General features: G+C 71.5%; 53 protein-coding genes and 2 riboswitches (1 of these 55 cut by a window edge). Of the genes, 35 read left to right on the top strand and 18 right to left on the bottom strand.

The genetic code is table 11. The annotated features are described in order from the left end of the window. On the top strand, positions 1 to 962 hold the 3' portion of the coding sequence (locus tag JK364_RS43195) for a carbohydrate kinase family protein (RefSeq protein ID WP_201856923.1). It extends 13 nt beyond the left edge of the window; the window shows 962 of its 975 coding nt (coding positions 14–975); the start codon falls outside the window, past its left edge; its stop codon occupies positions 960 to 962. Between the two features lie 236 nt (positions 963 to 1198). Here the strand turns inward: JK364_RS43195 and JK364_RS43190 are convergent, their stop codons facing one another. After that, positions 1199 to 2608 (bottom strand): cysteine desulfurase/sulfurtransferase TusA family protein, encoded by a 1410-nt coding sequence (locus tag JK364_RS43190; protein ID WP_201856922.1) that lies wholly within the window; start codon positions 2606 to 2608, stop codon positions 1199 to 1201. A 590-nt stretch (positions 2609 to 3198) separates the two neighbouring features. On the opposite strand from JK364_RS43190, the gene ctaC reads away from it, so the two are divergent. From ctaC to JK364_RS43170, 4 genes are all read left to right on the top strand, one after another. Beyond that, positions 3199 to 4161, top strand: a complete 963-nt coding sequence (gene ctaC, locus JK364_RS43185) for an aa3-type cytochrome oxidase subunit II (protein WP_046087305.1) — start codon at positions 3199 to 3201, stop codon at positions 4159 to 4161. Then, a complete protein-coding gene (gene ctaD, locus JK364_RS43180) occupies positions 4158 to 5897 on the top strand; it encodes an aa3-type cytochrome oxidase subunit I (RefSeq protein WP_201856921.1) in 1740 nt (579 codons plus the stop codon). The genes ctaC and ctaD overlap by 4 nt, the downstream gene beginning before the upstream one ends. Further along, the gene (locus JK364_RS43175) at positions 5894 to 6292 is read left to right on the top strand and encodes a cytochrome c oxidase subunit 4 (RefSeq protein WP_201856920.1); all 399 of its coding nucleotides are present in this window, start codon (positions 5894 to 5896) and stop codon (positions 6290 to 6292) included. The genes ctaD and JK364_RS43175 overlap by 4 nt, the downstream gene beginning before the upstream one ends. 156 nt (positions 6293 to 6448) lie before the next feature. Further along, entirely contained in the window at positions 6449 to 7696 is a 1248-nt protein-coding gene (locus JK364_RS43170) for a L,D-transpeptidase (RefSeq protein WP_201856919.1), read from the top strand. A gap of 22 nt (positions 7697 to 7718) precedes the next feature. Here the strand turns inward: JK364_RS43170 and JK364_RS43165 are convergent, their stop codons facing one another. Beyond that, positions 7719 to 8120: a hypothetical protein gene (locus tag JK364_RS43165; protein ID WP_201856973.1), complete on the bottom strand. Its 402-nt coding sequence runs from the start codon at positions 8118 to 8120 to the stop codon at positions 7719 to 7721. A 211-nt stretch (positions 8121 to 8331) separates the two neighbouring features. Here JK364_RS43165 and ctaE point away from each other — a divergent pair, with 211 nt between their 5' ends. From ctaE to JK364_RS43135, 6 genes are all read left to right on the top strand, one after another. Beyond that, entirely contained in the window at positions 8332 to 8952 is a 621-nt protein-coding gene (gene ctaE, locus JK364_RS43160; RefSeq protein ID WP_201856918.1) for an aa3-type cytochrome oxidase subunit III, read from the top strand. A gap of 69 nt (positions 8953 to 9021) precedes the next feature. After that, complete coding sequence (gene qcrC / locus JK364_RS43155) at positions 9022 to 9831, top strand: cytochrome bc1 complex diheme cytochrome c subunit (protein WP_201856917.1); 810 nt, start codon at positions 9022 to 9024, stop codon at positions 9829 to 9831. Then, a complete protein-coding gene (qcrA, locus tag JK364_RS43150; RefSeq protein WP_201856916.1) occupies positions 9828 to 10883 on the top strand; it encodes a cytochrome bc1 complex Rieske iron-sulfur subunit in 1056 nt (351 codons plus the stop codon). The genes qcrC and qcrA overlap by 4 nt, the downstream gene beginning before the upstream one ends. After that, entirely contained in the window at positions 10880 to 12517 is a 1638-nt protein-coding gene (qcrB, locus tag JK364_RS43145; RefSeq protein WP_201856915.1) for a cytochrome bc1 complex cytochrome b subunit, read from the top strand. Before qcrA ends, qcrB begins: the two co-directional genes overlap by 4 nt. A gap of 177 nt (positions 12518 to 12694) precedes the next feature. Then, a complete protein-coding gene (gene trpD / locus JK364_RS43140) occupies positions 12695 to 13768 on the top strand; it encodes an anthranilate phosphoribosyltransferase (protein ID WP_201856914.1) in 1074 nt (357 codons plus the stop codon). Between the two features lie 134 nt (positions 13769 to 13902). Next, a riboswitch (SAM riboswitch) is annotated at positions 13903 to 14021 on the top strand. A gap of 202 nt (positions 14022 to 14223) precedes the next feature. Then, positions 14224 to 15618, top strand: coding sequence for an aminotransferase class V-fold PLP-dependent enzyme (locus JK364_RS43135; protein WP_201856913.1), 1395 nt, complete (start codon positions 14224 to 14226; stop codon positions 15616 to 15618). A 464-nt stretch (positions 15619 to 16082) separates the two neighbouring features. Here the strand turns inward: JK364_RS43135 and JK364_RS43130 are convergent, their stop codons facing one another. Further along, positions 16083 to 16364: an Lrp/AsnC family transcriptional regulator gene (locus tag JK364_RS43130; protein WP_201856912.1), complete on the bottom strand. Its 282-nt coding sequence runs from the start codon at positions 16362 to 16364 to the stop codon at positions 16083 to 16085. Next, positions 16361 to 17095, bottom strand: coding sequence for a rhomboid family intramembrane serine protease (locus JK364_RS43125; protein ID WP_201856911.1), 735 nt, complete (start codon positions 17093 to 17095; stop codon positions 16361 to 16363). Before JK364_RS43125 ends, JK364_RS43130 begins: the two co-directional genes overlap by 4 nt. Positions 17096 to 17249: 154 nt before the next feature. Between JK364_RS43125 and JK364_RS43120 the strand changes: the two genes are divergently transcribed. The 6 genes from JK364_RS43120 to JK364_RS43095 all read left to right on the top strand — a co-directional run bounded on the left by JK364_RS43120 (position 17250) and on the right by JK364_RS43095 (position 24217). Next, complete coding sequence (locus tag JK364_RS43120) at positions 17250 to 17495, top strand: hypothetical protein (RefSeq protein WP_201856910.1); 246 nt, start codon at positions 17250 to 17252, stop codon at positions 17493 to 17495. A gap of 17 nt (positions 17496 to 17512) precedes the next feature. After that, positions 17513 to 18874: an NYN domain-containing protein gene (locus JK364_RS43115; protein WP_201856909.1), complete on the top strand. Its 1362-nt coding sequence runs from the start codon at positions 17513 to 17515 to the stop codon at positions 18872 to 18874. 373 nt (positions 18875 to 19247) lie between these two features. Further along, positions 19248 to 20273: a C40 family peptidase gene (locus JK364_RS43110; RefSeq protein ID WP_201856908.1), complete on the top strand. Its 1026-nt coding sequence runs from the start codon at positions 19248 to 19250 to the stop codon at positions 20271 to 20273. A 237-nt stretch (positions 20274 to 20510) separates the two neighbouring features. Continuing rightward, positions 20511 to 21656, top strand: a complete 1146-nt coding sequence (locus tag JK364_RS43105) for a C40 family peptidase (protein WP_201856907.1) — start codon at positions 20511 to 20513, stop codon at positions 21654 to 21656. A 100-nt stretch (positions 21657 to 21756) separates the two neighbouring features. Next, a complete protein-coding gene (locus JK364_RS43100; RefSeq protein ID WP_201856972.1) occupies positions 21757 to 22962 on the top strand; it encodes a hypothetical protein in 1206 nt (401 codons plus the stop codon). 112 nt (positions 22963 to 23074) lie between these two features. Next, positions 23075 to 24217 (top strand): glycosyltransferase family 4 protein, encoded by a 1143-nt coding sequence (locus JK364_RS43095; protein WP_201856906.1) that lies wholly within the window; start codon positions 23075 to 23077, stop codon positions 24215 to 24217. Between the two features lie 262 nt (positions 24218 to 24479). Here JK364_RS43095 and JK364_RS43090 read toward each other — a convergent pair whose 3' ends face one another. Further along, positions 24480 to 26276: an AMP-dependent synthetase/ligase gene (locus JK364_RS43090; RefSeq protein ID WP_201856905.1), complete on the bottom strand. Its 1797-nt coding sequence runs from the start codon at positions 26274 to 26276 to the stop codon at positions 24480 to 24482. Positions 26277 to 26528: 252 nt separating this feature from the next. Between JK364_RS43090 and JK364_RS43085 the strand changes: the two genes are divergently transcribed. From JK364_RS43085 to JK364_RS43060, 6 genes are all read left to right on the top strand, one after another. Next, entirely contained in the window at positions 26529 to 27290 is a 762-nt protein-coding gene (locus JK364_RS43085) for a metallophosphoesterase family protein (protein WP_201856904.1), read from the top strand. A 66-nt stretch (positions 27291 to 27356) separates the two neighbouring features. Beyond that, entirely contained in the window at positions 27357 to 27797 is a 441-nt protein-coding gene (locus tag JK364_RS43080) for an SRPBCC family protein (protein WP_201856903.1), read from the top strand. A 129-nt stretch (positions 27798 to 27926) separates the two neighbouring features. Next, complete coding sequence (locus JK364_RS43075; RefSeq protein WP_201856902.1) at positions 27927 to 29270, top strand: ArsA family ATPase; 1344 nt, start codon at positions 27927 to 27929, stop codon at positions 29268 to 29270. A gap of 121 nt (positions 29271 to 29391) precedes the next feature. Further along, a complete protein-coding gene (locus tag JK364_RS43070; protein ID WP_201856901.1) occupies positions 29392 to 29859 on the top strand; it encodes a DUF5304 family protein in 468 nt (155 codons plus the stop codon). Between the two features lie 57 nt (positions 29860 to 29916). Beyond that, positions 29917 to 30858, top strand: coding sequence for an ROK family glucokinase (locus JK364_RS43065; protein ID WP_201856900.1), 942 nt, complete (start codon positions 29917 to 29919; stop codon positions 30856 to 30858). Positions 30859 to 30874: 16 nt separating this feature from the next. Next, a complete protein-coding gene (locus JK364_RS43060) occupies positions 30875 to 31729 on the top strand; it encodes an endonuclease/exonuclease/phosphatase family protein (RefSeq protein ID WP_201856899.1) in 855 nt (284 codons plus the stop codon). A gap of 72 nt (positions 31730 to 31801) precedes the next feature. On the opposite strand, the gene JK364_RS43055 is transcribed toward JK364_RS43060, so the two are convergent. Beyond that, positions 31802 to 32428, bottom strand: coding sequence for a hypothetical protein (locus JK364_RS43055; protein ID WP_201856898.1), 627 nt, complete (start codon positions 32426 to 32428; stop codon positions 31802 to 31804). Further along, the gene (locus JK364_RS43050) at positions 32421 to 33239 is read right to left on the bottom strand and encodes an alpha/beta hydrolase (RefSeq protein WP_201856897.1); all 819 of its coding nucleotides are present in this window, start codon (positions 33237 to 33239) and stop codon (positions 32421 to 32423) included. Before JK364_RS43050 ends, JK364_RS43055 begins: the two co-directional genes overlap by 8 nt. Positions 33240 to 33364: 125 nt before the next feature. Between JK364_RS43050 and JK364_RS43045 the strand changes: the two genes are divergently transcribed. From JK364_RS43045 to JK364_RS43030, 4 genes are all read left to right on the top strand, one after another. Next, entirely contained in the window at positions 33365 to 34105 is a 741-nt protein-coding gene (locus JK364_RS43045; RefSeq protein ID WP_201856971.1) for a lysophospholipid acyltransferase family protein, read from the top strand. 91 nt (positions 34106 to 34196) lie between these two features. Further along, entirely contained in the window at positions 34197 to 35456 is a 1260-nt protein-coding gene (gene macS, locus JK364_RS43040; RefSeq protein ID WP_201856896.1) for a MacS family sensor histidine kinase, read from the top strand. Further along, positions 35453 to 36133 (top strand): response regulator, encoded by a 681-nt coding sequence (locus tag JK364_RS43035; RefSeq protein WP_201856895.1) that lies wholly within the window; start codon positions 35453 to 35455, stop codon positions 36131 to 36133. Before macS ends, JK364_RS43035 begins: the two co-directional genes overlap by 4 nt. 180 nt (positions 36134 to 36313) lie before the next feature. Next, the gene (locus JK364_RS43030) at positions 36314 to 37342 is read left to right on the top strand and encodes a 6-phosphofructokinase (RefSeq protein WP_201856894.1); all 1029 of its coding nucleotides are present in this window, start codon (positions 36314 to 36316) and stop codon (positions 37340 to 37342) included. A gap of 83 nt (positions 37343 to 37425) precedes the next feature. On the opposite strand, the gene JK364_RS43025 is transcribed toward JK364_RS43030, so the two are convergent. The 3 genes from JK364_RS43025 to JK364_RS43015 all read right to left on the bottom strand — a co-directional run bounded on the left by JK364_RS43025 (position 37426) and on the right by JK364_RS43015 (position 40185). Beyond that, entirely contained in the window at positions 37426 to 39414 is a 1989-nt protein-coding gene (locus tag JK364_RS43025; RefSeq protein WP_201856893.1) for an anthranilate synthase family protein, read from the bottom strand. A 93-nt stretch (positions 39415 to 39507) separates the two neighbouring features. Further along, the gene (locus JK364_RS58215; RefSeq protein ID WP_107119202.1) at positions 39508 to 39564 is read right to left on the bottom strand and encodes a trp operon leader peptide; all 57 of its coding nucleotides are present in this window, start codon (positions 39562 to 39564) and stop codon (positions 39508 to 39510) included. A 33-nt stretch (positions 39565 to 39597) separates the two neighbouring features. After that, the gene (locus JK364_RS43015; protein WP_201856892.1) at positions 39598 to 40185 is read right to left on the bottom strand and encodes a Uma2 family endonuclease; all 588 of its coding nucleotides are present in this window, start codon (positions 40183 to 40185) and stop codon (positions 39598 to 39600) included. Between the two features lie 168 nt (positions 40186 to 40353). Between JK364_RS43015 and JK364_RS43010 the strand changes: the two genes are divergently transcribed. Then, positions 40354 to 41703, top strand: a complete 1350-nt coding sequence (locus JK364_RS43010; protein ID WP_201856891.1) for a class II 3-deoxy-7-phosphoheptulonate synthase — start codon at positions 40354 to 40356, stop codon at positions 41701 to 41703. A gap of 177 nt (positions 41704 to 41880) precedes the next feature. Beyond that, positions 41881 to 42144 (top strand): (2Fe-2S)-binding protein, encoded by a 264-nt coding sequence (locus JK364_RS43005; RefSeq protein ID WP_201856890.1) that lies wholly within the window; start codon positions 41881 to 41883, stop codon positions 42142 to 42144. Between the two features lie 59 nt (positions 42145 to 42203). Here JK364_RS43005 and bfr read toward each other — a convergent pair whose 3' ends face one another. Next, the gene (gene bfr / locus JK364_RS43000) at positions 42204 to 42719 is read right to left on the bottom strand and encodes a bacterioferritin (RefSeq protein ID WP_138911075.1); all 516 of its coding nucleotides are present in this window, start codon (positions 42717 to 42719) and stop codon (positions 42204 to 42206) included. 158 nt (positions 42720 to 42877) lie between these two features. Between bfr and JK364_RS42995 the strand changes: the two genes are divergently transcribed. Beyond that, complete coding sequence (locus tag JK364_RS42995) at positions 42878 to 43501, top strand: sulfite oxidase-like oxidoreductase (RefSeq protein ID WP_201856889.1); 624 nt, start codon at positions 42878 to 42880, stop codon at positions 43499 to 43501. A 45-nt stretch (positions 43502 to 43546) separates the two neighbouring features. Here the strand turns inward: JK364_RS42995 and JK364_RS42990 are convergent, their stop codons facing one another. From JK364_RS42990 to thiO, 7 genes are all read right to left on the bottom strand, one after another. Continuing rightward, entirely contained in the window at positions 43547 to 44080 is a 534-nt protein-coding gene (locus JK364_RS42990; protein ID WP_201856888.1) for a DUF4396 domain-containing protein, read from the bottom strand. A 72-nt stretch (positions 44081 to 44152) separates the two neighbouring features. Continuing rightward, positions 44153 to 45022, bottom strand: coding sequence for a deoxyribonuclease IV (locus JK364_RS42985; RefSeq protein ID WP_201856887.1), 870 nt, complete (start codon positions 45020 to 45022; stop codon positions 44153 to 44155). A 309-nt stretch (positions 45023 to 45331) separates the two neighbouring features. Continuing rightward, a complete protein-coding gene (gene pknB, locus JK364_RS42980) occupies positions 45332 to 47281 on the bottom strand; it encodes a Stk1 family PASTA domain-containing Ser/Thr kinase (protein WP_201856886.1) in 1950 nt (649 codons plus the stop codon). A gap of 87 nt (positions 47282 to 47368) precedes the next feature. Further along, entirely contained in the window at positions 47369 to 47827 is a 459-nt protein-coding gene (locus JK364_RS57255; RefSeq protein ID WP_201856885.1) for an SRPBCC domain-containing protein, read from the bottom strand. An 820-nt stretch (positions 47828 to 48647) separates the two neighbouring features. Then, positions 48648 to 49538, bottom strand: coding sequence for a thiazole synthase (locus JK364_RS42970; protein WP_269146379.1), 891 nt, complete (start codon positions 49536 to 49538; stop codon positions 48648 to 48650). A gap of 8 nt (positions 49539 to 49546) precedes the next feature. Further along, positions 49547 to 49747 (bottom strand): sulfur carrier protein ThiS, encoded by a 201-nt coding sequence (gene thiS / locus JK364_RS42965; protein ID WP_020872049.1) that lies wholly within the window; start codon positions 49745 to 49747, stop codon positions 49547 to 49549. Next, positions 49744 to 50919, bottom strand: a complete 1176-nt coding sequence (gene thiO / locus JK364_RS42960; protein WP_201856969.1) for a glycine oxidase ThiO — start codon at positions 50917 to 50919, stop codon at positions 49744 to 49746. Before thiO ends, thiS begins: the two co-directional genes overlap by 4 nt. A gap of 75 nt (positions 50920 to 50994) precedes the next feature. Further along, a riboswitch (TPP riboswitch) is annotated at positions 50995 to 51108 on the bottom strand. A gap of 319 nt (positions 51109 to 51427) precedes the next feature. Here thiO and JK364_RS42955 point away from each other — a divergent pair. The 5 genes from JK364_RS42955 (at position 51428) to JK364_RS42935 (ending at position 56300) form a co-directional block, all read left to right on the top strand. Continuing rightward, complete coding sequence (locus JK364_RS42955) at positions 51428 to 52681, top strand: NAD(P)/FAD-dependent oxidoreductase (RefSeq protein WP_201856884.1); 1254 nt, start codon at positions 51428 to 51430, stop codon at positions 52679 to 52681. A 113-nt stretch (positions 52682 to 52794) separates the two neighbouring features. Continuing rightward, positions 52795 to 53160, top strand: coding sequence for an Rv2175c family DNA-binding protein (locus tag JK364_RS42950; protein WP_201856883.1), 366 nt, complete (start codon positions 52795 to 52797; stop codon positions 53158 to 53160). 202 nt (positions 53161 to 53362) lie between these two features. Then, positions 53363 to 54031: a thiamine phosphate synthase gene (thiE, locus tag JK364_RS42945; RefSeq protein WP_201856882.1), complete on the top strand. Its 669-nt coding sequence runs from the start codon at positions 53363 to 53365 to the stop codon at positions 54029 to 54031. Between the two features lie 297 nt (positions 54032 to 54328). Next, positions 54329 to 55246: a methylenetetrahydrofolate reductase [NAD(P)H] gene (metF, locus tag JK364_RS42940; RefSeq protein WP_201856881.1), complete on the top strand. Its 918-nt coding sequence runs from the start codon at positions 54329 to 54331 to the stop codon at positions 55244 to 55246. A gap of 40 nt (positions 55247 to 55286) precedes the next feature. Then, positions 55287 to 56300, top strand: coding sequence for a hypothetical protein (locus JK364_RS42935; protein ID WP_201856880.1), 1014 nt, complete (start codon positions 55287 to 55289; stop codon positions 56298 to 56300). Positions 56301 to 56401 lie beyond the last annotated feature (101 nt).

Here is a 56401-nt window from a genome sequence, read left to right as displayed (position 1 = left end):
TAACCGGCTCCATCGCCACCGACCATCTGATGTCTTTCCCCGGCCGTTTCGCCGATCAGCTGGTCGCCGATCAGCTGCATACGGTCTCCCTCTCCTTCCTGGTCGACACCCTCGACGTCCGCCGCGGCGGAGTCGGTCCCAACATCTGTTTCGGCATGGGCGTGCTGGGTCTGCGCCCGATCCTGGTCGGCGCGGCCGGCGAGGACTTCGCCGATTACCGGGCCTGGCTGGACCGGCACGGTGTGGACACCGCGTCCGTCCATATCTCCGAGGTCCAGCACACCGCGCGCTTCGTGTGCACCACCGACGCCGACCACAACCAGATCGCGTCCTTCTACACCGGTGCCATGAGCGAGGCCCGCCAGATCGAGCTCCAGCCGGTCGCGGAGCGCGTCGGCGGCCTTGACCTGGTGCTGATCAGCGCGGACGACCCGGAGGCCATGGTCCGCCACACCGAGGAGTGCCGCTCGCGCGGCATCGCCTTCGCCGCCGACCCCTCCCAGCAGCTCGCCCGCATGGAGGGGGAGGACATCCGGATGCTGATCGGCGGCGCGGAGTACCTCTTCACCAATGAGTACGAGGCCGCGCTGATCGAGACCAAGACCGGCTGGACCGCGGACCAGATCCTCGCCAAGGTCGGCACCCGCGTCACCACGCTCGGCGCCCAGGGCGTGCGGATCGACCGCGAGGGCGAGGAGCCCGTGGTCGTCGGCTGCCCGGAGGAGGAGCAGAAGGCCGACCCGACCGGCGTCGGCGACGCCTTCCGCGCGGGCTTCCTCTCCGGTCTGTCCTGGAACCTCTCGCTGGAGCGGGCCGCCCAGGTGGGCTGCATGCTGGCGACGCTGGTCATCGAGACGGTCGGCACGCAGGAGTACGAGCTGCGCCGCGGCCACTTCATGGAGCGCCTGGCCAAGGCGTACGGCCATGACGCGGCGGGCGAGATCGCGGCCCACCTCCCCTGAACCCGCGGGGCGCCCAGGGGGCCGATGGCCCCCTGGGCCCCACCGGCCTCCCGGCGGAGCGGTTGCGCCCCGAAGGGGCGCGGGGAACTGCGCGACCGGCCACGGCGGCGCCGCAGACGATCGACGGCAGGTCAGGGCACGTCCAGTGGAGCTATGCGGCTCCGCCGCGTGGGCGCGACCAGCCACGATGGCGCCGCAGACGATCGACGGCAGGTCAGGGCCCTTCCAGCGGAGCGCTAGGCGCGGCGGCGCACTCGGTACGCCACGCCCCGCTCGGCCGGGCGCTCACCCTCGTACGTCTGGCCGCGCATCTCGCACCAGGCCGGAATGTCCAGCCGGGCCGCCTCGTCGTCGGACAGGACCGTCACCACCCCGCCCACCGGCACCTCGCCGATCACCTTGGCCAGCTCGATCACCGGGATCGGGCACCGCTTGCCCAGTGAGTCGACCACCAGCTCATCAGGTTCGGGCTCGGGCTCGGGGGCCGGGTCGGCGGCCTCGGCCGGTTTCGGTGCGCCCAGGCGCTCCCGTACGCCCGCCACCACCCCCGGCAGCGCCTCCAGGAACCGGTCCACGTCCGCCTCGGCCGTACCGCGCGGAAGCGAGACCCGCACATTGCCCTCGGACAGCACTCCCATGGCCCGCAGCACATGGCTCGGGGTCAGCGTGGAGGAGGTGCAGGAGGAGCCGGACGAGACCGAGAACTCCGCGCGGTCCAGCTCATGGAGGAGCGCCTCTCCGTCGACATAGAGACAGGAGAAGGTCACCAGATGCGGCAGCCGCCGCTCCGGATCGCCGACCACCTCGACATCCGGCACCAGCTCCGGCACCCGCGCCCGGATCCGCTCCACCAGCCCCCGCAGCCGCTCCGCCTCGGCGGCGGCCTCCGCCCGGACGGCCCGCAGCGAGGCGGCCGCGGCGACGATGGCGGGGAGGTTCTCGAACCCGGGGGAGCGGCCCGACTCCCGCTCGTCGGCGGGCTGAACCGTACGGAAGCGCACCCCCTTGCGCACCGCGAGCAGCCCCACCCCCGCAGGACCGCCCCATTTATGGGCACTTGCGGTCAGAAGCGACCAATTGCCCTCCACGGGGCCCCAGCCGAGCGACTGCGCCGCGTCCACCAGCAGCGGTACGTCCGCCGCCGCGCACTCCTCGGCGGCCTCGGCCACCGGCTGCAGGGTGCCGACCTCATGGTTGGCGGACTGCAGACAGGCCAGCGCCACCCCGCCCGGGGCGTCCCGCAGGGCCGCCGCGTACGCACCCGGCGCGACCCGTCCCGTACGGTCCACCGGGACCTCGGTGACCGTGCCGCCGTCCGCCTCGTGCGCGGCCGCCGCGTGCAGTACCGAGGAGTGCTCCACGGCGGAGACGATCAGATGGCGACCGGCGCGCCGCCGTCCCGCGAGCGCCCCCGCGATGCCGTCGTGCACCGCGCGGGTCCCCGAAGGAGTGAAGACGAGCTCGTCCGGGCGGCACTCCACGGCCTCGGCGGCGGCCTCCCGCGCGGCGTCCAGCAGTAGCCGGGCCCGCCGCCCCTCCCGGTAGAGACGTGAGGGGTCGGCCCACCCCTCGTCGAGCGCGGCGAGGAGCGCCTGCCGGGCGACGGGGTGCAGAGGAGCGGACGAGGCCGCGTCGAAGTAGGGCACGTAAGGAACGCTAAGCGTTCCGCTGGGAGTGGCGCGAGGTGCGGTTGTTCATCCGCGGCCGCGTCGTGGCTGGTCGCCCACGCGGCGGAGCCGCACATCGACACAGCCGCGGCGGAGCCGCACATCGACACAGCCCCGCGCCCCTTCGGGGCGCAACCGAACCGCGCCCTCAGCGAGGCTGCTCAGTCGCCGCGACCGGTGAACGGACGGGCACGGCCCCGCCTAGGATCGCACCGGGACCGGAGCCGGGTGCGGGCCGCCCCCGGAACCGGTTCGCACCGGCACCGGAACCAGGTTCACACCGGCACCGGAACCAGGTTCGCACCTGCCCGGAACCGGGCCCCGACCGGGGTCGGAACCCGGGCCGGAACCCGGGCCGCGCCCGGCCGGAAAAGGCCGCCGGAGCCCGGGATTCCACCCCTTCGTGGAGCGCCCCGGCGCGTTGGGCACCCTCCCCGCGCGACCCCAAATGGCGTCCAGTAGGGTTTGGTCCGCATAAACATCCAAACCCCTGCCCGCACCGGGCCGGCGACCGACCAGACAGACGGCCGCGGCTGACCGCGCGGGCGAGACTCTCGGGAAGGCGCTACGTGAGTCCCAACGGCTCCGACCGCTCGTCGCGGCGCCCGGTGCGGCGGAAGCTGCTGCAGGCGCTGGCCGCGGGCTTGGTCCTGGCGACCGCCACCGGTTGCACATCCAAGGACTTCCCCCGCCTCGGAATGCCTACCCCCGTCACGGAGGAGGCGCCGCGGATCCTCTCCCTGTGGCAGGGCTCGTGGGCGGCGGCGCTCGCCACGGGCGTCCTGGTCTGGGGCCTGATCATCTGGGCGGTCATCTTCCACCGTCGCAGCAGGACCAAGATCGAGGTTCCCGCGCAGACCCGGTACAACATGCCGATCGAGGCGCTGTACACCGTGGTCCCGATCATCATCGTCTCGGTGTTGTTCTACTTCACCGCACGCGATGAGAACGCGCTCCTCAAGACCTCCAAGAAGCCCGACCACGTAGTCAACGTGGTGGGCTATCAGTGGAGTTGGGGCTTCAACTACATGGAGAACGTGGACGGGTCCACCGCCACGCCCAAGCAGGAAGCCAAGGAGATCTCCGCGATCCCCCAGCGCATGCTGAACGCGGTCCCCAAGGGCGCCGAGGGCGTCTACGAGGCGGGCACCCCCGGTGAGCGGAACCCGCAGACCGGCAACCCGGGTCCGACCCTGTGGCTGCCGAAGGGCGAGTCGGTCCAGTTCATCCTGACGTCCCGCGATGTCATCCACTCGTTCTGGGTGGTCCCCTTCCTGATGAAGATGGACGTCATCCCGGGGCACACCAACCGCTTCGAGGTCACTCCGAACCGCGAGGGCACCTTCAAGGGCAAGTGCGCCGAGCTGTGCGGCGTCGACCACTCCCGGATGCTCTTCAACGTCAAGGTGGTGTCGCCGGAGCGTTACCAGCAGCACCTCAAGGAGCTGGCGAAGAAGGGCCAGACCGGCTACATCCCGGCGGGCATTGAGCAGACGGACGCCGCCAAGAACGCGGAGACCAGGACATCGTGAGCATCCTCAACGAACCCCAGGGTGCCGGCACCACCGCCTCGCAGGAGCGGGAAGCGCCGGTACGTCGGAAGCAGCCGGGCAATGTCGTCGTCAAGTGGCTGACCACCACGGACCACAAGACGATCGGCACGCTCTACCTCGTCACGTCGTTCGCGTTCTTCTGCATCGGCGGCCTGATGGCGCTCTTCATGCGCGCCGAGCTGGCCCGTCCGGGTACGCAGATCATGTCGAACGAGCAGTTCAACCAGGCGTTCACCATGCATGGCACGATCATGCTGCTGATGTTCGCCACCCCGCTGTTCGCGGGCTTCACGAACTGGATCATGCCGCTGCAGATCGGTGCGCCCGATGTGGCGTTCCCGCGGCTGAACATGTTCGCGTACTGGCTGTACCTCTTCGGTTCGCTGATCGCGGTGGGCGGGTTCCTGACCCCGCAGGGCGCGGCCGACTTCGGCTGGTTCGCCTACTCCCCGCTGTCGGACGCGGTCCGTTCGCCGGGTATCGGCGCGGACATGTGGATCATGGGTCTGGCCCTCTCCGGCTTCGGCACGATCCTCGGTGCGGTCAACTTCATCACCACGATCATCTGCATGCGCGCTCCCGGCATGACCATGTTCCGCATGCCGATCTTCACCTGGAACGTGCTGCTGACCGCGGTGCTGGTCCTGCTCGCCTTCCCGGTGCTGGCCGCCGCGCTGTTCGCCCTGGAGGCGGACCGAAAATTCGGGGCGCATGTCTTCGACGCGGCCAATGGCGGAGCGTTGCTCTGGCAACACCTCTTCTGGTTCTTCGGCCATCCAGAGGTGTACATCATCGCGCTGCCGTTCTTCGGCATCATTTCCGAGGTCATTCCGGTCTTCTCCCGGAAGCCGATGTTCGGTTACATCTCCCTGATCGCCGCGACCATTTCGATCGCCGGTCTCTCGGTGACGGTGTGGGCCCACCACATGTATGTCACCGGCGGAGTGCTACTGCCGTTCTTCTCGTTCATGACGTTCCTCATCGCGGTCCCGACCGGTATCAAGTTCTTCAACTGGATCGGCACGATGTGGAAGGGGTCGCTGAGCTTCGAGACCCCGATGCTATGGGCGGTCGGCTTCCTGATCACCTTCACCTTCGGTGGTCTGACCGGTGTGATCCTGGCGTCGCCGCCGATGGACTTCCACGTCTCCGACTCGTACTTCGTGGTGGCCCACTTCCACTACGTGGTCTTCGGCACCGTGGTCTTCGCGATGTTCGCCGGATTCCACTTCTGGTGGCCGAAGATGACCGGCAAGATGCTGGACGAACGGCTCGGCAAGATCACCTTCTGGACGCTGTTCGTGGGCTTCCACGGCACGTTCCTGGTGCAGCACTGGCTGGGCGCCGAGGGCATGCCCCGCCGGTACGCCGACTACCTGGCGGCCGACGGCATCACCACGCTGAACACCATCTCGACCATCAGTTCCTTCCTGCTGGGCCTGTCGATCCTGCCGTTCCTCTACAACGTCTGGAAGACCGCCAAGTACGGCAAGAAGGTCGAGGTCGACGACCCCTGGGGCTACGGCCGTTCGCTGGAGTGGGCGACCTCCTGCCCGCCCCCGCGGCACAACTTCCTCACCCTGCCGCGGATCCGTTCCGAATCCCCGGCGTTCGACCTGCACCACCCGGAGATCGCGGCGCTCGACCAGCTCGAGAACCACGGTGCGCCTGACGATGACAAGGCCCTCGCGGGTGGTAAGGAGGCCGGCAAGTGAAGGTCCAAGGCCGGATGTTCATCTGGCTGGCCGTCTTCATCCTCGTCATGGCGATCGTCTATGGCGTGTGGTCGAAGGAGCCGGCCGGCACCACGGCGCTCTTCCTGGCCTTCGGGCTGAGCATCATGATCGGCTACTACCTGGCCTTCACGGCTCGCCGGGTGGATGTCGGTGCGCAGGACAACAAGGACGCGGATGTCGCGGACGACGCCGGCGAGCTGGGATTCTTCTCCCCGCACAGCTGGCAGCCGCTCTCCCTCGGCGTCGGCGGTGCCATGGCGTTCCTGGGCGTGATCTTCGGCTGGTGGCTGCTCTTCTTCTCGGCCCCGATCATCATGATCGGCCTCTTCGGCTGGGTCTTCGAGTACTACCGCGGCGAGAACGCCAACCAGTAGCCCTGACCGGCTGATACGAGCGGGGTCCGGACACCTCCCCAGGTGTCCGGACCCCGCTCGTACGTCGTGGGCCCGCACGGCCCCGCCGGGGCCGCCGGTTCACTCCGGTGCCGCACTCCGCGCGCCGTTCCCGGACACCCTTCTTACGTTGGCTCCATGAGCCACACACCTCGATCACTCAGAAGCCGGGCGGTGCTGACCTGCGCCCTGCTGGTGGCGCCGCTGATAGCGGGTCTGAGCGGATGCGGGGGATCCCCCGACCCCCTGTCCGCCAAGCCGTACGACGCCGCCGATCAGATCTCGTTCAGCGGTGACGGCGACGGCCGCAAGGCCAATCCGGACAAGCCGCTCGAAGTGACGGCCAAGGACGACGACAGCCGGATCACGGATGTCACGGCCACCGACGCCGCGGGCCGCTACGTACGGGGTGAGCTGACCGACGACGGCAGGCACTGGCGCAGCACCGTGCCGCTGGCCGCGGGCGCCCACTACACGCTGAAGGTGTCCACAGAGGACGGAGGCGGCGCTCCGGGCCGCCGTACCGTCGACTTCACCACCAGCTCCGCCCACCGGCTGCTGAAGGTCACCTTCGGCCCCAAGGCGGGGGAGTACGGGGTGGGGCAGCCCATCACGGCCAAGCTGAGCCGGCCCGTCAAGGACCCCTCGGCCCGCGCCGTGATCGAGCGCGCCCTGAAGGTGGACGCACGGCCCGCGGTGGAGGGCGTCTGGCACTGGGTGAACAGCCGGAACCTGCACTACCGCCCGCAGGAGTACTGGCCCGCCCACGCCACCATCACGGTCCACTCCAACCTCAAGGGCATCCGGATCGGCGGTGGGCTCTACGGCGGCGAGGCCAAGTCGCTGCGGCTGACCACCGGCGACCGCCTCGAGGCCCTCACCGACTCCGGCACCCACCAGATGACGGTGAAGCGCAACGGGGTGCCGATCCGGACCATTCCGATCACCACCGGTATGCCCGGATTCGACACCCGGAACGGCATCAAGGTCATCCTGGCCAAGGAATCCGCCGTACGGATGACGGGCGCCAGCATCGGCCTCGGCGCGGGCTCCTACGACCTGATGGTCTACTGGGCCGCCCGGGTCACCAAGAGCGGTGAATACGTCCATGCCGCGCCCTGGTCCACCGGTTCGCAGGGCTATGCCAACGTCAGCCACGGCTGCACGGGCATGAGCACGGCGAACGCCCAGTGGTTCTTCAACACCGTGCGCCTGGGCGACATCGTCCAGGTGATGCACAGCAACGGAGACGACATGGCGACATTCGACAACGGCTACGGCGACTGGAACATGGCCTGGGCGGACTGGCGCAAGGGCAGCGCCGTCGCCTCCGGTCAGTCCGACGCCACCCCCGCCGACTCCGCCCGGCTCCGGCCCCAGGTCTGAGCGGACGGTGCGGACGGTGCGGTCAGGCGCCCACGGAGAGCCGCTTGCGGAGCAGCCCGGCCAGCGCGTCCGCCAGGGCCACCGGGTCCACCGGATGCGTGACCGCGGCCTCCGCACGGCTCCAGGTGGCCAGCCAGGCGTCCTGCGGGCGGCCGATGAGCAGCAGCACCGGCGGGCACTGGAAGATCTCGTCCTTGATCTGCCGGCAGACGCCCATCCCGCCCGCGGGCGCCGACTCGCCGTCCAGCACACAGGCGTCGATGCCGCCCTCCTCCAGTGCCGAGAGAACGGCCGGGAGGGTGGCGCACTCCAGGAACTCCACCGGGGGTACATCGGCGGCGGGCCGGCGCCCGGCCGCCAGGCGCACCTGCTCGCGGGTGCTCACGTCATCGCTGTAGACCAGCACCGTCGCGGTGGGCCGCATCATGTCCTCCGGGCGAAGTAAGTGATCTGCCGGGCTCCTGAGGCGGATGCTACTCCCGTACAGCCGTCCGGAGGAGGGGGCGTACGGATCTCTCCCTCCTTCGAGGGACTGTCCGGAACAGCCCCGACGAGCAGGGTCGATGTCCATGACGCGGCCCTTGACACTCCGAACGGGACCCCCGGGAGTGAGCGCTGGATAAGCGACCGACATAATGTCGGTCGTGGCGACAGCAACGACAGTAGAAACCGGGCACGCGCACCCGTCGGTCAACCGGCCGAACCTCACCAGCGTCGGAACCATCATCTGGCTGAGTTCCGAGCTGATGTTCTTCGCGGCCCTCTTCGCGATGTACTTCACCCTGCGATCGGTGACCGGCGCCGAGCACTGGAAGGAAATGGCGTCCTCGCTGAACTTCCCGTTCTCGGCGACGAACACCACGATCCTGGTGCTCTCCTCCCTCACCTGCCAGCTCGGCGTCTTCGCCGCCGAGCGCGGCGACGTGAAGAAGCTGCGCTCCTGGTTCGTGATCACCTTCATCATGGGCGCGATCTTCATCGGCGGTCAGATCTTCGAATACACCGAGCTGGTCAAGAAGGACGGGCTTTCGCTCTCCTCCGACCCCTACGGCTCGGTGTTCTACCTGACCACCGGCTTCCACGGCATGCATGTGACGGGCGGCCTGATCGCCTTCCTGCTTGTCCTGGGCAGGACGTACGCGGCCAAGAGGTTCACCCACCAGCAGGCGACGGCGGCCATCGTCGTGTCCTATTACTGGCACTTCGTCGATGTCGTCTGGATCGGCCTCTTCGCCACGATCTACATGATCAAGTAAGCCGGTCACCGCACCGGAATCACGTCCTTAACAGCATCGACGCAGAAGATCCTGACACCGGGGTAATCCGTGAAAAAGCTCTCCGCACGACGGCGCCATCCGCTGGCTGCGCTCGTCGTCCTACTCTTCGCGCTGGCGGTCACTGGGGGGCTGTACGCCGCGTTTTCGCCGAGCGAGGCGAAGGCCGACGACAGCTCCGCCCAGTCCCTCGCCATCGAGGAGGGCAAGAAGCTCTACGCCGTCGGCTGCGCCAGCTGCCACGGCACGGGCGGTCAGGGGACCTCTGACGGCCCGAGCCTGGTCGGCGTCGGCTCCGCCGCCGTGGACTTCCAGGTCGGCACCGGCCGCATGCCGGCGCAGCAGCCCGGCGCCCAGGTGCCGAAGAAGAAGAAGATCTACTCGGACGCCGAGATCGAGCAGCTCGCGGCGTACATCGCGTCGCTCGGTGCGGGTCCGGTGACGCCCACCAAGAGCGAGTACAGCCCGGACGGCGCGGACGTCGCGAAGGGCGGGGAGCTCTTCCGCACGAACTGCGCGCAGTGCCACAACTTCGCCGGTAAGGGTGGTGCCCTCACCAACGGCAAGTTCGCGCCGGCTCTCGACGGGGTCAGCCCCAAGCATCTCTACGAGGCCATGCAGACCGGCCCGCAGAACATGCCCTCCTTCCCCGACACCGTGATGCCGGAGAAGAACAAGCAGGACATCATCGCCTACCTCGACACGGTCAACAGCGACAAGAGCAAGACCCCCGGGGGTCTTGAGCTCGGCGGGCTCGGCCCGGTGAGCGAGGGTCTGTTCGGCTGGGTCTTCGGCATGGGCGTGATGATCGTCCTCACCATCTGGGTCGCCGCCCGGACCGCAAAGGCCAAGAAGTCATGAGTAGCCACGAGATTTCAGAAGCAGAAGACAAGCTGCCGGAAGCGCGGGGGGCCGAGAGTGCCGTAAGGCCGGCCGAGGACCCGTTCGCCGACCCGGGGCTGCCCCCGCACGAGCACCGTGTGCAGGACATCGACGAGCGGGCCGCGCGGCGGTCCGAGCGCACCGTCGCCCTGCTCTTCACGGTCTCGATGCTGGCCACGATCGCCTTCATCGCCGCGTATGTGGCACTCCCGGTCGACAGGTACATCTACGTCTTCCCGATCGGGCACATCAGCGCGCTGAACTTCGCGCTGGGGCTGACGCTCGGCATCGCGCTGTTCACCATCGGCGCGGGCGCGGTCCACTGGGCCCGCACCCTGATGTCCGATGTGGAGGTCGCCGACGAGCGCCACCCCATCGAGGCCGGCCCCGAGGTCAAGTCGAAGGTCCTCGAGGACTTCGCCACCGGCGCCAAGGAGTCCGGCTTCGGCCGGCGCAAGCTGGCCCGCAACACCCTCTTCGGCGCGCTCGCGCTGGTGCCGCTCTCCGGCATCGTGCTGCTGCGTGACCTCGGTCCGCTGCCGGGCACCAAGCTCCGGCACACCAAGTGGGCCAAGGGCAAGCGGCTGATGAACTACAACACGATGCAGCCGCTGCGCCCCGAGGACATCGCCGTCGGCTCGCTCACCTTCGCCATGCCGGAGGGCATGAGCGAGGAGCAGCACGACTTCCAGACGGAGATCGCCAAGGCCGCCCTGATGCTGGTCCGGCTGCAGCCGGAGAACATCAAGGACAAGCGCGAACTGGACTGGTCGCACGAGGGCATCGTGGCGTTCTCCAAGATCTGCACCCACGTCGGCTGCCCGATCAACCTCTATGAGCAGCAGACCCACCACGTCCTGTGCCCCTGCCACCAGTCGACCTTCGACCTCTCCGACGGTGGCCGAGTGATCTTCGGTCCGGCCGGTCACGCGCTGCCGCAGCTGCGGATCAAGGCCAACGACCAGGGGTACCTCGAAGCCATGGGCGACTTCTCGGAGCCCGTCGGTCCTGCTTACTGGGAGCGCGGATGAGTACTTCAAGCGACACCGCCGCGCAGCGCCGGGGCAAAGCGCCCGCGGGTGAGCGCGTCGCGGACTGGGCCGATGGCCGGCTGGGCATCTACAGCCTGGCCAAGGCCAATATGCGCAAGATCTTCCCGGACCACTGGTCCTTCATGCTGGGCGAGGTCTGCCTCTACAGCTTCATCGTCATCATCCTCACGGGTGTGTACCTGACGCTGTTCTTCCACCCCAGCATGTCGGAGGTCGTCTACGAGGGCCCGTACGTCCCCATGCAGGGCGTGCGGATGTCCGACGCGTTCAAGTCGACCCTCGACATCAGCTTCGAGGTGCGGGGCGGTCTGCTGATCCGGCAGATCCACCACTGGGCCGCGCTGGTCTTCCTCGCCGGCATGTTCACGCACATGATGCGCGTGTTCTTCACCGGTGCGTTCCGCAAGCCGCGTGAGATCAACTGGCTGTTCGGCTTCCTGCTGTTCTTCCTCGGCATGCTGACCGGCTTCACCGGCTACTCGCTCCCCGACGACCTGCTCTCCGGCACCGGTCTGCGGTTCATCGAGGGTGTGTTCCTGTCGATCCCGGTGGTCGGCACCTACATCTCGATGTTCGTCTTCGGCGGCGAGTTCCCCGGCACGGACCTCATCGCGAGGCTCTACCCGGTCCATGTCCTGCTGCTGCCGGGCATCATGCTCGGCCTGCTGGTGGCGCACCTGATCCTGGTCTTCTACCACAAGCACACGCAGTACCCCGGGGCCGGAAAGACCGAGAAGAACGTCGTCGGCATGCCTCTGCTGCCGGTCTACATGGCCAAGGCGGGCGGCTTCTTCTTCCTGGTCTTCGGTGTGATCGCGGTCCTCTCCGCGGTCGCGACCATCAACCCGATCTGGACCATCGGCCCCTACCGGCCCGACCAGGTGTCCACCGGCGCCCAGCCCGACTGGTACATGGGCTTCGCCGAGGGTCTGGTCCGTGTGATGCCCGGCTGGGAGATCAACGCCTGGGGCCACACGCTCGTCCTGGGCGTGTTCATCCCGATCGTGCTCTTCCCGCTGGTCCTGTTCGCGATCGGGCTCTACCCGTTCATCGAGTCCTGGATCACCGGCGACAAGCGTGAGCACCACATCCTGGACCGCCCGCGCAACGCCCCGACCCGTACGGCCTTCGGTGTCGCCTGGCTGACCGCGTACTTCGTGATGCTGATCGGTGGCGGTAACGACCTGTGGGCCACCCACTTCCACCTGTCGATCAACTCGATCACGTGGTTCGTGCGGATCGGCTTCTTCGCCGGCCCGGTCCTGGCGTTCATCGCCACCAAGCGGATCTGCCTCGGCCTCCAGCGGCGCGACAAGGACAAGGTGCTGCACGGCCGGGAGACCGGCATCATCAAGCGGCTGCCGCACGGTGAGTTCATCGAGGTCCACGAGCCGCTCTCGCAGGAGCAGCTGCACACGCTCACCCAGCACGACCAGCCCGAGCCCTACGAGATCGGCCCGGAGGTCGACGAGAACGGGGTCAAGCGGAAGATAAAGCCTTCCCAGAAGCTCCGTTCGAAGCTCTCCAAGGGCTACTACGGCGGGGACAACGTCATTCCGAAGCCGACCCGGGAGGAGCACCACGAGATCACCAGTGGCCACGGCCACCACTGATCTCCCGGCACCCCTTCAGCGACCGGTTTCTTCATACAGCGACGCCACAGACCAGGGCCCCGGCCCGGACCACACGGTCCGGCCGGGGCCCCGGCCGTGCGGCCGATAGGCTTGCGACGGGCCGCTGAAGTGCGCGGACCCCTTCCCTGCCCACCCCCACGGATCCAGGAGCGGACCATGGACGTTGTGACCCCCGCCGGAGGCGACAGCACCGCGACGGCCCGCACCTGGCCGGACGTACTGAGCTCGCTGATCGCCGGCCGGGACCTCGATGCCGACGACACCGCCTGGGCCATGGACCGGATCATGCGGGGCGAGGCCACCGACGCCCAGATCGCCGGGTTCGCGATCGCGCTGCGCGCCAAGGGCGAGACGGTCTCCGAGGTGGCCGGTCTGGTGCGGGCCATGTACGAGCACGCCCGGGTGATCGAGGTGCCCGGGGAGACCGTGGACATCGTGGGCACCGGCGGCGACCGCGCCAGGACCGTCAACATCTCCACCATGTCCGCGCTGGTCGTCGCCGGTACCGGCGCACGGGTGGTCAAGCACGGCAACCGCGCGGCGTCCTCCGCCAGCGGCGCCTCCGATGTGCTGGAGAAGCTCGGCGTCAATCTGGACATCACCCCCGAGCGGGTGGTCGAGGTCGTGGAGGAGGCGGGGATCACCTTCTGCTTCGCGGTGAAGTTCCACCCGTCGCTGCGGCATGTCGCCTCGGCCCGCCGCGAGCTGGGCGTCGCCACCCCGTTCAACCTGCTCGGCCCGCTGACCAACCCGGCGAGGGTCACCTGCCAGGCGACCGGGGTCGCCGACGCCCGTATGGCGCCCATCATCGCCGGGGTGCTGGCCGAGCGCGGCTCCTCCGCGCTGGTCGTCCGGGGCGACGACGGGCTGGACGAGCTCACCGTGACCACGACCTCCCAGGTGTGGGAGGTCCGGGACGGCGCCGTGCGCCAGGAGACGTTCGACCCCCGGGACGTGGGCGTCGAGCGGGCCCCCGTGGAGGCCCTGCGGGGCGCGGACGCCTCGTACAACGCCGATGTCGCCCGCCGGCTGCTGGCGGGCGAGCGGGGCCCGGTCCGGGACGCGGTGCTGCTGAACTCGGCGGCGGCGCTGGTGGCGCTCGAGCGGGAGCCGGGGGACAAGCCCCTGACGGACCGGATCGGGGCGGGTGCGGCGCGGGCCGCCGAGTCGATCGACTCGGGCGCGGCGCGCGACGTCCTGGAACGGTGGGTCCGGGCCACCCACGCCTAGGGGGTCCGGCGGGTCCTGGCCCCGCCGGGTGGTCCGCCGGACACCCTTACGCGGGCCCCTTACGGCGCCCATGTTCTGTCCGGGATGCGGACAGGGCATGGGCGCCGGCGTCTGACATGGCATACTCCTGCCCAGGTCACGAGCGACAGCGACTACGGCCCCGGCCCGCTGTCCGGCAACCCTCCGTCCGTGGCGGGGTGCCCCGGGTGATGACCAGGCCGCCAGGCAGCGAGGCCGGCGGCAAGCGCGGACCCCTCGCACTAGGGGTCCTGGTGGTCGAGGGAGTTCTTCCGTGATGCAGCGAATGCGTTAGGGCCGAGCGGCCCCGTCTCTCCTCATGTGCTCCGCGCGGTGTAGCCGTGCGTCGAGCGATTTTCCGCGCCCTTACGGCCGGCTCGCCGCCGCCGTCTCGGTGCGCGTCACGCATTCCTTCGCCCCCTTCGGGAGACTTCGCCATGTCCGCACGCCCTGCTGCCACCGCCACCGCCACCGCTTCTGCTACCGCTGTCGCCGCCTGTGAACCGCTGCCCGTGCTGGGCGGCGATGTTCTGGTGCCCCTCGTCACCGGGGGCGAGGTGACCTACGCGGCGCTCGACTACGCCGCCAGCGCCCCCGCGCTGCGGCGGGTCTGGGACGACATCGCCGCGTACGCGCCCTACTACGGCAGCGTGCACCGCGGGGCGGGCTACCTCTCGCAGCTGTCCACCGACCTCTTCGAGAACAGCCGTAAGGACGTCGCCGCATTCCTGGGCTGCCGCGAGGACGACCAGGTCGTCTTCACCCGCTCCACCACCGATTCGCTCAACCTCCTGGCCGCCGTGGCACCCCGGGGCACCGAGGTCTTCGTCTTCGAGACCGAGCACCACGCCTCGCTGCTGCCGTGGGAGCAGCGGGAGGACGTCACCGTCCGCTACCTCAGCGCTCCGCGCTCCCCGCGGCAGGCGGTGGAGACGCTGGAGAAGGCGCTCGCGGGGCGCGCTGAGGGCCCGGCGCTGGTGTGCGTGACCGGCGCGTCCAATGTCACCGGTGAGCTGTGGCCGGTGCGGGAGCTGGCCGAGGCCGCGCACGCCCACGGCGCCCGTATCGTCCTGGACGCCGCGCAGCTGGCCCCGCACCATCCCGTGGACATCGCGGAGGCGGACGTCGACTGGGTGGCCTTCTCCGGGCACAAGCTGTACGCGCCCTTCGGGGCCGGGGTGCTGGCCGGGCGGGCGGACTGGCTGCGGGAGGCCCGGCCGTACCTGGCGGGCGGCGGCGCCAGCCGTAAGGTGACGCGCAGGGACGACGGCGGCGTCGACGTCGAGTGGCACACCACCGCCGCCCGGCACGAGGCGGGCTCGCCGAACGTCATCGGCGTCTACGCGATCGCGTCGGCGTGCAAGGCGCTGACCGAGGCCGGTTTCACGGGCCTGGTCGCCCGTGAGCGGCAGCTGATCGAGAAGGTACGGGCGGGGCTGGCCGAGGTGCCCGAGGTGCGGGTGCTCTCGCTGTTCGGCGATGACGCGCCCCGGGTCGGCGTGCTGTCGTTCGTGGTGGAGGGCTGGAACAGCTCCCACTTCGCGGCGGCGCTCTCCGCGGAGTACGGCATCGGCGTACGCGACGGGCTGTTCTGCGCCCATCCGCTGGTCCGCACCCTGCTGGACAGCGAGCCCGACGAGCCGGGCGAGTGCGGCGCGCCCGAGGCCGCGCCGGGGGAGCGGTCGCTGAACGCGATCCGGGTCAGCTTCGGGGCGGGCACCCCGGACGAGCATGTGGAGCGGTTCGTGGGCGCCGTGAAGGAGCTGGTGCGCGACGGCGCCCGGTGGAGCTACCGCACCGAGGACGGCCGCTGCGTCCCGGACCGCGGCTGAGGCCGTCGGGCCCCTGGCCCAGAGGGTTCGGGGGCGCCAGGCCCGCCGGGGTGTCCGGCGGACCCCGCGGCGGAGCCGCATATCGGCGCTTCCCCCACCCCGCCCCTTCCCGAACCATGGGCTCCGCCCCTGGACCCGGGGGCCGATGAGCCGACCGCCGCCGCGATCAGCCGACCGACCAGGGCACCGACCGCGTCACCCGCGAGGCCGCGGTCGAGTGGCCGGCCGGTGAGCAGGGGGCCAGGGTGCCCGCGAGGCGGGGCGGGTGGTGAGGGCGTGTACGCCCGCACCGGCGGGCCGGCCGCGTCGGCGCGGCGAATGACGGGGCGGGCGCCCGCGCGCATCCGGGTTGTCCGGCCGGGGGCTGGGGCGGAGCCCCGGTTTCGGGAAGGGGCGGGGAGGGGAACAGCCCGCCGCAGGCGTCAAGAGCCGCCGGACGACACCCTCCAGCCGTCCACGCCGATTTAGCCGTCCAGGCCGATCGCGAACGCCGCCTCCAGATCGTGCTGCGAGTACGTCCGGAAGGCGATGTGGGTCTCGGTCGAGGCCACCCCGGGCAACTTGCTGATCTGGCCCGTGATGATGTCCGCGAGGTCGTCGTGCCGGGCCACCCGCACCATCGCGATCAGATCGTGCGCGCCGGTGACCGAGTAGACCTCGCTCACACCCTCCAGCGCGGCGATCTTCTCGGCGGTCTCCGGGATCTGGTCCACGCTGGTCTTGATGAGCACGATCGAAGTGATCACGGCTGGCTTTCTCCCTCACTGGGCCTGGCTGCGCCGCCCACTCTAGCCCTCCGCCCGAACCGGGCCCACGCGTAGAGAAAGCCGAGCGTGAAGCCCACGAGATGGGCGAGATAGGCGACGCCGGGGCGGTCGTCGGCCTGCCGGGCGGCCAGCCACTGGAGGGCCACCCAGAAGATCAGCACCGCCCAGGCCGGAAAGCGCAGCGGGAGGAAGAGCAGGAACGGGAAGAGGCTGGTCACCCGGGCCCGGGGAAACAGCCACAGAAAGGCCCCGAGCACCCCGGAGATGGCCCCGGAGGCGCCCACCAGGGACTGGGCCGAGTCGGCGTGCGCGGCGGCGTACCCGAGCAGCGCCAGATAGCCGGTGGCGAGGTAGAAGACGGCGAACTGGAAACGGCCCATCCGCTCCTCGGTCATCGCCCCGAAGACATAGAGGAACAGCATGTTGCCGAGCAGATGCAGCCAGTTGCCGTGGACGAACAGCGCGGTCAGCGGGGCGAGCGGCTGATCGGGGTCGCCGCTCCACAGGGCGCTGGGCACCACCCCCCAGCGCTCGAAGTACGTGGACTGGGCCTCCACCAGCCGCCCGCCCGAGCCATAGCCGGGGTTGAGCCCCGAGGCCGGTCCGAGGACGAAGATCAGGCAGCAGCTGACGATCAGGCCGTACGTCATCCAGGGGCGGCCGGGCCCCGCCATCCAGGGGCGGTGGCGCCCCGACGACGTCTCGATCATGGGCAGATCATTCCGTACCGGGCACAACCTCCACAGAGCGCCTCGCCGCGCTCCGCCGGGTCGTGGGGGGCGGACCGGGCCCGGCGCGGGCCAGGGCTCAGGCCGTAGGGTTACAGGACGCCGCCGACGAGCCGAGAAGCGAGGACCCGCAACCATGGCCGTGCCCCTGCCGACCGCCCAGACCCGCTGGCGTTGCACCCTGTGCGGCAATCTCACCCGGTTCGATGTGACCCGCTCGACCAGAGCCGTGGAGTATGTGCATCTCGACTTGGCGGGGGAACCCAGAGTCGAGGAACGCGAGGTGCTCGGTGAGACCATTGAGTCAGTGCGTTGTCGCTGGTGCAACGCGGTCGACCAGGTCGAACTCGTGGATCGTCCGAGCGCCGGCCAGAGCGCCTGAGAACGGAGCGGTGACAGGTGGTGGAGCGGACCGGTGACCCCGGGGCGGCCGGTGACGCCGAGGGCGTCCCCGAGGCGCTGGACCGCCCCCTGCCGGAAGGGGTGCGACGGCGCGTGGTGGCGCTGGTCGCGGATGCCTTCGGTGGTCTGACGGTCACCGAGCTGCCCACCCAGCTGCGGCAGTACGCCCGTTTCACCCCGACCCGCCGCGCCAAGTTCGCGGGCAACGCGATGGCCGCCGCGGTGGAGAGCGACCCCGTCTTCCGGCAGCGGATCGCGGGACGCCTGCGGGAGACCCAGCGGGAGCTGGCCGAGGCGATCGAGGGCGGTTCGCCGCCCGCCGCGGCCGATCCGGTGGATGTCGCGGCGGTGGCGTATGTGCTGCGCCCGGTGGGCTGGGTCAAGCTGGTCGAGGCGGCGGGCGAGGAGGCCCAGCGGGCCTCCGCCGAGCGGGCCGGTGAGGAGGCGGCGCGCGAACTTCAGCGGCTGCGTGAGGAGCTCGCCGAGGCCAAGACGGCCACCCGGCACGAGACGGAGCGGACGCGCACCGAGCTGGAGTCGGCCCGCAAGGAGAACGACGTGCTCCAGCGCAAGCTGCGCAGCGCGCAGAGCGATGTGAAGCGGGGCGCGGCCGCGCTGCGCAAGATCGAGGCGGAGCTGGACTCCGTACGGTCGGAGGCGGCGGCCCGTCAGGCCACCGCGGACAGCGAGGCACGGCGGCTGCGGGCCCGGCTCGCGGAGGCGGAGTCGGCGCTGGAGGCCAGCCGGCGGGCGGTGCGCGAGGGCCGCAGCGTGGAGGACATGCGGCTGCGGCTGCTGCTGGACACGGTGCTGGACGCGGCGCAGGGGCTGCGGCGCGAACTGGCCCTGCCGCCCGCGTCGATGCGCCCGGCGGACACGGTGGACGCCGTGGAGCCGGGGAAGATGACGCCGAAGGACATAGCGACCAGGGCGCTGTCGGAGATGGATCCGGCGCTGCTGGACCAGCTGCTCGCGCTGCCCCAGGCGCATCTGGTGGTGGACGGCTACAACGTCACCAAGACCGGCTATCCCACGATGCCGTTGGAGAAGCAGCGGCTGCGGCTGCTGGGCGGTCTGGCGGTGCTCGCGGCCCAGACGGGCGCGGAGATGACCTGTGTCTTCGACGGGGCGGAGCTGGCCGCTCCGGTGCTGCTCGCGCCGCCGCGCGGGGTGCGGGTGCTGTTCAGCAAGCCGGGTGTGACGGCCGACGAGTTGATCCGGCAGCTGGTGCGGGCCGAGCCGCCGGGCCGTCCGGTGGTGGTGGTGTCCACCGACCGCGAGGTGGCCGACGGGGTGGCACGCGCCGGAGCGCGCCCCGTGGCATCGGCGTTGCTGCTGAAGCGGCTTGCCCGTTCCTGAGCCGTCATGGCCCGAATCGTCCCTCCCCGTGCCCCGGTTGCCCCGTTTCTCCGCTCCACGGCTGAGGTGCCCGAATCACTTCGAATGGCTTCACAAGTCTGACCCGGGGCACTTGTGATGTCAGCGGAGCGTCATCAGTCATCACTGCCCGTGCGATATTTGTAAAATATGCCCTCGCGGATCAACTTTTTTGCCGTCGGGATTTGAACGGATCACGGCGGGGTCACTATGGTCAGCTCGAACCTTCGCGCGGTTGATCACCCATCCGGGGTGACAGCGGAGGTACCGCCGAGTCCGCGCCCTGTCGCGGAGCCGGGGCTTCGCAACCCCCCAACTCCCGGTAGGCGGCTGGAGGAAGAAGGAGCTCGCCTTCGTGGCGTCCCACCGTCGACCCAAGCAGCCGAGCCGCACTCGGGTAACCGTCCTCACCGCGACCGCGGCCGCCGCCGTCGCGCTCACTTCCCAGGCCGCCCAGGCCGCTCCGAAGCAGGACAAGAAGGACGTCAAGGAGCAGGTCGACAAGCTCTACGAAGAGGCGGAGCAGGCGACCGAGAAGTACAACGGCGCCAAGGAGAAGCAGCAGAAGCTGGAGAAGCAGGTCGGCGACCTCCAGGACAAGGTGGCGCGCGGTCAGGAGGACCTGAACAAGCTGCGCAACGGCCTGGGTTCGATGGCCACCGCCCAGTACCGCTCCGGTGGGATCGACCCCTCGGTGCAGCTGCTCCTCTCCTCCGACCCGGACACCTACCTCGAGAAGGCGTCCACCCTCAGCCAGCTGAGCGGCAAGCAGGCCGAGTCCCTGCGGAAGATCGCGGACAAGCAGCGCACCCTCAAGCAGCAGCGCGAGGAGGCGTCCACCAAGCTCAAGGACCTTGCCGACACCCGTAAGGCGCTCGGCAAGAAGAAGGACGAGATCCAGGGCAAGCTGTCCAAGGCCCGGAACCTCCTCAACACCCTCACGGCCAAGGAGCGCGCCAAGCTGGCCGCCCAGGACGCCGAGCGCGCCAACCGCTCCAGCGAGCGCGTCGACCTGGGCAACGAGGTGCCGGAGTCGGGGCGTGCCGCCGCCGCGCTGGCCGCCGCCAAGACGAAGATCGGCCTCCCGTACGTCTGGGGCGCGACCGGTCCGTCCTCCTTCGACTGCTCCGGACTCACCGGCTGGGCCTACCAGCAGGCCGGGGTGCAGCTGCCGCGGATCTCGCAGGACCAGGCGAACGCCGGCAGCCGCATCAGCCGCGGTGAGCTCAAGCCGGGCGACCTGGTGCTCTTCTACGGCGACCTGCACCACATAGGTCTCTACGCGGGCGGCGGCCAGGTGCTGCACGCGCCCAAGCCCGGTGCCGGTGTGCGCTACGAGTCGATGGACAACATGCCGTTCCAGTTCGGCGTCCGGGTCTGATCCGGGTCCGGGTCTGATCCGGAAGTCCCGCGAACCAGGGCTCAAACCGCCTCAACCGCAATCCTTTCGGGCGAATCTCCAGCGCCCTCGCTGATCCCCCGCCCCGCCGGTGACCTGCGTCAGTCGGCGGGGCGTCAGTGTGCCCGCACCTCACGGCCGTTGGACCGTGGGTAGCGCCACGGCTACTGTCTGCCCGCAGTTCTCAGCCCGACACTGCGGAAGGGAGTGCGGCTTCCCATGGCGTCCTGTCGCCGCGTCGCGAAACCCCGGTCCGGCCGGGCCATCGTCAAGGCCGCCGCCTCGGCGGCCGCGGTGGCCTCCGCCGCCGTGCTGTCCGCCGTGCCGGCCGGTGCCGAGCCGCACGACCCGGCGGGCCGCCCGTCCGCCCGGTCCGCCGGCGATCGGATCGCCACGCTCTACGCCCAGGCCGAGCGGGCCACCGAGCGCTACAACGCGGCGGAGACGCGCGCCCAGGCCCTGCGCCGCCAGGTCGGCAGGATCCAGGACCGGGTCGCCCGCGGCCAGGGGCGGGTCAACCGGATGCGGACGGCGCTCGGTGCCCTCGCGGGCGGGCAGTACCGCACCGGCGGGGTCGACCCGGGCCTCGCCCTGCTGCTGTCCGGGGACCCGGCCCAGTACCTCGACCGGGCCGCCACCCTGGATCGGATCACCAGCCGTCAGGCCGCGCAGCTGCGGGTGCTCCAGAGCGCCCAGCGGACGCTGCGGCAGGAGCGCGCGGAGGCCGCGGCCAAGCTGGTGAAGCTGGAGCACAGCCGTAAGGAGGTGGCCCGGCACAAGCGGGCGGTCCAGCGGCGGCTGGCCACGGCGCGGCGGCTGGTGAACGCGCTGCCGCCGGGGGAGTGGGAGAGCTACGCACGCCGTGCCTCGCGGGCGGGCGGACGGGAGCACGGCGCCCTCGCCGGGCTGGCGCCGGGCGCCCTTCCCGGCGGCCGCTCCCCTTCCGGTTCCGATTCCGGTTACGGCCCCGAGGAGCTCCCTGGAGGCCTGCCGGGCGGGCCGCACCCCGTGCCGTCCTCGGGGCGGGCCGCCACGGCGTTCGGCGCGGTACGGGCGGCCCTGGGGCTGCCGTACGCATGGGGCCAGGCCGGTCCCACCGCCTTCGACTGCTCCGGGCTGATGCAATGGGCCTACGCCCACGCCGGGGTGGCCATTCCGCGCACCTCCCAGGCCCAGGCGCACACCGGGCAGTCGGTGCCGCTGTCCCAGGCCCGCCCCGGCGATCTGGTGGTCTACCGCTCCGACGCCAGCCATGTGGCCATGTACGCGGGCAACGGACAGGTGATCCACGCCCCTTACCCCGGGGCGCGGGTCCGCTACGACCCCGTGGGCATGTTGCCGATCTCTTCCATCACTCGCGTCTGAAGCCGGCGCGCGGGCTCGTACGATCTAAGACGTGGCGGGTCGGTGGAGATCGGGCGGATGGCGGGCGCTGTTGTGCGTGCCCCTGGTGGGCGCGTTCGCCATGACCGCGCTGAGCGGCTGCGGCCCGGTCCCCGCGCCCGACGACCCCGAGGGGCGCGACGGCCGGGCCGTGCAGCGCATGCTGGACCAGCGGGCGGCGGCGGTCCGGGAGCGGGACGCGGACGCCTTCCTCGCCACCGTGGACCGCGGCTCGGCCGGCTACCTGGCCGAGCAGCGGCGGGTGTTCCGGCAGATGTCCGCCGTACCGCTGCGCTCCTGGACCTACCGCCTGGTGCGCACCGGCGGTTTTTCACCCGCGCGGGTCGGCGGCCGCAGCCTCGCCGCACAGGTCGAACTCCGGTACCGGCTGAAGGGGTACGACACCGCGCCGGTCGTCTCCGCCCAGTACCTCACCCTCGCCCGGCGCGGCGGGCAGTGGTACGTGGCCTCCGACGACGGTGTGGTGGACGGCAAGCGCGGTATGGAGCAGCTGTGGGACCAGGGCACGGTCGACGTCGTCCGCGGCGCCCACAGCCTCGTCCTGGGCGTCGGCCAGGACCGGCGGGTGCTGCGCGCGGTCGCCGACACCGCGGACCGGGCGGTGCCCGTCCTGGGCCAGGCCTGGCCCCACCGGTGGGCCGGGCGCGTCGTGGTCGAGGTCCCGGCCTCCCTGGGCCGGATGGCCGCCCTGCTCGGCGCCTCCGCGGACGGCTACCGGGGGATCGCCGCCGTCACCACGGGCGAGGTCGGCGGGGCCGGTGACGAGACCCCCGCCGACCGCGTGATCGTCAACCCCGAGGCGTACCAGGTCCTCGGTGACTTCGGCCGACGCGTCGTGATCACCCATGAGACGGCGCATGTGGCCACCCGCACCGCCACCAGCGCCGCCACCCCGCTCTGGCTCTCCGAGGGCTTCGCCGACTGGGTGGGCTACCGCACCCCGGGCCGCGCCCCCCGCCAGATCGCCCCCGAGCTCACCGACGCCGTCACCGCGGGGCGGCTGCCCACCGCGCTGCCGCGCGACGACGACTTCCGCTTCGGCAGCGACCCGGACCGCCTCTCCCGCGCCTATGAACAGGGCTGGCTCGCCTGCCGCCTGATCGCCGACACATGGGGCGAGAGGAGGCTGGTCGACTTCTACCGCGCGGTGGGCCGGGCGCACGAGCGCTCGGGGGCGGTGGAGTCGGCGCTGCGGGAGGTGCTCGGGGTGAGCATGCGGGAGTTCACGGCGCGGTGGCGGAAGTACGTGGCGAGCGAGCTGGGCTGAGCGCCGCGCCCGTACGTGGCGAGCGAGCTGAGCCGCACCCGCACCCGCCCCCGCGCCCCGGCCCGGGCACGGCGGAGCGGGCCCGTCGCCGCACCCGGTACTGTCGGCCACGATGGACAAGACCCTGCTCGTGACCAACGACTTTCCGCCCCGCCCCGGCGGCATCCAGGCGTTTCTGCACAACATCGCGCTGCGCCTGGACCCGGACCGGATCGTCGTCTACGCCTCCACCTGGAAGCGCGGCCGGGAGGGCGCCGAGGCCACCGCCCGCTTCGACGCCGAGCAGCCGTACCCGGTCGTCCGGGACCGGACGACCATGCTGCTGCCCACCCCGCGCGTCACCCGCCGCGCGACCGCGCTGCTGCGCGAGCACGGCTGCACCGCGGTGTGGTTCGGCGCCGCCGCGCCGCTCGGGCTGATGGCCCCCGCGCTGCGCGCGGCCGGGGCGCGGCGGCTGGTGGCCACGACGCACGGCCACGAGGCCGCCTGGGCGCAGCTGCCCGCCGCACGGCAACTGCTGCGGCGGATCGGCGGGGCCACGGACACCGTCACCTATCTCGGTGAGTACACCCGCTCCCGGATCGCCGCCGCGCTCGACCCCCGGGACGCCGCCCGCATGGTCCAACTCCCGCCCGGCGTCGACGAGAAGACCTTCCACCCCGGGTCGGGCGGCGATGAGATCCGGGCCCGGCTGGGCCTGGCCGAGCGGCCCGTCGTGGTCTGCGTCTCCCGCTTGGTGCCGCGCAAGGGGCAGGACACGCTGATCCGGGCCATGCCGCGGATCCTCCGGCGGGTGCCGGACGCGGTGCTGCTGATCGTCGGCGGCGGGCCGTACGCGAGGGATCTGCGCCGCCTCGCGGAGACCACGGGCGTGGCCGGGTCGGTGCGGTTCACCGGCCCCGTCCCCTGGGAGGAACTGCCCGCCCACTACGGCGCGGGCGACGTCTTCGCCATGCCCTGCCGCACCCGCCGCGGCGGGCTGGACGTCGAGGGCCTCGGCATCGTCTATCTGGAGGCGTCCGCGACCGGTCTGCCGGTCGTCGCCGGGGACTCGGGCGGGGCGCCGGACGCGGTGCTGGACGGCGAGACCGGATGGGTCGTACGGGGCGACTCCGCCGAGCAGAGCGCCGAGCGCGTCGTGACCCTGCTGGAGGACGCGGAGCTGCGCCGCCGCATGGGCGAGCGGGGCCGCGCCTGGGTGGAGGAGCGCTGGCGCTGGGATCTGCTGGCCGACCGCCTGAAGTCGCTGCTGTGACGGCCTGGGGAGTGTCCGGCGGTACGCGTACGCCTGCGGCGGGCCACGCGGCGGAGCCGCATATCGATGCCTCCCCCTCCCCGCCCCTTCCCGCAACTGGGGCTCCGCCCCAGACCCCGCTCCTCAAACTCCCCCAGCTACCGCTGGGAGGTGCCCCCTGGAGGGGCTGGAAGGCGGGGCTCCGCCCCAGACCCCGGGGGTCCAGGGGCGAAGCCCCTGCCACGCGGCGGAGCCGCATGTCGATGCCGCGGGAAGGCGCGGGTCAGCCTCGGTAGATGGCCTCGATCTCCGAGGCGAAGTCCTTCGCCACCACGTTCCGCTTCAGCTTCAGCGAGGGCGTCACATGCCCGGAGTCCTCGGTGAACTGCGTCGCCAGGACCCGGAACTTCCGGATCGACTCCGCCTTGGACACCGCCGCGTTGCCGTCGTCCACCGCCTGCTGGATCTCCGCCAGCAGGTCCGGGTCCTCCCGCAGCTCGGCCACCGTCACGCCCTCGGGCTTGCCGTGCTCGGCCGCCCAGCGCGGCAGGAACTCCTCGTCCACCGTGACCAGCGCGCCCACGAAGGGACGGCCGTCGCCGACGACCATGCACTCGGCCACCAGGGCGTGGGCCCGGATCCGGTCCTCTATCACCGCCGGGGCGACGTTCTTGCCGCCCGCGGTGATGATGATCTCCTTCTTCCGGCCGGTGATGGTGAGGTAGCCGTCCTCGTCGAGCGTGCCCACGTCCCCGGTGTGGAACCAGCCGTCCGACAGCGCCTCCGCCGTGGCCGTCTCGTTGTTCCAGTACTCGGTGAAGAGGTGCTCACCGTGCAGCAGCACCTCGCCGTCGTCGGCGATGCGCACCACCGTGCCCGGCATCGGCTGCCCGACCGAGCCGATCTTCTGCCGGTCCCAGGGGTTGAAGGTGGTCGCCGCGCAGGACTCCGTCAGGCCGTAGCCCTCCAGCACCGTGAAGCCGATGCCCCGGTAGAAGTGGCCCAGCCGCTCGCCGAGCGGCGCCCCGCCGGAGATGGCGTGGGTGGCCCGGCCGCCCAGCACGGCCCGCAGCTTGCTGTAGACCAGCCGGTCGAAGACCTTGTGCTTGAAGCGGAGCCCGAAGGACGGCCCGCCCGGGGCGTCCAGCGCCTTGCTGTACTCGATGGCGGTGTCGGCCGCCTTGTCGAAGATCTTGCCCTTGCCCTCGGACTGGGCCTTCGCCCGCGCCGAGTTGTAGACCTTCTCGAAGACGCGCGGCACGCCCAGCACCAAGGTGGGCCGGAACGCGGCGAGTTCGTCGGTCAGGGACTTCACATCCGGCACATGGCCGAGCTTGATCGGCGCCAGCACCGCCGCGACCTCCACCAGCCGCCCGAAGACATGGGCCTCGGGGAGGAACAGCAGCACCGAAGACTCACCGGTGTCGAAGATCGGCTTGAGCCGCGCCACCGCGTTGCCGCATTCGGCGAAGAAGCTGCGGTGGGAGAGCACACAGCCCTTGGGGCGGCCGGTGGTGCCCGAGGTGTAGACGATGGTGGCGGGGGAGTCGGCGTTGGCGATCGAGGAGCGCTCGTCCACCTTCTCCTCGGGCACGTGCTCGCCCAGCTTCCCCAGCGTCCCGATGGCGTCGCCCTCGATCCGCCAGACGTGCTTCAGGGCGGGCAGGGTGTCCCGGACGGCCTCGACGGCGGCCTCGTGGACGCCGGTCTCGACCAGCGCGGCCACCGCGCCCGAATCGCTGAGGATCCACTGGACCTGCTCCGGTGAACTCGTCTCGTACACCGGCACGGTGACCCCGCCCGCGCTCCAGATGGCGAAGTCGAGCAGCGTCCACTCGTAGCGGGTCCTGGACATCAGGCCGACCCGGTCGCCCGGCTCCACACCGGCCGCGATCAGGCCCTTGGCGGCGGCGCGTACCTCCGCCAGGAACACGGTCGCGGTCACGTCCTCCCATCGGTCGTCGACCTTGCGGCCGACCACGGCGACATCGGGATGCTGTGCGGCATTGCGGCGGATGAGATCCGTCAGATTGCCGTCGGCCGGAACCTCGTACAGGGCCGGAAGGCTGAACTCGCGCAAGACTGCTGCTCCTCGTGGGGCGCCGGCGCCGCTACAGGGCATGGGGGGTGGTGGACGGCCCGGACGTTACCCATCGGTACGCTTCCGGGATAGGGGTTCCTGCCCAGATGTTTGATGCGTCACACACCGCCTTCGTGCTGCCCGCAGACTAGTCGACGGGCGCCGCGCCCGCTAAGGAACCGCAGGTAGACGCGGGGCGGTGCAGGCGGAACACCTTACGGGCGCGGGCCCTTACGTCTTAGGGTGACACGCATGCGAGTCCACGTGGTGAGTGACGTGCATGGCAACAGTGAGGACCTCGAGAAGGCCGGCGACGGGGCGGACGCCCTGATCTGCCTCGGTGACCTCGTCCTCTTCCTCGACTACGCCGATCACTCACGTGGCATCTTCCCCGATCTCTTCGGGGTCGAGAACGCCGACCGGCTGGTCGAACTGCGCACCGCCCGCCGCTTCGAGGAGGCCCGGACGCTCGGCAACCGGCTGTGGGAGGGGCTCGACCGCAACGCGGCCATAGAGGCGGCCATCCGCCGCCAGTACGCCGAACTCTTCGCCGCGTTCCCCACCCCGACGTACGCCACCTACGGAAATGTCGACATGCCGTCACTGTGGCCGGAGTACGCCCAGCCCGGCACCACCGTCCTGGACGGCGAGCGCGTCGAAATCGGCGGGCTGGTCTTCGGTTTCGTGGGCGGCGGGCTGCGCACGCCGATGCGCACCCCCTACGAGATCGACGACGAGGCCTACGCGGCGAAGATCGCGGCGCTCGGCGAGGTGGACGTGCTCTGCACCCACATCCCGCCGGAGGTGCCCGACCTCTGCTATGACACCGTCGCCCGCCGCTTCGAGCGCGGCAGCGCCGCCCTGCTGGAGGCGATCCACACCGTCCGTCCCAAGTACTCCCTCTTCGGCCATGTCCATCAGCCGCTCGTCCGCCGTATGCGGATCGGGGCCACCGAGTGCGTCAATGTCGGACACTTCGCCTCCTCCGGCACCCCCTGGACCCTGGAGTGGTGACCGGCGCGCGGTAGCCTTCAGCCGCAGAGGACCCATGCGGCGGACCGGTACGGAGGAGCCACGGAGATGGCGGAACACACCAGCTCGAGCATCACGATCGAGGCGGCCCCGGCCGACGTGATGGAGGTGATCGCCGACTTCGACCGTTACCCGGAGTGGTCCGGTGAGGTGAAGGAGGCCGACATCCTCACCAAGGACACCCAGGGGCGCGCCGAGCAGGTGCGGATGCTGCTCGACGCCGGCGCGATCAAGGACGACTACACCCTCCAGTACAGCTGGACCGGGGACGACCAGGTCAACTGGTCCCTGGTCAAGTCCCAGATGCTGCGCACCCTTGACGGCTCCTACCGGCTGTCGGCGCGCGACGGCGGCAAGAGCACCGAGGTGACGTACCAGCTCACGGTCGACGTCAAGATCCCCATGCTGGGCATGATCAAGCGCAAGGCCGAGAAGGTCATCATCGACCGCGCGCTCGCCGGTCTGAAGAAGCGCGTCGAGGCCGCCTGACCCGCCCGGATCACCCCGGGCCCCGACGTGCCCGGGGTGATCCACGGCGCGGGGTACGCTCCGGCGGGTGCGGATCACCGGACCCGCGCGCCGCACACCGACGTAACCCCCCTGCCGGAGGCTCTCTTCATGCGTACGGTCCTCGTCACCGGCACCGGCGGCGCGGGCCGCACCACCGTGGCCGCCGCGACCGCCCTCGCCGCCGCCCGTGAGGGGCAGCGGACCCTGCTGCTCACCGCCGACTCCGACGGCACCCCCGAGGCGCTGCTCGGCATCGGCACGCCGCGGTCCGTCCCCCGGCGCTCGGCGGACCGGCTGCCGTGGTCCGTACCCGTCGAGCCGGCGCCGGGGCTGTGGGCGGCGCGGGTCGTCACGGACGAGTGGTTCCGCGGTGAGCTGACCGCCCTCCAGGACCGCGGCCACGGCCTGCTCGACCTGCTCGGCGCGACCCCGCTGGACGGCGAGGAGCTGACCGCGCTGCCCGGGGTGGAGGCCATCGCGCTGCTGCGCGCCCTGCGCGCCGCCCAGACCGCCCCGCCCGGCACCGGCTGGGACGTCCTCGTCGTCGACATGCCGCCCGCGCCGGACACCGTCGCGCTGCTCGCGCTGCCCGAGCAGCTGCGGCGCTATCTGCGCCGGCTGCTGCCCGCCGAGCGGCAGGCGGCCCGCGCGCTGCGGCCGATGCTCGCCCAGCTGGCGGGGGTGCCGATGCCCGCGCAGAAGCTGTACGAGACGGCCGAGCGCTGGGAGCGGGAGCTGGTCGCCGTCCAGGGGGTCATCGAGTCCGAGGCGACCACCGTACGGCTGGTCGTGGAGCCCGGACCGCTCGCCGACCGGGCGCTGCGCACCGCCCGCGCCGGTCTGGCGCTGCACGGCTGCCGGGTGGAGGCGGTGATCGCCAACCGGCTGCTGCCCACCGGCACCTCCGACCCGTGGCTCGCCGCGCTGTCGGGCCAGCAGCAGGACGCGCTCAAGGAGCTGTACGAGCAGTGGGCCCCCGCCGTCCCGGTCCGTGAGCTGCCGCATCTGGGCCGCGATCCGCACGGCCTCGGCGACCCGCGGCCCGCCGAGCCGCACTCCTCCGAGCCGCACTCCGGTGACCCGCACCTCGGTGAGCCGCACTCCGGGGACGGCGCCCGGCGCGCCCCGGCCGGTCTCGCCGGTCTCGCCGGGGCCGTCGGGGCGCCCGGGTTGCGGCCCGACCGGCCCGCCCCCGACCCCTGGACCGTCGAGGACCGGCTGGCCGAGGACGGGGTGCTGCTGTGGCGGCTGCCGCTGCCCGGCGCCGACCGCGACGGGCTCTCCCTGGTGCGCCGGGGCGATGAACTGATCGTCACCGTCGCGCCGTTCCACCGGGTGCTGCCGCTGCCGTCCGCGCTGCGCCGCTGCACCGTCTCCGGCGCCGGGCTGCGCGACGGATGGCTCCAGGTGCGCTTCACCCCCGACCCGGACCTGTGGCCGAAACGGCTCTGACGCCCGTGTCCACGACGGCCGGTCTCCGGCTCTGACCCCGCCCCCCTCCGTCCGGTAACGTCGGTCACAAGCCCGGATGAACGTCACCGGGCAGCCAGCATCCCCGCCGCAGGAGTTCGCCATGAGCGATGCCACCGAGCGCCCCCCGGAGCCCCCGGTCACCGATGTGCCGGTCACCGAGATCGACCCCGACGCCTGGGAGCGGGCCTGTGAGGAGGACCTCGCCGCCGAGCGGGCCAGGCAGCGGGCCCGGCAGACCACCGAGGAGCCGGGAAGCGTGGCCGAGGAGTTCCGCAAGCTGGCCGACGCGCTTGCCGAGAAGGTCGCCCAGGCGCCGATCGCCGGGACGGCTGTTCAGGGGGCCGTACAACAATTGATCGAACAGGCGAAGGCCAGCGTGGAACCGGTCATAGAGCGCAATCCAGAGGTTTTCGAACACCTCGCAAGCGCCGGATCCGAACTACTCGCTGCCTATCGCGCCGCCGTGACCGGCGAGGAGCGACGCTGGACCCAGGGCGCCGAGGGCGACTCCAAGGGCAGCGGCGAGGAATCCGAGGGTTCGAGTAGTGAACACATCGACCTCGACTGAGCGCCACCTCCGGTACCGTTAGCCTCGGCGGGGTTCGACCAAATAACTGAGGGACTCATGGGACTCACCATCGGCGTCGACATCGGCGGCACGAAGATCGCGGCCGGCGTGGTCGACGAAGAGGGCTCGATTCTCGAGACGAGCCAGGTTTTGACCCCGCACACTCCCGAGGGAGTCGTCGACGCCATCGCGGACGCGGTGCGCATCGTCAGCGAGGGGCATGAGATCGAGGCCGTCGGCATCGGCGCGGCCGGATATGTGGACGACAAGCGCGCCACGGTGCTCTTCGCGCCCAACATCAACTGGCGGCACGAAGCACTCAAGGACAAGGTCGAGCAGCGCGTCGGCCTGCCCGTCGTGGTGGAGAACGACGCCAACGCCGCGGCCTGGGGCGAGTACCGCTTCGGCGCCGGGGTCGGCCATGACGACGTCGTCTGCATCACCCTCGGCACCGGCCTCGGCGGCGGCATCATCATCGGCGGCAAGCTGCACCGCGGCCGGTTCGGCGTCGCGGCCGAGTTCGGCCACATAAGGGTCGTCCCGGACGGCCTGCTGTGCGGCTGCGGCAGCCAGGGCTGCTGGGAGCAGTACGCTTCCGGCCGCGCCCTGGTCCGCTACGCCAAGCAGCGCGCCGCCGCCACCCCGGAGAACGCCACGGTCCTGCTCGGCCTGGGCGACGGCACCTCCGAGGGCATCGAGGGCAAGCACATCAGCGACGCCGCCCGGCAGGGTGACCCCGTCGCCATCGACTCCTTCCGTGAGCTGGCCCGCTGGGCCGGGGCCGGGCTCGCCGACCTCGCCTCGCTCTTCGACCCCTCGGCGTTCATCGTCGGCGGCGGGGTCTCCGACGAGGGCGATCTCGTCCTGGAGCCGATCCGCAAGTCCTTCCGGCGCTGGCTGGTGGGCAATCAGTGGCGTCCGCACGCGCAGGTGCTCGCCGCCCAGCTCGGCGGCAAGGCCGGGCTCGTCGGCGCCGCCGACCTGGCCCGCCAGGGCTGAGACGCGAGGGGGGAACGTGCACCTCGCGGACCTGCCCGGATCCACCACCGGCCCGGACGCGGCGGTGGTGCGGGTGCTCAGCTACAACATCCGCTCGATGCGGGACGACCGCGAGGCGCTGGCCCGGGTGATCCGGGCCTGTGCCCCCGATGTCGTCTGCGTCCAGGAGGCGCCGCGCTTCTTCCGCTGGCGCAAGGCCGCCGCCTGGCTGGCCCGGGAGACCGGCCTCGTCTACACCACGGGCGGGGCCACCGCCGCCGGCCCGATGATCCTCACCTCGCTGCGCGCCCATGTGGAGCGCGCCGAGGACACCCTGCTGCCGCGCGTACCCGGGCTGCACAGGCGCGGTTTCGCCACCGCCGTGCTGCGCTTCGGCGGCGGCCACCGCGACACCGGCCTTTGCGACACCGGTCTCTGTGACACCGGTCTTCGTGACACCGCCCGCCCGGGGAACGGCGACGGCGACGGCGACGGCGTCCGGCTCGGCGTGGTCAGCTGCCATCTGAGCCTCGCCGAGGCCGAGCGCTACGAACAGGCCGGGATGCTGCTGGACCACCTGACCGCGCTGGACGTCCCGTACGCCATCGCGGCCGGTGACATCAACGACCGGCCGGACGGCCGCGCCTTCCGCCGGATCGCGGGGAAGCTGCGGGACGGCTGGGCCACCGAGCCCTGGGGGAGCGAGGCCACCTTCTCCCCCAAGGACCCGCGTCGGCGCATCGACGGGGTCTTCGCCTCGGAGGGCATCGAGATCATCGGCTGTGGGGTCCCGGCCGGGCTGCCGGGCGTCACCGACGCGGACCTCCGCGCGGCCACGGACCACCTTCCGGTGCTGGCCGCCCTCAGGCTGCCCCGGGTGTCCCCGGTCTGAGCGGGCGGGGACGAAGCCGGAGCCGGGGCGCGCCCGGCTCCGGACCGCCGCGGTCAGACGACGGCGCCGCGGTCAGACGACGGCGCCGCGCCCCGGGTCGTCGTCCTCTTCCTCGCCGTCGTCCTTCATCCGCATCACCAGCGTGACGAAGCCGCCGAGGAAACCGCCGACGCCCAGCGTGGCGATCCACCAGACCATCTCCACCTGGAACAGCACCACTCCGAGCAGCAGCAGCGGCCCGCCCAGCACTCCGAGCCAGGCGAAGCGGGAGGTGGTGTCGGACTCGGGCAGCGGGGGCGGCTCGGGCGGGACGAAATGGCCCTCGTCGGTCTCGTCGAAGTCGTCCTCGGACGGCTCTTCGGGGTCCCAGTCGCGGGGGCCCACGCCCGGGGCGTAGACGATGAAGCCGCCCGGCTTCCCGGTCTTGTCGGGCTTGGTCAGCCCGCCCGTGGCCGCCTCGCCGTCACCGGACCCGTCGGCGGCGGACCCGTCGGCGTCGGCATCGGTGTCGCCGTCCGCCGCTGACCGGCGGTCCTGGTCCTGGTCCCGGTCCTCGTCGAGGTTCTCGGCGGCGGGCCAACGCTCGGCGCCGGGCGGGTCCTCCGGCTCCTCCCCGTACGCGGCGACGATCGCGGCGAAGGCGGCGTCGTCGTCCCGCCGCGCGTCCGCCTCGTTCTCATTCGAGTCGCGCTCAGCCACTGGCCGCCGCCCCCTCCCTTCCGCTGCCCTTCCCGAGGCCGGTCCGGGTGGTGTCTTCACCCATACCCGCCGTCAGCCGGGTGATGAACGTGTCCGTCTCCTCGAAGATGAACTCGGCGTCGTGGTCCAGCGTCGCCACGTGGTAGCTGCGCTCCAGCAGCCGCTCGGTGACGTCCCGCGAGGACACCTGGCTCAGGATGCGCTCGGAGTCGGCGGGCGGCACCACATGGTCCTGGGGGCTGTGCATCACCAGCAGCGGCTGGGTCACCTGCGGCAGTTCGGCGTCGACCACCCGGTAGAAGCGGCGCATCGAGTGCACGGCGTGCAGCGGCATCCGGTCGTAGCCGGACTCCTGCGCGCCCGGCTTGGCGATGTCGCTGACGATGCCCTTCACCGACGGCACCAGATGACGCAGCACCGGAAGGGCCACGGCCAGCGGGTCGTGGATGCGGTTGGCCGGATTCACGACGGCCACGCCGCTGATCGCCGCGCCGTGCTGGGCGGCCAGCCGCAGTGCGAGCGCCCCGCCCATCGACAGGCCGCAGACGAACACCCGCTCGCAGGCCCGGGAGAGCCTGCCCAGCTCGCGGTCCACCTCCGCGTACCAGTCCTGCCAGCCGGTGACGGCGAGATCCTGCCAGCGCGTGCCATGGCCGGGAAGCAGCGGCAGCGAGACGGTCAGCCCACGGGCCGCGAGATGGTCGGCCCAGGGCCGCACGGACTGCGGGGAGCCGGTGAATCCGTGACAGACGAGGACGCCGATCTCTCCGCCGTCGTGGCGGAACGGCTCGGCTCCGGGCAGGAGCGGCACCACGGATCTCCGTTCGCTGGGGAAGCGGGCTCGACGTCCTCAGCGTACGCGGCGCGCCGCGTACGGGGTAGGCAGGTTAAGGTCTCCTCGTCGGATACAGGAGGTCCCGGTTGTTCTACAGCGCAATGAAGCTGTCGGTGGGTGGTGCGTTGAAGCTCACCTTCCGGCCCTGGGTGGAGGGGTTGGAGCACGTCCCCGCCGAGGGTCCGGCCATCCTCGCGAGCAACCACCTCTCCTTCTCCGACTCCTTCTTCCTGCCCGCGGTGCTCGACCGCAAGGTCACCTTCATCGCCAAGCAGGAGTACTTCACCACCCCCGGGGTCAAGGGGCGGCTCACGGCGGCCTTCTTCAGAGGCGTCGGGCAGCTCCCGGTGGACCGCTCGGGCTCGCGCGGCGCCGGCGAGGCCGCCATCAAGGCGGGCATCGAGGTGATCAAGAGCGGTGAACTCTTCGGCATCTACCCCGAGGGCACCCGCTCGCCCGACGGACGGCTCTACCGGGGCAAGCCGGGCGGCCTGGCAAGGGTCGCGCTCGCGACCGGCGCCCCGGTGATCCCCGTGGCGATGATCGACACCGAGAAGATCCAGCCCCCCGGCAAGGTCATGCCGAAGGTGATGCGGCCCGGCATCCGGATCGGCAAGCCGCTGGACTTCAGCCGCTACCACGGCATGGACGGCGACCGCTTCATCCTGCGCTCGGTGACCGACGAGGTCATGTACGAGATCATGAAGCTCTCCGGCCAGGAGTACGTGGACGTCTACGCCACCGCCGCCAAGCGGCAGATCGCGGAGGCGGAGGCGGCCCGGAAGCAGGCCGAGAAGGAGAAGGCCGAGAAGGAGAAGGACAAACACAAGTCCGGCGCCTAGCCGCGCCGGCACCGGGGGGTGGGGGACGTTGACGGAGCGGTCCAGGGAGCGGTCCAGACGGGAGCGCGCCGGGGGCGGGCGCGTGGTGCGGATGTCCGTCGAGCAGCCGCTGTGGCAGGCGCTGACCGCCTACCGGGTGCTCACCCTGCTCTACGCGCTCGGCCTGTGCGTCTACTCCTTCGACGACTACGACCATCCGATCGGCGCCGTCGTCTACATGGCGGTGCTGACGCTGTGGACGGCCCTCACCTTCCGGATGGTCGCCTCGGCCGAGCGCTGCACCCGGCGGTTCCTCGTCGGCGACCTCGGCATCGCGGTGACCGGCATTCTGCTCACCCCGCTCGTGGACAGCCACGACCGGATCGCCGAGGGCACGCCCACGCTGCCTTCCATATGGACGATGGGCGCGGTCCTCGGCTTCGCCATCAAGGGCGGCTGGCGCTGGGGCGCCTCGGCCTCCACCGTGGTCTGTGCCGCCAATGTGATCGAGCGCGGCGGATTCGCCCAGGACACCGTCCACATGCTGTCGCTGGTGTGGGTGGCGAGCGTGGGCATCGGCTATGTGATCGAGGTGGCCCGCGCCAGTGAGCGCACCCTCGCCCGCGCGCTGCGCATCGAGGCGGCCACCCGGGAGCGGGAGCGGCTGGCCCGCGACATCCACGACAGCGTGCTCCAGGTGCTCGCCATGGTGCAGCGGCGCGGCGCCGCGATCGGTGGCGAGGCGGCCGAACTCGGCCGGATGGCCGGGGAGCAGGAGATCGCGCTGCGCACCCTGGTCTCCACCGGGCTGGTGGCCCGGCCGCGCACGGGGGACGGGCCGGAGGCCGCGGCCGCCCCGGGCACCCTGCCGGACGCGGCCGACCCGGACGCCGACGGCCCGCCGGTCGCGCCCTGCCCGCCCGACCCCGAGCGCTCCGACGGCGGCCCCTGCGATCTGCGGGCGCTGCTGGCCCCGCATGCCGGCTCCCGGGTCACCTTCTCCGAGCCGGGCGCCCCGGTGCTCCTCCCGGCGGGCGTCGCCGGGGAGTTGGCCGCCGCCGTCGGCGCCTCGCTGGACAACGTACGGGTCCACGCCGGGGAGGACGCCCACGCCTGGATCCTGCTGGAGGACGAGCCGGACGCGGTGATGGTGACCGTACGGGACGACGGCCCCGGCATCCCCGAGGGGCGGCTGGCGGACGCCGAGGCGGAGGGCCGCCTGGGGGTGGCCCTGTCGATCCGGGGACGGCTGCGCGACCTCGGCGGCACCGCCGAGTGGATCTCGGCGCCGGGGCAGGGCACCGAAGTGGAGTTGACGGTTCCGAAGGCGTCGGCGAAGAAGGCGAAACAGAAGGGGGAAGCGGCACGATGACCGCTCAGCACGACGGCCGCCCGGTGACGGTGATGGTGGTCGACGACCATCCGATGTGGCGCGACGCGGTGGCCCGGGACCTGTCCGAGGCCGGGCTCGACGTGGTGGCCACGGCCGGGGACGGACCGCAGGCGGTCCGCCGGGCCAAGGCCGCGGGGCCCGACGTCCTGGTGCTCGACCTCAACCTGCCCGGGCTGCCCGGGGTCGAGGTGTGCAAGGAGGTGCTCGCTGACCGCCCCGAACTGCGGGTGCTGGTGCTCTCCGCGAGCGGTGAGCACGCGGACGTCCTGGAGGCGGTCAAGTCCGGGGCCACCGGCTATCTGCTGAAGTCGGCCAGCACCGAGGAACTGCTGGACGCGGTGCGCCGCACGGCGGCCGGCGAGCCGGTGTTCACCCCCGGCCTCGCGGGCCTGGTGCTCGGCGAGTACCGGCGGCTCGCGGGCGAGCCCGCCCCCACCGCCGCCGACCAGCCCGCCGCCCCGCAGCTCACCGAGCGTGAGACGGAGGTGCTGCGGCTGGTGGCCAAGGGGCTTTCGTACAAGCAGATCGCCGAGCGGCTGGTCATCTCGCACCGCACGGTGCAGAACCACGTCCAGAACACCCTCGGCAAGCTCCAGCTGCACAATCGCGTGGAGCTGGTCCGCTACGCCATCGAGCGCGGCCTGGACGACGCCTGACGTCGTCCGGCCGCGGCCGGTGACACCGTGTCACCCCTCGTACGGGTGAAGTTCAAAACCAACTCCCTTGATCCGCACGGGAATCGTCCGACGCCCCATCCCGTGTGACCTGGATCACCGTTAGCGTGGCTCTCCGTACCGGGCCCAATCACGGGATTCCACGGGAGAAGGGAAGAAACGATGCGGGTCGGAGTGCTGACCGGCGGCGGTGACTGCCCCGGGCTCAACGCGGTCATCCGCGCCGTCGTGCGCAAGGGCGTACAGGAATACGGCTATGACTTCATCGGCTTCCGGGACGGCTGGCGCGGCCCTCTCGAGAACGACACCGTTCCCCTCGACATCCGCGCGGTGCGCGGCATCCTGCCACGCGGCGGCACCATCCTCGGTTCCTCCCGCACCAACCCCCTCAAGAGCGAGGACGGCATCCGCCGGGTCAAGGAGAACCTGGTCAAGCAGGAGGTCGACGCGCTGATCGCGATCGGCGGCGAGGACACCCTCGGCGTCGCCGCCCGGCTCTCCGGCGACTACGGCCTCCGCTGTGTCGGCGTCCCCAAGACCATCGACAACGATCTGTCCGCCACCGACTACACCTTCGGCTTCGACACCGCCGTCAACATCGCCACCGAGGCCATCGACCGGCTCCACACCACCGCCGAATCGCATATGCGAGTGCTCGTCGTCGAGGTGATGGGCCGTCACGCCGGGTGGATCGCCCTGCACTCGGGGCTCGCCGGCGGCGCCAATGTCATCCTCCTCCCTGAACAGCGCTTCGATGTCGACCAGGTCTGCGCCTGGGTCGAATCCCGCTTCAAGATCCGCTACGCCCCGATCGTGGTCATCGCCGAGGGCGCGATGCCCAGGGACGGCGACGCCGTCCTCAAGGACGACACGCTGGACTCCTTCGGCCATGTCCGGCTCTCCGGGGTCGGCGAGTGGCTGGCCAAGGAGATCGAGAAGCGCACCGGTAAGGAGGCCCGCACCACCGTCCTCGGCCATGTCCAGCGCGGGGGCACGCCCAGCGCCTTCGACCGCTGGCTCGCCACCCGCTTCGGGCTGCACGCCATCGACGCGGTCCGGGACGAGGACTTCGGAAAGATGGTCGCGCTGCGCGGCACCGACATCATCCGGGTACCGCTTGCCGAGGCGACCGCACGGATCAAGACGGTCGATCCCTCGCTCTACGCCGAGGCCGAGGTCTTCTTCGGCTGAGGCCGTCTGGGTGCAGTACGGCGATGGGCCGGGCGCGGAAGTCGCGTCCGGCCCATCGTCACGCCGTGCTCCGGGCCTGTTCTTCAGACCAGTACGGCCGCCAGCAGCTCCGCCACCAGCGCCGCCCCGTCCCGCGACAGCACCGACTCCGGGTGGAACTGCACCCCGGCGAAGCCCGGCCCGCGCAGCGCGTGCACATCGCCGGTCGCCCGGTCCCGGCTCAGCTCCACGCGGTGCATCGCCAGCTCCGTCTCCGCCGCCTCGTCGCAGCGCGCCGTGAAGGTGTTGTAGAAGCCGACGGTCTCCTCGCGCCCGAAGAAGTCGATCCGCTCCTGGGCGCCCTGGAACGGCACGTCCTTGCGCACGATCTCCAGCCCCAGCTCGGCCGCGATCAGCTCGTTCCCCAGGCACACCCCCAGCAGCCCGTGCCGGTGCCCGGCCACCAGCTCGGCGGCCAGCGCCCGCAGGAACCGCATCTTCGGGTCGGCCGCGTCGTTCGGGTCGCCAGGGCCGGGGCCGAGCACCACGGGCCCCCGATGCGCCAGTGCCGCCTCCCGCACCCCCGGCTCGTCGTACCGCCGCACGGTCACGGTCAGCCCCGAGGTGCGCAGCAGATGCGCGAGCATCGCGGTGAACGTGTCCTCGGCGTCGATCACCAGGGCATGCCCGGACAGCCCCCCGATCCGGGGCTCCTCGGGGGCTTGCATCCGCAGCCAGAACGGCGCCAGGTCCGCCCGCCGCGCGTCCAGCGCCGCCCGTACCCGCGGATCGTCCGTGAGCCGCGGCCGCGGGCCCTCCGACCCGGGCCGTACGGGCGCGGGCCGCACGCCCAGCGCGGTCAGCACCCCGGCCGCCTTCGCATGCGTCTCGGCCACTTCGCCGCGCGGCTCCGAGTGGCGGACCAGCGTGGCACCGACGGCTACCTTCAGCGATCCCCCGGCGTCGATGTCGGCGGTGCGGATCAGGATCGGCGAGTCCAGGGTCTGGGCGCCGCCGCCGTCCCGGCCGATCAGCGCGAGCGCCCCCGCGTAGTAGCCGCGGCCACCGGGCTCGTACCGCTCGATCACCCGGCACGCGTTCTGCACCGGGGAGCCGGTGACGGTCGCCGCGAACATCGTCTCGCGGAGCACCTCCCGGACGTCGAGCGAGGAGCGGCCGCGCAGCTCGTACTCGGTGTGCGCGAGGTGCGCCATCTCCTTGAGCCGGGGCCCGATCACCGTCCCGCCCATGTCGCCGACGGTGCACATCATCTTCAGCTCCTCGTCCACGACCATGGACAGCTCCTCCACCTCCTTGCGGTCGTGCAAGAACTCCAGCAGCCCCTCGGCGCTCGGCCCGCCCTCGGGGTAGCGGTACGTCCCGCTGATCGGGTTCATCACGACGGTGCCGCCCGCCCGTCGCCCACCACCACCCTCAAACGAGAGCGCTTCGCGCTCGCCCCTCCCGCCCCACATCCGCACATGGACCTCGGGGCTGGCCCCCACCAGCGTCCGGCCGTCCGCCAGCCGCACCACATACGTCCAGTAGGCGCCCCGCTCCCCGGCCAGCAGCCGCCGGAAGAGCGCGAGCGCGTCGGTACTCCCGAACCCCGGGATCTCGCCCCGGAACGTCCGCCGGATGACGAAGTTGGCACCCTCGCCGGTGCCGATCTCGTCCTCGATGACCCGGCTCACGATCTCCGCGTACGCGTCGTCGGCCACGTCGAACGCCCCGTCCTCGACCCGCACCGGATGCCCCGGGAGCGCCTCCAGCGCCTCGGCGAGCGGCAGCTCATAGCTCTCCTCCGGGCGCAGCACGGCCAGCGGCGTCCCGTCGTCGCGCACCTCGAACCCGCGCTCGTGGATCTGCCGGAACGGCACGAGCGCGAGGGCGTCCGCCACCGGGGCGCCGTCCCGCGGGGTTCCGGTCGGCAGCGGGATGTCGGTCAGCCGCTCCACCTCGTCGACCGGGCCGAGCAGCACCTCGACGGTGTCGGGCGCCCGGCCCGGGGTGCGGCGGTGCAGCAGGGCGAAGGGCGGCGCGTCGTCGGAGAGCAGCCGTGCGACGACGGCCTGAGCGTGCGGGTTCTGCATGGCGGGTGATTCCTTCCGGAATGAGGAACGACCCGCGGAAACGCCGAAGGCCGCCCCTCGGGCGGCCTTCGCGAGATCTTGGGAGTGCGCGATTCAGCGGGCCGCCGGATGAGCGGTCCACCACCAGGTCATGGTCAGTCGCGCGAACATGGAACGGACTGTACCCCAGTGATGGGCACTGGGTCAGGTGGAGCGCTTGCCGATGGTGGTGAGGTCGATGTCCACCGTGAAGGGCACCGTGATCGCGAGCTTGTCATGGTGGATTCCGGTCAGGGAGAAGCACTCCGTGGCCGGGTCGCGCTCGTAGGTGTAGACGACGGTGCGGCCCTCGTCGTTCTCCACCCGCCAGTAGTGGCGGATGCCGGCCTTCGCGTACTTCCGTGGCTTGGTGTCGCGGTCCCGCTCCTCGGAGTCCGGCGACACGGCCTCGACGGCCAGCGCGACGTCTTCCGGCAGGTAGAACGTGGACGGCTCGTCGCGCTCGTACGCCTCACGGGTCACCACGATGACGTCCGGCTCGGGAGCCTGGCGCTTGGCGAGGCGCACGGTCATCTCACGATCGGCCCGCAGACCGTCCGGGGCCTGCTGGTCCAGCTCCCTGACCAGCAGATTGATCACCCGGCTGTGCCATTTTTGCTGCGGGCTCACCAAGACGAGGCTTCCGTCGATGAGCTCGGTGTGCGGAGGAAGTCCGGGCAGCCGCAGAAGATCCTCGGCGGTGAAGCCGCCAGGCGGCGGGATCACCCAGTCGGGCAGCGGCTCGGCACTCATGGGGCAAGACTAAGCGGCGGGAGGGGTATCGAGGGCCGGAGTCGGCCGGTCTCGGCGGCCGAGCCGATGTTTTCGGATGGGTCGGGGTGAGTGCACGGCGTGAGGGGCGGTGTCTCACACCGTGGAAAGCGGGCTGGACGGCCGTGGAGACCCCGTAACCTTGTGCGGGTGACCGTGAACGCTGAAACCCACGCCGGTGGCCACACCTGGCAGTCTCTTCCCGCGGCGCAGCAGCCCGACTGGCCGGACCGAGCGGCTCTGCGCGATGTGATCGCTGAGCTTGAGTCCTATCCGCCGCTCGTCTTCGCGGGCGAGTGCGACGCGCTGCGGCACCGCCTGGGGGCCGTGGCGCGGGGCGAGGCGTTTCTGCTCCAGGGCGGTGACTGCGCCGAGGCATTCGACGGCGTGAGCGCCGACCAGATCCGCAGCAAGCTCAAGACGCTCCTCCAGATGGGCGCCGTGCTGACCTACGCCGGGTCCGTCCCGGTGGTGAAGGTGGGCCGGATCGCCGGGCAGTACAGCAAGCCGCGCTCCAAGCCGACCGAGACCCGGGACGGGGTGACCCTGCCCACCTACCGTGGCGACTCCGTCAACGGATTCGAATTCACCCCCGAGGCGCGGATCCCGGACCCGCAGCGGCTGAAGCGGATGTACCAGGCGTCGGCCTCGACGCTGAACCTGGTGCGCGCCTTCACCACCGGTGGCTACGCGGACCTGCGGCAGGTGCACGCCTGGAACCAGGACTTCGTGAAGTCCTCGCCCTCGGGCCAGCGCTACGAGGCGCTGGCGCGCGAGATCGACCGGGCGCTGTCCTTCATGAACGCGTGCGGGGTGGACCCGGAGGAGTTCAAGACCGTCGAGTTCTTCTCCTCGCACGAGGCGCTGGTCCTGGACTACGAGACGGCGATGACCCGCACCGACTCGCGCACCGGTGAGCTGTACGACGTCTCCGGGCACATGGTCTGGATCGGCGAGCGCACCCGGCAGCTGGACGGGGCGCATATCGAGTTCGCCTCCAAGGTCCGCAACCCGGTGGGCGTGAAGCTGGGCCCGACGACCACGCCGGAAGAGGCGCTGTCGCTGATCGAGCGGATCGACCCGGACCGCGAGCCGGGCCGGCTGACCTTCATCACCCGGATGGGCGCGGACAAGATCCGCGACAAGCTGCCCAACCTGGTGGAGAAGGTGACCGCCTCCGGTGCGCAGGTCGTCTGGGTCTGCGACCCGATGCACGGCAACACCTTCGAGGCGGCGTCCGGGCACAAGACCCGCCGCTTCGACGATGTGCTGGACGAGGTCAAGGGCTTCTTCGAGGTCCACAAGGAGCTCGGCACCCATCCGGGCGGTATCCATGTGGAGCTGACCGGCGACGATGTCACGGAGTGCGTGGGCGGCGGCGACGAGATCTTCGTCGACGATCTGCACCAGCGCTACGAGACGGCGTGCGACCCGCGGCTCAACCGCAGCCAGTCGCTGGACCTGGCGTTCCTGGTGGCTGAGATGTACCGGGACCAGTAGAGCCCGGTCAGTAGGGCTTGGCCGTAGAGCCCGGCCAGTAGAGATCATAAAGACGCAGGTGGGGCGCGGATCACATGGATCCGCGCCCGCTGTGCGTTGTGGGGGTCCGGCGCGACAGGTAAGGTAAGGGTTACCTCACTGATCAATGCCATCGTCGACGCCACCGCTGGAGAGCCCGTGTACGTCTGCTCATGCTTCGGGATCACCGAGCAGCAGGTGCGTCAGCACGCGGAAACGGGCGCGTGCACCCCACGCCAGATCGCCGGTGCCTGCAAGGCGGGCACGGACTGCGGATCGTGCGTGCGGAAGATCCAGGCGCTGCTGGGCCGCGGTGCGTGCCCCCGGCGCGAGGCGCTGGACCCGGTCGTCCTGGCGACGGCCGCGACGACGGCATCCGCCGCCGCTTCCCTCCCGGAGCCGACGGCGGCCGAGGCGGCCTGACCGGAGGACCTGCGGACCTGCGGACCGGCTCGGTCGCCGCGAGTTATGCCGCCGCGGGCTCAGTGGCCCTTGCCGCTCCCGGAGTAGTTGTCGCCGTTGTCGCTGGGCTGCTCGATCTGCTGGGCGATGTAGAGGGGCTCACCGAGTTTCTCGATCAGCTCCAGCTGAGTGTCGAGATAGTCGATGTGGAGTTCCTCGTCGGCGAGGATGTACTCGAAGAGATTCGCCGAGGTGATGTCCGCCTTGGACCGCATCAGCTCGATGCCCCGCTTGAGGCGGTCGATCGCCTCGATCTCCACCTGCCGGTCGGCCTGGAACATCTCGGTCAGCGTCTGGCCCACCCGGACATGGAAGAGCCGCTGGTAATTGGGCAGCCCATCCAGAAGAAGGATGCGGTCGGTGAGGATCTCCGCATGCTTCATCTCGTCGAAAGACTCCGACCGGGTGTATTTGGCAAGCCGAGTCCAGCCAAAGTGGTCCTGCATCTTTGAGTGCAGAAAGTACTGATTGATCGCGGTCAGCTCGCCGGTCAGCTGCTCGTTGAGGAACTCGAGGACCTCGGGGTCACCCTGCATCGGAGGGGCTCCTTCCAATCCGATCGGGAACGGCAGGTTCCGCGCATCGTCGCACCGCGCCTGTTGGGGCGTCCAGTAAGTGCACGCTTAGTACGAGTTGTGCCCGTCCTCGATGCCCTGGTCACGACCACCCCCGGCGGTCTGAGACCATGGAGCCCATGGGTCAGTCGGAAAGCCGCGAGGGGGAGCTCGCGAAGCTGCCTCCTGGGCAGCGACTGCAGCGCGGTTGGCCGGTTACGCACTATGGACCGGTCCCCAAGTTCAAGCCGGACCGGTGGGAGTTCCGGGTCTTCGGCGCCACGGCGGACGGCGAAAAACACTGCTGGACGCATGAGGAGTTCTCGGCGTTGCCGTACTCGACGGTCGTGGCCGATCTGCACTGCGTCACCAAATTCAGCATGCTCGACGCCGAATGGGGCGGGGTTTCCTCGCTGGAGATCGCGAAGCTCGCACCGCCGGCGCCCGATGTCACCCATGTGATGGTGTGGGCCGAATACGGGTTCAGCTCGAATCTGCGGCTGTCGGACTTCATGGCGGAGACCACGATTTTCGCCACCCACAAGGACGGCGAACTGCTCACCGCCGAGCACGGCTTTCCGGTGCGGCTGGTGGTGCCTCATCTGTACGCCTGGAAGGGCCCGAAATGGGTGCGCGGGGTGGAGTACATGACCGCCGACCGCCGCGGCTTCTGGGAGGAGCGCGGCTACCACAACATCGGCGACCCCTGGACGGAGAAGCGCTACTCCTACCAGGAGGTGCCGGGCGACGGCCCGGAGCTCTAGTCCGGGCCGCCGCGTAGCGGCGTTCGGCTGGGCCGCCTCGCGCGGTCAGTGGTACTGGTGGACCACCGCATGCCCCTTGCCCCGCCCGATCATCCACTTGTTGACCGGCGTGGTGACCAGGAACGCCACCACGAACGACAGGGCCAGGCTGAGCCAGAAGAGAACGTCCGACAGCGTCGCGTCCATCGCGCCGGGGAAGACGACGATCGTCGCGTTGTCGGCCAGCTCCATGATGGTGATCGATACGGTGTCGGCCGCCAGCGCCACCCGCAGCGCGCTGCGCATATCGAGCCCGGCCCGCAGCACGCCCCGCATCGTCAGGGAGTAGCCGAAGACGAAGGCGAGCACGATCGCCAGGATCATGGTCGGGACGTTGTGCCAGGCCAGGGCCGTACCGATGGCCATGCCCACGACCTCGCCGATGGCGCAGCCGGTCAGGCAGTGCAGGGTGGCCTGGGCTGCCATCGACCAGCTCGTAGCGCCCCCATGGTGCTCCTGGTGCCCATGGTCTTGGTGCCCATGGGCCTGGTGGTCATGGTGCTCATGAGGTCCGCTCTGTGTGTGCTCATGCTGTCGCATGTCCGTCGTACCCCCAGCGTTGATCGCGGTTTCGTCGGCCAGCGTCAACGCTATACCCCCTAGGGGTATTCCTCAATTGGTGCGCAGCTCCTTCAGCCGGGCCACATCCGCCGCATGCCCCTCCGTACCGCCCGGCGTCTCGATCACCAGCGGCACGCCGTCGGTCGCGGGGTGGGTGAACAGCTCGCGGAACGGCTCCGCCCCGATGTGCCCGGCGCCGATGTTCGCGTGCCGGTCCTTGTGGGCGCCGACCACGTCCTTGGAGTCATTGGCGTGGATCAGCCTGAGCCGCCCCGCACCGGCGACGGCCACCAGCTCGTCCAGCGTCTGCTTCACACCGCCCGGGGCGGCGAGGTCATGGCCAGCCGCGAACACATGGCAGGTGTCCAGGCAGACCCCCAGCCGGGGATGCCGGTCCAGCGCCTCGACATACGGGCCCAGATCCTCCACCAGCGCGCACAGCGAGGTGCCCTGCCCGGCGGTCGGCTCCAGCAGCAGCCAGGGGTCGTCGTCCCGGGTCAGCTCGTCCAGCAGCGGCAGCACCCGCTCCCGTACCTGCGCGATCGCGGTGGCACGCGGGCGTCCCCCGGTCGCCGAGCCGGTGTGGACGACCACGCCGAGCGCGCCGATCTCCCGGCCGCGGCGGAGCGAATGGCGCAGGGACTCCACGGAGCGTTCGGCCGTGGCCTCGGTGTGCGAACCGAAGTTGATCAAGTAGGGGGCGTGGACGTACACCGGTATCGACCGCTCGGCGCAGCCGGCGCGGAACGCCTCGTCCTGGGCGGGCGTACCGGCCGGAGTGGCCCAGCCGCGCGGATTGGCGACGAAGACCTGGACGGTCTCGGCGCCGATGTCGGCGGCGTGCGCCAGACCGACGGTGGCCAGGCCGCCGGCCACCCGGATATGGCCACCGATGGGGTTGCGGATGCGATGCGTACTCACGTCATCAAGGGTCCCAGGTGCGAAGGGCCCGCGTTGTCGCCCCTCGGCGAGGTCATGCCCCCCGGGCCGGGATCCGCTGTCGGCGGGCGCCCCTACTGTGACGTACATGACTCTGCTGAGCTTTGACCGTCGCTGCTCCGAGATCGTCGTACAGACCCAGCTGCTTCTGGCTGGAGCGGGTCAGCTTCGGATGAGCGGCCGGACAGGTGGCGTTCGCCGGATGAGCGGCCGGACAGGTGGCGCGCCGGATGAGCGGCCGGGGATGGATGGCGGCGGCCGTCCGGCCGCCGCCATCCGTCCCCGAGCCCTCTAGAACACGCCGCCCTTGGTCCTGATGGTGATCGTGCTGCCCTTGGGCGCTTCGTCGCCGCCCTTCACCGACTGGTCCTGCACCTGGTCCCCGGGGAACAGCAGCGCCTTCTCGACGTTCACCTTGAACCCGGCGTCCTCCAGCTCCGCCTTGGCGTCGTCCACGTTCTTCCCCGTGACGTCCGGCACCTCGACCATCTGCACGCCCTTGGAGACCGTCAGGGTCACCGTGTCGCCCTTGGCGGCCTCGTCGTCCGTCGACGGGGACTGCTCGGCGACCGAGCCCTTGTCCTCCTCCGAGAACACCTGCTCGTCGGCGATCTTCACCTTGAAGCCCTCGTCCTCCAGCGTGGACCGGGCCTCGTCGACCGAATCGCCCACCACGTCCGGGACGCCGACCGGCTGGCCCTTGCTGACCACGATCGAGACGGGAGTCTCGGGGCGGCGCACGGAGTCGGGGGCCGGGCTGGTGGAGAGGACCGAGCCCTGGGCCGTCTCACTGCTGAAGCGGCCGGTGACCTTGCCGACCGTCAGCCCCTGGTCCGCGATCTTCCGCTTGGCCTCGGCGAGCGGCATGCCCACCACATTGGGCACCTCGGCCCGCGGACGCCCCTGGGAGACCCGGATGGTCACGGTGCCGGTGTCGCGGACGCGCTCGCCCGGGCCGGGCTTGGAGCCGATCACCTTCCCCTTGGGGATGACATCGCTGAACTCGTTGACGACCTTCACATCGAGACCCGCGCCGTGCAGCTTCTTCTCGGCCTCCGCCTGGGTCTTCCGCAGCACCGGCGGGACCTCGGTGAACTGGCCGACGCTGATGTACCAGACCCCGATGCCGAGGGCGATCGCCAGCAGCACCGCGGCGGCGATCGTCACGATCCCGCGGCGCGGCAACGGGCCCCGGCCGCCCCGGCCGCCGCGGCCGCCCCGGCGGTGCCCCTCCTGCCGGAGCGGTTCCGGGGGCAGCTCCAGACGGCTGGTGTGGTTGAGCTGGTCCTGGTCGTCGGCGGCCGCCGACGGGCGCGGAATCACCGCCGTACGGTTCTCGGACCCGGCCGAGTGGTCCTCCTTGGCCTGCGGCGGCACCGCGTCCAACTGGTCGTCGGTCAGCACGGCCCGCACCGCGCGGGTCGTGCTCAGCAGCGCGACGGCGTCCGCGGGGCGCGCCTCGACGGCGCGCGCGGTGGCCGAGGCCACCAGCGCGTCCAGCTCCGGGGCGACCCCGGGGGCGAGGGCGGAGGGCGCCGGGACGTCCTCGTTCAGATGCTGATAGAGGACCTGCGCCGGGGTGCTGCCGCCGTGCGGCTTGGCGCCGGTCAGCATCTCGTACAGCACCACACCGCAGGCGTAGACATCGGCGCGGGTGTCGGCCGTGCCGTGCTCGATCTGCTCGGGCGCGAGGTACGAGACGGTGCCGAGGACGCTGCCGGTGGAGGCGCTGGTGTTGGTGTCCACCGCCCGGACCAGGCCGAAGTCGGCGACCTTGACCCGGCCGTCGTCCCCGATCAGCACGTTCTCGGGCTTCATGTCGCGGTGGACGAAACCGGCGCGGTGGGCCGCCCCGAGTGCGGCCAGCACCGGCTCCAGGATGTCCAGCGCGGCGCGCGGATGCAGGGCCCCGCGGGCGCGGAGCACATCGCGCAGGGTGCAGCCGGAGACGTACTCCATGGCCAGATAGACATGGCCGCCGTCCGCTCCCTGGTCGTAGACGGCGACCACATTGGCGTGCGCGAGTCTCGCGACGGACTTCGCCTCCCGGATGAAACGTTCGACGAAGGCGGCGTCGGAGGCGAGGCTCTGATGCATCACCTTCAGCGCGAGCACACGGTCCAGCCGGGTGTCGACGGCCCGGTAGACCGTCGCCATCCCGCCAACGGCGATGCGCGCCTCGACGCGGTAGCGGCCGTCGAGCTCCTGCCCGACGAGGGGGTCCTGGAGGGTCGTATCCACGGGGGAAGTCTACGAGGCGCCGATATCGGCCAGGACCGCCTGCCCCAGGTGGGGCGGGCACTGCAGCGGAACGGTGACACCGGCGGGTCAGTTGTGCGACGCGGCGGCGATCGCGGCCAGCTCCTCCAGCGCGGAGGTCCAGGACAGCGTGGCGTACTCGGCGTGCTTGGCCTTGGCGTCGTCGGGGACGGCCAGGGCCCGGATACCGCTCTCCGCGAACCGCAGCCGGGTGCCCCGCCCCTCGGGCGAGAGCGCGAACTCCACGAGGGTGGCTTCGCCGGGGTCCGAGGGGGCGTGATCGGGCTCCAGGGCCAGCCGGAAGCGGAAGAGGGTGTCCGGGACCGCCCGCTCGACCAGGCCGTGGAACTCTCCGTGCTCATCCCAGCGGAACTGGAGCCGCCCGCCGGGGTGCGGATCGATCTCGCAGCCGCCGGGCGCGTACCAGGCGCGAATGTGCTCGGGCGTCGTCAGCACCCGCCACACCCGGTCGATCGGCGCCGGTACGTACACCTCGCGCTCGATCCGGTCGTCCACGGTCACGGTCACGGCGACCACCTCCGGGCTGTGGGCTGCTCCCTCCCTCCACGGTAGGGCCCGGGGGGCCTGGGCACGGGCTCCGGCGGGCCTGGGCACGGCCCCGCCCGGGGCCTGGAGACCGGCTCTGCCGGGCCTGGGCATGGGCCCGCCGGGCCTGGGCATGGGCCCGCCGGGCCTGGGCATGGGCCCGCCGGGCCTGGGCGCGGGCTTTGCCGGGTCTGGATGCGGGCTCCGCCGGGCCTGGCACGGGCCTCGCCGGGCCTGGAGACCGGCCCTGCCGGGCCTGGGCACGGGCTCCGCCGGACTTGGCACGGGCTTTGCCGGGCCTGGACGCGGGCCTCGCCGGGCCTGGGCACGGCCCGCCGGGGCCTGGAGACCGGCCCTGCCGGGCCTGGGCATGGGCCTCGCCGGGCCTGGATGCGGGCTCTGCCGGGCCTGGGCACGGGCTCCGCCGGGCTTGGGCGCGGGCTCTGCCGGGCCTGGCACGGGCCTCGCCGGACCTGGACGCGGGCTCCGCCGGGCCTGGAGACCGGCTCTGCCGGGCCCTGGCAAGGCCCCGCCGTAGATGGCCCTGCGGGACACGGCCCTGCGGGACACGGCTCCGCCGTACATGGCCCCGCCGGACACGGGCCCCGCGGGGCCCGGACACCGGCCGGCCGAGGGCCGGGGCCTGGCCGAAGGCTCAGGGCCCAGGGGGCGTCCGGCGCGTGGCAGGGGCTTCGCAGCCCCTGGACCCCCGGGGTCTGGGGCGGAGCCCCAGTTGTGGGAAGGGGCGGGGAGGGGAACAGCCCGCCGCAGGCGTCAAGATCCGTCATCCGACGAACGCGCGCTAGCCGAAGGCCGGGCGCTCGGGATCCAGCGCGGCCAGGCCCTCGGCCGGGCTCGACGCCTCGGCGAAGTGGCGGCGCGGGATCCGGCCCGCCCGGTGGGCCAGCCGCCCCGCCTCCACCGCGTACCGCATCGCCCCCGCCATCAGCTCCGGCTCCTGGGCCCGGGTGACGGCCGAGGCGAGCATGACCGCCGCACACCCCAGCTCCATGGCCAGCGCGGCGTCCGACGCCGTGCCCGCGCCCGCGTCCAGGATCACCGGCACGGTGGCCCGCTCGGTGATCAGCTGGAAGTTGTGCGGATTGCGGATGCCGAGCCCGGAGCCGATCGGCGAGCCGAGCGGCATGATCGCGGCGCAGCCGACGTCCTCCAGCTTCCGGGCCAGGATCGGATCGTCGTTGGTGTACGGCAGGACCGTGAACCCGTCGTCCACCAGGATCTCGGCGGCGTCCAGCAGCTCAATCGGATCGGGGAGCAGAGTGCGCTCGTCGGCGACCACCTCCAGCTTCACCCAGTCCGTGCCCAGGGCCTCCCGGGCGAGGCGGGCGGTGAGCACGGCCTCACCGGCGGTGAAACACCCGGCGGTGTTGGGCAGCGGGCGGATCCCGTGCCGGTTCAGCACGGAGAGCACCGACCCCTGCACCGTGGGGTCGAGCCGCCGCATCGCGACGGTCGTCAGCTCGGTGCCGGAGGCCAGCAGCGAACGCTCCAGGATTTCCAGGCTGGGCGCGCCGCCCGTGCCCATGATCAGCCGGGAGCCGAAGTCGGTCCCGGCGATGGTGAGCGGGTCGGGCGCGGCGAGCGACGCGCGGTCGGCGGCGCCGTAAACACTGGTGGCGGCTTCGGTGTTCGCGGTGGTCACGGCATTCGTGGTGGTCGTGGTCGGAGCCATGGGTGGGATCAGCCTCCTTGGACCGCGGTGAGGACCTCGACACGATCACCGTCGCCGAGCGAGGTCGCGGACCACTGGGTGCGCGGGACAACCGTCTCGTTGACGGCGGCGGCGACACCCGAGGGCGCCTGGGTGAGGGTCGCGACGAGCCGGTCGAGCGTGGTGCCCTCGGGCACCTCGCGAGGCTCGCCGTTGACGGAGACGGTCATATGTGCTGCTCCTGTGCTGGGGAGTGCGCGGCGCCGGGGGCACCGGGAGAGGGAGTCGCCGAGCGGGCCGTGAAGCGCTGGGGGGTGAACGGCTGGGCCTCCGGGGGGAGTTCTCCGCCGGCCAGGGACTCGGCCATGACATCGCCGGTGATCGGGGTGAGGAGTACGCCGTTGCGGAAGTGGCCGGTGGCCAGCGACAGCCCCGGCAGCGCGGTCGGGCCGAGCATCGGGGCGTTGTCGGGGGAGCCGGGGCGGAGCCCGGCGCACGTCTCCACCAGCGGCAGTTCGGTGATGCCGGGCACCACCTCATGGGCGTCCCGCAGCAGTTCGTACACCCCGCCCGCGGTGACCGTGGTGTCCCAGCCCAGCTCCTCGCTGGTCGCGCCGATGACCAGCTCGCCGTTCTCGCGCGGCACCAGGTAGACCGGCCCGCCGCGCACCACGGCCCGTACGGTCCGGGAGAGGAACGGCGCGTACCGCTCGGGCACCGACAGCCGCACCACCTGCCCCTTGACGGGCCGTACGGGCGGCAGGACGTCCTCAGGAACGCCCGCGAGCCGTCCGCTGAGGCTTCCGGCGGCCAGTACGGTCCGCTCGGCGGCCAGCCGTACGCCCCCCGTCAGCTCGACTCCGGTGGCGCGGTCGCCGGCCAGCAGCAGCCGTTCCGCGCGGTCGCGGTGGAAGGCGACCCCGGCCCGCTCGCACGCGGTGAGCAGCGCCGCCGTGAGCCGCCGCGGATCCACCTGGTGGTCACCGGCGACACGCAGCCCGCCGTGTACGCCCGGCGAGAGCATCGGTTCCAGACGGCGGCATTCACGCCCCGTCAGCCACTCGGACTCCAGTCCGAGCCCCTGCTGGAAGGTGTGGAGCTCGCGCAGATGGGCGCGGTCGTCGGCGTCGAACGCGACGGCGAGCGTGCCGCACGCCCGATGGCCCACGTCCTGGCCGCTCGCCTCTTGCAGCTCGGCCACGAAGTCCGGATAGCGGCGCGCGGAGGCCATGTTGAGGCCGAGCAGGGTCTGCTCGCCGTAGTGCAGCTCGGTGACGGCCGCCAGCATCCCGGCCGCGACCCAGGCGGCCCCGCCGCCGGGCGCGGGGTCGACGAGCGCGGTACGCAGCCCCCGCTGGGCCGCCCGCCAGGCCGTGACCAGCCCGATGATGCCGCCCCCGATGACGAGGGCGTCGTAGCGTCCGCCGGGTGGCGGCCCGCCTGAGGTGTGAGGTCCGTCGTCGAGACCTGGTGCGTGCGTGGACACGCTGCCCCTCCCTTCGCCGGCATGACCCGGATCAGGTTCGTACGGTCGGAGGCCGTTCCAGCCTCCCTCTCAGCCCGGTCCGCCCGGGCTCCCGCGAGTGCTCTGTCCCGCCACCCTAGTACGCGCCCCGAATCGCCCGAAAGACCGGCCGTACACCAGCCGAACCAGCTCCTCCGGCTCAGGAGCGGGGTCCGGGGCGGAGCCCCGGCGGGGGCCGAGGGGGCGCGGCCCCTTCGTTTCGGGGAGGGGCGGGGTGGGGGCCCACCGCCGGAGGCGCCCCCAGCCCGCACCCTCCGTCCGGCCCCCTCCCACCCCCTCCCACCCCCTCCCACCCCCTCGCACCCCCGTCCGGCCCCCCGCTCTGTGTCCGACCTCTCGTACGCCGCTCTCCAGTCCGCCCCACCAGCCGCAATACAGTGATCGTGTGAGCGATGAGACGACGACGAAGCCGTCCTCGAACGGCGCCGGACAGCGCGTGGTGATCGTCGGCGCGGGCATGGCGGGGGTGCAAACCGCCGTCGCGCTGCGCGAACAGGGCTGGACCGGCGAGATCGTCCTTCTGGGCGCGGAACCCCACCAGCCCTACGACCGGCCCCCGCTGTCCAAGGCCGTACTGCTCGGAAAGGCCGAGGGCTCGACGCTCGACGTGGACTACGCCGGGCTCGGCATCGGCCTGCGCCTCGGCGTCCAGGTCACCGGCCTGCGCCCGGACAAGCGGCTCGTCGAGACCGCGACCGGCCAGCTCCCGTACGACGTCCTGGTGATCGCCACCGGAGCCGAGCCGATCCCGCTGCCGGGCGGCGAAGGAGAGCCCGGCGTCCATCTGCTGCGCACCCTGGACGACGCCGAGCGGCTGCGCCCGGTGCTCGCCCGGCAGCGCGAGATCGCGGTCGTCGGGGCGGGCTGGATCGGCGCGGAGTTCGCCACGGCGGCGCGCGAGGCGGGCTGCGCCGTGACCGTCGTCGAGGCCGCGGACCGGCCGCTGGCGGGCGCGCTCCCGGCCGAGGTCGCGGCCCCCATGGCGGCCTGGTACGAGGACTACGGCGCCCGGCTGGTCACGGGCGCCCGGGTGGCCTCGGTCGACGAGAGCGGGCTGCTGCTCGGCGACGGCACCCGGCTGCGCGCCGGCGCGGTGGTCGTCGGGATCGGGGCCCGACCGGCCACGGACTGGCTGGCGGGCTCGGGCGTGGAGCTGGCCGAGGACCGGTCCGTCGTCGCCGACGACCGGCTGCGCACCTCCGCGCCGGACGTCTACGCGGTCGGCGACTGCGCCTCCTTCCCGTCCGCCCGCTACGGGACGCGGCTGCTGGTGCACCACTGGGACAACGCGCTCCAGGGGCCGCGTACCGTCGCCGCCAATGTGGTGGGGAGCCGGACGGCCGCCCACTTCCCCGGTGTGGTCTACGACCCGGTGCCGTACTTCTGGTCCGAGCAGTTCGGGCGCTTCGTGCAGTACGCCGGGCACCACTCGGAGGCCGACGAGCTGGTCTGGCGCGGCGATCCGGCCGGTGCCGCCTGGTCGGTGTGCTGGCTGCGCGAGGGCGCCCTGGTCGCCCTGCTGGCCGTCGGCCGTCCGCGCGATCTGGCCCAGGGCCGCAAGCTGATCGAGCGCGGCGCCCGGCTGGACCGGACGCGGGCCGAGGACCCCTCGGTGCCGCTGAAGTCGGCCGTCCTCTGACCGGCGGGCGGACCGCCGATCGGCGGTCCGCCGGGGTGCCCGGGGCGGGGCGGGCGGGCCGCGTGGCGGGCGCCCGGCTACCCACTGTCAGTCCCAGATGGCAGGCTTGTTCCGTGACCGAGATTGACGCAAAGATCGATGCTCTCGTCCCTGCCTGGCTCACCCTCCCCGACGTCGCCGAGCGGCTGGGGGCCGAGGTGACGCGCGTCCGGCAGCTGATCAAGGAGGGCCAGCTGATCGCCGTTCGCCGTGGCGAGAACAGGGTCCTTCAGGTGCCCGAGGAGTTCATCGGTGACGGAAAGGTCGTCAAGGGCCTCGTGGGGACCTTGACGCTTCTGAAGGACGACGGCTTCAGTGACGAAGAGATGCTGGAGTGGCTCTTCACTCCCGACCCGAGCCTGCCCGGCACCCCGGCGCGGGCGCTGAGCGAGAACCGCGGTACGGAGGTGAAGCGGCGCGCCCAGGCCCTCGCCGTCTGAACCGCCGCCGTTGCCGTCCGACGGCGTCAGCGCCCAGCACCTGCACAGGCCTGTGTACAGGGCTGGTCGTATGCGCGCGGGCTTCGCGCCTCCGCCGTCGTCATCGCACCTGATCTCCACCTGATGGCCACCTGATCGCACCTGGCGTACGGGCCGGGCTCCACGCACGGCCCGTACGCCGCCCGACCCTCCGGGGGAACCCATGTCCACCACCGCCACCCCCACCCCCACCGCTCGCGAGCGGCTGGCCGACGCCCGCCTCTATCTGTGCACGGACGCCCGGAAGCGCCAGGGCGATCTGCCGGAGTTCCTGGACGCCGTCCTGGGGGCGGGGGTGGACATCGTCCAGCTGCGGGAGAAGGAGCTGGAGGCGGCCGAGGAGCTGGAGTATCTCCAGGTCTTCGCGGACGCCTGCCGTCGGCACGGCAAGCTGCTGGCCGTCAACGACCGGGCCGATGTCGCGCATGCCATCGGCTCGGATGTGCTCCATCTGGGCCAGGGCGATCTGCCGGTGCCCGCGGCGCGCGCGATCCTCGGCGAGGGCGTGCTGATCGGGCGCTCCACCCACGCGGAGGCGGAGGTGGACGCGGCGGCCGTCCAACCCGGTGTCGACTATTTCTGCACCGGCCCCTGCTGGCCCACCCCCACCAAGCCGGGCCGCCCCGCCCCGGGGTTGTCCCTGGTGCGCTACGCCGCCGGGCTGGGCACGGAGCGGCCCTGGTTCGCCATCGGCGGAATCGACGCCTCCAACCTGGATCAGGTCCTGGAGGCGGGTGCCCGCCGCGTCGTCGTGGTCCGGGCCATCACGGCCGCCGAGGATCCGGCGGGGGCGACGGCCGAGCTGGCGAAGCGGGTCCGCGCGGCGGTCTGACCGGGGCAGAGCCTGACCAGGGCGCGGCCTGACGAGGGCGCGGCCCGACCAAGGGCGGGGCCCGACCAGGGCGGGCCGCGGCCCGACCGGGGTGGAACCCCGGCCTGACCGGGGCGGAGCCCGCCCCGCGACCCGGCCCGGCTTTTCACCGGGGTTTCACCCACCTTTCATCCGGCCCGGCCCGTCCGCCGGTCGAAGGCGTACGGAACTGTCCGCACTGCGGACAGGAAGCTGGCAAAACCCCCATATCTCCGAGGCCGGGTGGGCGTAGCCGGGCCGGGTCGATAGCCTGCACATATGGCCCTAGGCACCGCTTCCACCAGGACCGATCGCGCCCGAACCGTGCGCGATCTGCTCGCGTCGGGCGAGCAGTCGTATTCCTTCGAATTCTTCGCCCCCAAAACGGCGAAGGGCGAGCAGACGCTGTGGAACGCCATCCGCAGGCTGGAAGCCGTCTCGCCCACCTTCGTCTCCGTGACCTACGGAGCCGGCGGTTCCTCCCGCGAGGGCACCGTGCGCGCCACCGAGCGCATCGCGACGGACACCACGCTCACCCCGGTCGCCCATCTGACCGCGGTCAATCACTCCCGGGCCCAGCTGCGCAACATCATCGGGCAGTACGCCGGCGCCGGGATCCGGAACATGCTGGCCCTGCGCGGCGACCCGCCGGGCGATCCCATGGGGGAGTGGGTCCAGCACCCCGACGGTCTCAACTACGCCGCCGATCTGGTCCAGCTGATCAAGGAGTCCGGCGACTTCTGCGTCGGCGTGGCCGCGTTCCCCGAGATGCACCCCCGCTCGACGGACTGGGACACCGACATCCGTCACTTCATCGACAAATGCCGCGCGGGCGCCGACTTCGCCATCACGCAGATGTTCTTCTACCCCGAGGACTATCTGCGGCTGCGCGACCGGGTCGCCGCAGCGGGCTGTACGACACCCATCATCCCTGAGATCATGCCGGTCACGAACGTCAAGCAGATCGAGCGGTTCGCGCAGCTCAGCAATGCGGCGTTCCCGCCCGAACTGGCTGAGCGGATCCTGGCGGTGAAGGACGACCCGGCGGCTGTACGCTCGATCGGGATCGACTACGCCACGAAGCTGTGCGCGCGGTTGATGGCCGAGGAGATCCCCGGGCTGCACTTCATTACCCTGAACCACTCCACGGCGACGCTGGAAATCTACGAGAATCTGGGACTGCATCAGCGGTCCTGATGACGGCAGCCGACGGGCGGCCGCATTGAGAGGGGCGGGCATGGGCTGGACGGTCCTCTACATCGCTTTCGGCGTCGTCGCGCTATGGCTGTTGGGAGAGGTCCTCCTGCAGTACAAGGCGCGGCTCCGCTGGCGGCTGCTGGCCTTCGTCGGCTTCCTGGGTGTGGTCGTCGGTGTGCTGATCCCGTCGGTTCCGGTGATCGGGGCGGGCGCGATCGCCTTCGCCATCGGCCAGACGTATGTGACGCTCTCCTTCCGGCGCGGTTTCGCCGCGGGCTGGGCGCTGAGCGGCGGGCTTCCGGGGCTGCTGGGGCGCGAGGGGAAGAGCATCCGGCCGGACGACGCGGACAAGGAGCCCATCCTCGAGATCTCCGACCTGGAGGCGGTCCCGTCGGCGCGGCCGGAGCCGCCCAGCTACCAGCCGGAGCCGCCCACCTACCAGCCGCAGCCGATGCCCGACGACACCGGTGAGTACGGCGTCTACGAGGAGCCGTCGCCCTTCACCCCGGCCTCGGGCGCGTACAGCGAGCCGGCGGCGGACGGCTACAGCGCGTACGAGACGTACGGCGGCTACGGCGCGCAGCAGGACCACAGCCAGGGGCAGGGCCACAACTACGGCCAGGACGTCTACGCGGACCAGATGGGCCAGGCCGGGCAGTACGGCTATGGGAACGAGGCGTACGCGGCCTACGGCCAGGACCCGTACGGCGGTGCCCAGCCCCAGGCCCAGCCCTACGACCAGCAGCCCTACGACCAGCAGGCGTACGGCCAGCAGCAGTACGCCGACCAGTACGCGGCCTACGGCCAGCAGGATCCGTACGGCGGTTCCTACGGCGGCGGCGACCACTGGGCGGCCGAGGCCGGCTACGCCTCGCCGGACCCGGCGTACGACGTGACGCAGTCCGGCGGGCCCTGGGTGCCGCAGCAGCGCGAGGGCGACGCCGCGCCCCCGGCTGACCAGCAGGCGTACCCGTACCAGCAGCAGCACCAGGGCCAGAACCAGGGCCAGAACCAGGGCTACCCCCAGGGCTTCGACGAGCAGTACCGCTACTGAGCTCCGCCGACAGGTGGGTGCCGCTCCCGGGAGCGGCACCCACCCGCGCGTTTCCCGGGGCCCGCGCTACTGGTTTCCCGGATCCCGTGCCACGGCCGGGA

Origin of the sequence: Streptomyces endocoffeicus, assembly GCF_016741935.1 — a bacterium.
GTDB lineage: Bacteria > Actinomycetota > Actinomycetes > Streptomycetales > Streptomycetaceae > Streptomyces > Streptomyces endocoffeicus.
Note: the sequence above shows the minus strand (reverse complement) of the source record. Positions and strands in the feature narration are given on the sequence as shown.

What these genes read in the sequence shown, in the direction of transcription:
- JK364_RS43170 (WP_201856919.1), top strand. Translation starts at nt 6,449, where the DNA reads ATGAGCCACACACCTCGATCACTCAGAAGCCGGGCGGTGCTGACCTGC.
- JK364_RS43165 (WP_201856973.1), bottom strand. Translation starts at nt 8,120, where the DNA reads ATGCGGCCCACCGCGACGGTGCTGGTCTACAGCGATGACGTGAGCACC.
- ctaE (WP_201856918.1), top strand. Translation starts at nt 8,332, where the DNA reads ATGTCGGTCGTGGCGACAGCAACGACAGTAGAAACCGGGCACGCGCAC.
- qcrA (WP_201856916.1), top strand. Translation starts at nt 9,828, where the DNA reads ATGAGTAGCCACGAGATTTCAGAAGCAGAAGACAAGCTGCCGGAAGCG.
- qcrB (WP_201856915.1), top strand. Translation starts at nt 10,880, where the DNA reads ATGAGTACTTCAAGCGACACCGCCGCGCAGCGCCGGGGCAAAGCGCCC.
- trpD (WP_201856914.1), top strand. Translation starts at nt 12,695, where the DNA reads ATGGACGTTGTGACCCCCGCCGGAGGCGACAGCACCGCGACGGCCCGC.
- JK364_RS43135 (WP_201856913.1), top strand. Translation starts at nt 14,224, where the DNA reads ATGTCCGCACGCCCTGCTGCCACCGCCACCGCCACCGCTTCTGCTACC.
- JK364_RS43125 (WP_201856911.1), bottom strand. Translation starts at nt 17,095, where the DNA reads ATGATCGAGACGTCGTCGGGGCGCCACCGCCCCTGGATGGCGGGGCCC.
- JK364_RS43120 (WP_201856910.1), top strand. Translation starts at nt 17,250, where the DNA reads ATGGCCGTGCCCCTGCCGACCGCCCAGACCCGCTGGCGTTGCACCCTG.
- JK364_RS43105 (WP_201856907.1), top strand. Translation starts at nt 20,511, where the DNA reads ATGGCGTCCTGTCGCCGCGTCGCGAAACCCCGGTCCGGCCGGGCCATC.
- JK364_RS43100 (WP_201856972.1), top strand. Translation starts at nt 21,757, where the DNA reads ATGACCGCGCTGAGCGGCTGCGGCCCGGTCCCCGCGCCCGACGACCCC.
- JK364_RS43095 (WP_201856906.1), top strand. Translation starts at nt 23,075, where the DNA reads ATGGACAAGACCCTGCTCGTGACCAACGACTTTCCGCCCCGCCCCGGC.
- JK364_RS43085 (WP_201856904.1), top strand. Translation starts at nt 26,529, where the DNA reads ATGCGAGTCCACGTGGTGAGTGACGTGCATGGCAACAGTGAGGACCTC.
- JK364_RS43080 (WP_201856903.1), top strand. Translation starts at nt 27,357, where the DNA reads ATGGCGGAACACACCAGCTCGAGCATCACGATCGAGGCGGCCCCGGCC.
- JK364_RS43075 (WP_201856902.1), top strand. Translation starts at nt 27,927, where the DNA reads ATGCGTACGGTCCTCGTCACCGGCACCGGCGGCGCGGGCCGCACCACC.
- JK364_RS43070 (WP_201856901.1), top strand. Translation starts at nt 29,392, where the DNA reads ATGAGCGATGCCACCGAGCGCCCCCCGGAGCCCCCGGTCACCGATGTG.
- JK364_RS43065 (WP_201856900.1), top strand. Translation starts at nt 29,917, where the DNA reads ATGGGACTCACCATCGGCGTCGACATCGGCGGCACGAAGATCGCGGCC.
- JK364_RS43045 (WP_201856971.1), top strand. Translation starts at nt 33,365, where the DNA reads ATGAAGCTGTCGGTGGGTGGTGCGTTGAAGCTCACCTTCCGGCCCTGG.
- macS (WP_201856896.1), top strand. Translation starts at nt 34,197, where the DNA reads ATGTCCGTCGAGCAGCCGCTGTGGCAGGCGCTGACCGCCTACCGGGTG.
- JK364_RS43035 (WP_201856895.1), top strand. Translation starts at nt 35,453, where the DNA reads ATGACCGCTCAGCACGACGGCCGCCCGGTGACGGTGATGGTGGTCGAC.
- JK364_RS43030 (WP_201856894.1), top strand. Translation starts at nt 36,314, where the DNA reads ATGCGGGTCGGAGTGCTGACCGGCGGCGGTGACTGCCCCGGGCTCAAC.
- JK364_RS43025 (WP_201856893.1), bottom strand. Translation starts at nt 39,414, where the DNA reads ATGCAGAACCCGCACGCTCAGGCCGTCGTCGCACGGCTGCTCTCCGAC.
- JK364_RS43015 (WP_201856892.1), bottom strand. Translation starts at nt 40,185, where the DNA reads ATGAGTGCCGAGCCGCTGCCCGACTGGGTGATCCCGCCGCCTGGCGGC.
- bfr (WP_138911075.1), bottom strand. Translation starts at nt 42,719, where the DNA reads ATGCAGGGTGACCCCGAGGTCCTCGAGTTCCTCAACGAGCAGCTGACC.
- JK364_RS42995 (WP_201856889.1), top strand. Translation starts at nt 42,878, where the DNA reads ATGGGTCAGTCGGAAAGCCGCGAGGGGGAGCTCGCGAAGCTGCCTCCT.
- JK364_RS42990 (WP_201856888.1), bottom strand. Translation starts at nt 44,080, where the DNA reads ATGCGACAGCATGAGCACACACAGAGCGGACCTCATGAGCACCATGAC.
- JK364_RS42970 (WP_269146379.1), bottom strand. Translation starts at nt 49,538, where the DNA reads ATGGCTCCGACCACGACCACCACGAATGCCGTGACCACCGCGAACACC.
- thiS (WP_020872049.1), bottom strand. Translation starts at nt 49,747, where the DNA reads ATGACCGTCTCCGTCAACGGCGAGCCTCGCGAGGTGCCCGAGGGCACC.
- thiE (WP_201856882.1), top strand. Translation starts at nt 53,363, where the DNA reads ATGTCCACCACCGCCACCCCCACCCCCACCGCTCGCGAGCGGCTGGCC.
- metF (WP_201856881.1), top strand. Translation starts at nt 54,329, where the DNA reads ATGGCCCTAGGCACCGCTTCCACCAGGACCGATCGCGCCCGAACCGTG.
- JK364_RS42935 (WP_201856880.1), top strand. Translation starts at nt 55,287, where the DNA reads ATGGGCTGGACGGTCCTCTACATCGCTTTCGGCGTCGTCGCGCTATGG.